A 47,508-nucleotide genomic window follows, 5' to 3' on the forward strand; every position below is an offset into this window, starting at 1 on the left:
GTTTAATGAGAATGGTTATTAATTAAATTAATCATAAGTAATATTATTAATTAAATTTCGCAGTTTTAGCGGCTGATTTAGCGGTTATTTAACTGTGTGTGGCTTTGCTAACGGCTAAAGTTAGCTTAGATAAATAGCACAAAATCATCGATTGTTCATAAACGTTTGCGGTTGATTATGCTATCTTTGACCTCATTTGTTATTCAAAGCCAAATAGACCTTTTATGCCAAGTATTGCTCAAATAATCGCTCAAGAACTGAATGTTCGTGAGCAACAAGTCTCAGCGACGATTAACTTACTCGATGATGGTTCTACCGTTCCTTTTGTTGCCCGCTACCGTAAAGAAGCCACTGGTGGTTTAGATGATGCGCAACTGCGAACCCTAAATAGTCGCTTAAGCTATTTACGTGAATTAGCCGAGCGCAGACAAGTTATTCTTTCTAGCATTGATACCCAAGGCAAATTAACCCCAGCATTGCAGCAAGCCATAAATGCCGCTGACAGCAAAACCCGCTTAGAAGATTTATACCTTCCTTTTAAACCGAAACGCCGCACTAAAGGTCAAATTGCTATTGAAGCTGGTTTGTTGCCTTTAGCTGACTTTTTACTGGCTAATCGTAGTATTAATCTTGAAGCAAAAGCGGCTGAATTTATCAATGCCGACGCCGGCTTTGGCGATGCGAAAGCGGTTTTAGACGGCGCGCGTTTTATCTTAATGGAACGTTTTGCTGAAGATGCAGATTTACTGCAAAAAGTGCGTAAGCATTTAAGCCAACAGGCAGTGCTTGAAAGCCGCCTAGTTAAAGGTAAAGAAAAAGAAGGCGCAAAATTTCGCGATTACTTTGAGCATACTGAAGCTATTACCAAAGTGCCTTCCCATCGGGCCCTGGCCATGCTGCGCGGCCGCAATGAAGGTGCGCTCAGTTTATCGATGAATGCAGACCCTAAAGCTGAAGTGGCGCAAAGCAGTTATTGCGTGGTGATTATTGCCGATCATTTCAAACTAAAGTTTTCAGACTCGAGTGTCGATCAGTGGCTTAAAACTGTGGTTACCGCCACTTGGCGCATCAAGATTGCGCTGCAAATGGAAACCGAGTTTATTAGCCAAATGCGTGAGCGCGCTGAAGCTGAAGCCATTAATGTGTTTGCCCGTAATTTAGGTGATTTATTAATGGCAGCGCCTGCTGGCGCTAAAGTAACCATGGGCTTAGATCCTGGGCTGCGCACCGGCGTTAAAGTGGCGATTGTCGATAACACCGGTAAGTTTGTGGCCCATACCACTATCTTCCCTCATGCGCCGCAAAACGTGTGGGACAAGTCAATCCGCACTTTAGCGAACCTGATAAAAATGCATAAAGTGGAGATCATCGCCATTGGCAATGGTACCGCCTCACGTGAAACGGATAAATTAGCCGCTGAAGTGATGAGCTTTATGAAAGAGACGCATCCAAGCTTGACCAAGGTGATGGTCAGTGAAGCGGGCGCATCAGTGTACTCAGCATCAGAGCTGGCTTCTGAGGAGTTCCCTAACTTAGATGTATCGATCCGCGGCGCAGTATCGATTGCCCGTCGACTACAAGATCCATTAGCTGAACTCGTTAAAATTGAGCCAAAATCCATTGGCGTAGGCCAATATCAACATGATGTGAGCCAAAGCCAACTATCAAGCTCGCTTGAAGCGGTCGTAGAAGATTGTGTAAATGGCGTGGGCGTTGATTTAAATATGGCATCAGCACCATTATTGGCGCAGGTGGCCGGTTTAAATAAAACCTTAGCTAAAAACGTGGTTAACTACCGCGATGAAAACGGTAAATTTGAAAGCCGTAAACAATTGCTTAAAGTGGCGCGTTTAGGGCCAAAGGCCTTTGAGCAAGCAGCCGGTTTCTTACGTATTAGCGATGCTAAAAATCCATTAGATGGTTCATCTGTTCACCCTGAAGCCTACAAATTGGTTGAAGCCATTGCCAGTGCCAAGCAGCAAACTGTGGCCAGCTTAATGGGTAATAGCGAATTGTTATCCCAGCTAAATGCTGCCGAGTTTGTTACTGATGAATTTGGTTTACCCACCATCAGCGATATCTTGAAAGAGCTAGACAAGCCTGGGCGTGACCCTCGTGGTGAGTTCAAAACCGCCAGCTTTAAAGAAGGTGTTGAAGAGCTTAAAGACCTGAAGCTAGAGATGATCCTAGAAGGCGTGGTCACCAATGTGACTAACTTTGGCGCTTTTGTCGATGTAGGCGTACATCAAGATGGTTTAGTGCATATTTCGTCACTCACTGACAAGTTTGTTAGCGATCCTCACTCCATAGTTAAAGCGGGTGATGTGGTTAAAGTTAAAGTGATGGAAGTGGATGTAGAGCGTCGCCGTATCGCATTAAGTATGCGCCTTGATGAAGCACTACCCACAGCGAAAACCGCTAATCAATCTAAATCAGCCAACAGCAAGCCTACACATAAAGCTAGCGGGAATAAATCAGGGCAAAAGTCAGCCCATAAACCGCAAAAGGCCCCAGCTAATGCCGCTATGGGTAATGCCTTTGCTGACGCCTTTGCTAAGCTGAAAAAGTAACACCGCTAATGTGTTTGGCTTAGGGTTAAACCAAAAAAGGCCTTAACATCGTGAGAATACTCGTGACTGTTAAGGCCTTTTTATTTTGTAAAATTTATAGTGCGACCAATTAAGCGATATGAGTCATTTCGTTTAAAATGAACTGCTCAACAGCACCTTCGGTTGCCACCATATACTCGGCTAAATGTGCGTTACCCATGTGTGCTTGCCATAATTCACGGCTTTCCCAGTTTTCATAAAACATGAAATGTGCCGGGTTTTCGTTGTCTTGATGTAAGTCGTAATTGATGCAACCGGCTTCAGCGCGAGTTATATCCATAAGTTTTAGTAGTTCCGCTTTAACCAGCTCTACTTTGTCAGTTTTGGTAATGATGTTTGCTACGATAGTTAAGCTAGCCATGATGATAGTTCCTATAATGTATCAAGTTGAATTTGGTTCAGCCCTGTTGCTGATGAAGCTATATTAGCCATTACTTACTGGTGAATAAATAGGCTATCATTTGAGTTATTATCAAAAATTAATAGATAATCTTTTGAAGTGAATGTGTGATTGATGCTAATGGCCTAAATAACGACTATTACCTAATACAATGATTAGCGGGTAATAATGATTAGTTAGTAATCGTTCGGCCGTAATAAGTGAAGACATCAAGCCCGTTAATTAAAGTGAGAGCAGGGTTAGACTAATATCAGCAGATGAGCGAGTGGCGAAGGGGTGGTGCATTGCTGGTAACATGTGGCTATGTGCTGGCCAAACTGTTTATAAAACTCATCAGAATGCTGCTTTATCTGTTGTTTAACTTCGGCTTTTTTATTGTTATCGCTGTTAATTGCAGTCGACTTAGTGGGCGTTTGGGACTGAATGTCACGACGGCTAACAGTGGGATTATTTCTGGCTGCTACTCGCAGCAGTTGTGGCAATAAGCCGGTTAACGGTGCGCTTTGAGGTGCTTGCTGTTGTAAAGCTGATTGTTGGGATAGATGCTGCTGATTCTGTTGATCTGAGGATTGTCGCTGCTGGCGATGCTTTTCCTCTATGGTATTTAAACGGAATAATGATTCGTTTTTTTGATTTAGCGCCCGTTCATGGTGGGGCTTAGTTAACGCTTGTGGCGGTAATATTGGCTTTGCCTGCTGATTATCCGCCCGAGCAAGATCCGTTGCAACATTACTTGTTGCAAGCGGTACTTGGGGATAATTAGTGACAATTAGCATAACACTCACTTAAAAAACAAACAGTTAATGTTTAAATTATAACCAAATGCTAGCAGGTTTTATAGCCTATATTTGATGTTTTTTTATCCATGGCAATAAGCCATCTAAAAAGGCCTGTGGGTGTGAAATAAACGGCGCATGGGAGGCTTTATTGTGGACAATGTCAGTAATATTACTGGCTTGGGGTAACTGGCGGATGATGGTTCTGGGTACTAAGGCATCGCATTTACCCCAAATACGTAACCATGGCTGGCTAATATCCGTAAGCTTGGGTCGTAAATCAACCTCTCTTAGCATATCTAAACCTTGATCGAGTACTGCTTGGGTCGGTAAAGGTTTAGCCAACACTAATTTTTTTATCGCTACAATATCTTGTTTGGCCGAGTCACTGCCCATGGCTTGAATCGCTAAAAATCGCTCGACCGTTTTGGCTAGATTGACATTTAATTGCTGGTGAAATTGCGTGAGCACTTCAGGGGCGATCCCCGGCCACTGATTTTGCTCTTGGGCCATAAAGCAAGGCGAAGAGGCTACAGTGATCAGCGCTTTTACCGACTGAGGATGATTTAGGGCAATTTGAGTGGCAACTAAGCCCCCCAATGACCAACCAAGCCAGATGGCATTTTCTGGTAGAGCTTTAGCTAACGCCGCTGCCCATGCTTCAATATTATCGCTATTTGCTTGGCTATCACCAAAGCCCGGCAAGTCGACATAATGCACTCTATACTCTGATAATGCGGTTTGTAGCGGCTGAAAAACCGCAGAGTTCACCCCCCAGCCATGTAGCAATACGATATCAATAACGTCGGTGCTATTTTCATGAGTCATATCTGTATGAGAAATAGCTTTAGGCGTAATAGTAGTAATGTGCAGCGCTGGTGGATTCAAAGGCTAACCTCAAAAAGTGGCGATTAATAAATGATCGCTGGTTAAAACAACTGTCATACAGGATAAGGATATTCTATGGCTTGGCAACTCTCAAAACTCCTCAAGCTCAATTTGCACAATAATACAGCGCGGTTAGTTTCATTGATGGCTGCAGTGGCAGCTAACCTGCCTAACCGATGCTTGTTATGTCAACAAGATATCATTCAGTACTCTGCAGCTAAACCGCATACGGGGGTGTGTCAGACCTGCCTTGTGGCGGGGCTTTATCAGCAGGAAGTCTGTTTAGGTTGTGGTAAATCGATGCCGTTATTGCAAGTGTATTGCGGCCACTGCCAGCATATTGAACCCATGTTAGTCATTGCCCCTTGCAGTTATCATCAAGGCTTAGGGGAGTTAATAGCTGGGATTAAATATCAGCAGCAATGCGCGCCATTAGCGGCCTTGGTGCAAGTATTAGCCGTAAGGGGGATGGATTTGGCGGCCAGAGGTTTAATTCAACTTCCCCAAGTGCTCATTCCGGTGCCGCTACATCGCAATCGCTTAAAGCAGCGCGGTTTTAATCAAGCTTGGCTGATTGCTAAAGAGCTCAGTGCGCAAATTGGTATTCCGATGGACGATAGTTTATTGGTGCGCTGCGTTGATACCAAGGCCCAAGCGGGTCTTAATGGTAAGCAGCGACGCTTAAATTGCGCCGATGCATTTACGTTGCAGCGAGATAACCCCTACCAGCGGGTGGCGCTTATCGATGATGTGGTGACCACAGGCACCACGGTGAATGAAATTAGCCGCTTATTTGCGGCGCACTATACCCATGTGCAAACTTGGTGCTTAGCAAGGGCTGAAGCACCGGGATTATTATGAAAGGCAGACTGTAAATTAGTCAGTTATTTTGGGATAAAATACAGCGCATTGGCGTAGACTTTTTCAGAGCCTAACCATATATTTCTAAACAAAAAATTATCTGTTAATGCCACAACATGCCCTTTGCCTTTGGGCTCAACAATCATTGCTGGGGTGTTGGCAAAAGCGCGCTGATATTCCTTAGCAAGGTAACCGCTCATCAGTGGCTCATTGGTATAGTCCGCCGCCACAATAAATGGCGTGGAAGTGAGGTTAAAGCTTATCTCACGGTTTTTCATCACTTGCAGCGGGTTAGGTAAACCAAAGTTGATTGGATGGGTTTCATCCAGTGTTAACGCCACAATGGCGCCGCCGATGGATTGTCTGGCATTTAATTTAGACTTATCCGCGTAACTCATCCCTGAAGTGCTAAATAATTTATTCAGCTCTAGTCTGGTTTTAGGCTGAGACTTAAGAATATTGCGCTTATTGAGCCATACCAGCGCCCGCTTTTGCGCCACGATAGTGCCGCCATCCATTACAAATTTGCCCAGCTTTCTTGCGCTGGCATCACTGATTAAATGATAAGGCCCATCAGCCATAAAAATGTGGCTATAGCCTGATAAATCAATGCCTGCTAGTCGATTGCTGTCCACCATAGTGACAGGCGCGGCAAGCGTTTGATCAAGGTAATACCACATTTGCCCGGTTTCTGAGGCGTTAGTATCTATGCCTGTGAGCAGTAACGGCTTAATGGGGTTGATCACGCTAAATTCATCACTGCCAAGATCCATTCCCGCTAAGGTATGTGAGCTGCTTGCTGCAGTGACATCTACTTGGTATTGCGTGGCAAGCTGGCTAACAAGTAAGGCGATATTGCCTTTGTAGTTGGGCTGGCGTAAGGGAATTTGCAGGCTACCCGCTGTGAAGTCTATTGCTGCTGACTTTTTGGCGTTAGAGCTGCGATCAGGCAGGCTAAAGGGCTTTTTAGCGTATTTAACCTGTACCCCTTGGCTAAGTAATTGCTGCAACATGGGCGCCGCGGCCGCTTGTTGCCAGTCAATAATAAAGGCCACATTGCTGGCGTTATCTAGCTGCTCAGTCGCCGCGACATATGGCGTGTTATTGGTGAGATATTTGGGGTTGGGTTTAGCATTTTCACTGATACTTAAGCCCAGAGCTGATTCAAAATTCCAAGTGGAAATATCATAAAAGGTTTCATCTTTAAACTCAGTGCGCTTATCAAACAATGCTTGCAATAAGTCATGCTGTGGCTGACTTTGAGGAATGAACAGGCTGTTTGACGGCTTAAAGAGTATGTCATCGTTTTCCAGTTCACGGTTTAGATATTTGAAGCTGATTTGGTGTTGCTGCAATATCGTTGCAAGCTCAGTGATATGGGCATTACCGCCATGGGCTTTGATAAGGCGGCCAGTTTGTTTACCGTCACGGGTGCGCTTACTGTTGCGAGCAAAAAAATCACTTTGGTATGTCATCAATTTTTTACGTAGCGCATGGGCGCCTTGCAGGCTTGATAGTGAAGTAGAAAATTGATTATCAATACTATTTTGCAAGGTGACCACACCATTGGGGGACTCTTGGGCTTGACCACGGGAGCTAGCTTGCTCAAACAAAATACCCACAGCGCCATTGATATCTGGGTAGGTTGAGCCTTTACCATAGAAAAAGTCATCAAACATCTGCCCGCTAAAATATGGCTGCTTAACCTCATCCAGCGCTTTACGATGATAGGCCGCTAGCTCATTGGATAACATTTGATTGGCAGGATTGGTCAGCGGATTGACTCTATCAGCGACACCAGGTTGAAAGAAGTAGGTTTGGTCTTGCCACATCTCGTGGAAATCCCCTACATAATGGGGCTGCCATTTATGGAAAAACGCCACTCTGCCTTGAGAGGCGGGGTGGCGCAGAAATAGCCAGTCACGGTTTAAGTCAGCGAAATGGTGATTAAAACGTCCGCCGGGCCAATCTTGATTATGCTCACGATGATTAGGATCGGTAATAATCACTTGGCCTCGATTGCTATTTGCCCAGTTAGCAAAGCGATCAAAACCATCAGGGTTCTGGGTCGGAGTCAGTAAAATAACCGTATTATCGAGTAATTCTTTTACCCAATCTTCATCAGATGCGGCAAGGTAATGGCTTAACGCCACCGCCGCATGGGCGCCACTGGCTTCATCGCCATGAATTGAATAGGCCAACCAGATAATCAATGGGCTTTGCTGTAATGGACCTTGTTGTTTGACACCGTATTTTACTTGGCTGCGTTGTTCGAGGATTTCAGCTAGCCGCTGTTGGTTGTCATCTGAGGTAATGACCGCGCTAAGTTGCTGGCGTTTTTCATAGGAGTAACCAGCAGAATCTAAAGAAACTCGCGAACTTTGGCTGGCTAATAGTTGTAAATAGTGATTAATTTGATCATGTCTTAAATGCCACTCGCCCAATGGATAACCTAAATATTCAGTAGGTTGGGTGATTTTTTTATTAATTTTCTCAGCCCCGAGGCGCTGCTCAATGCGGGAATCAGCCTGCGCCACGGTAAATAATGGCATACAGATAATGAAGCCGAAAAAGGTGCCTTTAGCGAGACGAGTAAACAATGCATTGAAGCTAATCATATAAGAAACAACATCATAAAAAGAAAACAATACAATCACCATAAAGTGATTAAACTTAAATCGCCATTAAAAAGCGCAATTTCTCGGTGTTTTTTATGCAACTTGCTCACTGCAGGACTACAAAGCCGTCGCAACTAGGAGTATCATAGCGCTAATTCTTACTAAATTACTCAAGTACTATTTTTAGTACACTTTAAAGTACTATCTAACGGAGCAGTTTTTATGATCAACATTTCTGATACGGCTCAGGCGCATTTTGTTAAATTACTGGCCGATCAACCTGAAGGCACGCATATCCGTGTGTTTGTAATCAGCCCGGGTACTGCCCAAGCTGAGTGCGGCGTGTCTTATTGTCCACCTGACGCTGTAGAAGCGGATGACACTGAATTACCTTTCAACGGCTTCAGTGCCATGGTTGACGAAAAAAGCGCACCATTTTTAGAAGAAGCGAGCATTGATTTTGTTACTGACCAATTAGGTTCGCAGCTAACCTTAAAAGCGCCAAACGCTAAAATGCGTAAAGTGTCTTCAGATGCGCCATTAAAAGAGCGTATTGAATATGTGATTCAATCAGAGATTAACCCGCAGTTAGCAAGCCATGGTGGTAACATCATGCTAGTTGAAATCACGGAAGATGCAGTTGCAGTACTGCAGTTTGGTGGTGGTTGTAATGGTTGTTCTCAAGTTGATATCACTTTAAAAGATGGCATTGAGAAACAGTTACTGGAGATGTTCCCTGGTGAGCTCTCTGGTGTGAAAGATGTGACTGACCATCAACATGGTTCTCACTCTTACCAGTAAATTTGCAAGGTTTTATTGTTGTAAAATACAGCAATAGCTAATTCAAATTTTACACTAAACGCGGCCAATATGGTCGCGTTTTTTATTGGCCGTAACTTACGCTGAGTGGGAGCCTTGTGCTATAACTTAAGTATGAAAACGGAGCAGGATAACTTCATGACAGAAAAAACAACTCAATTTAAACCGTTAAAAATGCAAGGCTTTACCTTAATTGAGCTGGTAGTGGTTATTATTGTATTGGCTATTTTAGCAGTAATAGCGGCGAGTAAATTTATAGATGTAAAACGTGATGCTGAAATAAGCCGAGTAAAGGCGGTAGCGGCATCCTTTGAGCAGTCGGTTACTTTTTCCCATACACGTTGGCAAATTATTGGTGGCAGCGATCCAATGAATGATCTACCTGACTTTGCCAATAACGATCTCGACATGAATGCTTTTGGCTATCCGTTAGGCACAGGTAAAAACAACCCTATGGCCAACCCTGTCAATATTGGTCAAGGTCAGCAAGGGTGTGTCGATCTTTGGAACGCTTTGATAGAAAGCCCACCATCGGTTGCCATTAGAAATACTTCGGATGATGTGGATTTTGAATCATATCGACATGCAGCTGCGGGCGGTACAGGTGAGACCCAATGTACTTATGTACTGCGAACGCTTGGTGATACTGCAGGTCGAAATAGTGCAGAGATAAAAATTGTCTATGACTCGGTAGAAGGGACTGTTCAAGCCTATATCGATGAATAAATCGGATAGTTATTTATCAAATGCGACATAATAAAAATAGCGGCTTTAAGCCGCTATTTTTATAGCTGTAATTTAATAATATCAAATGAATTTAGGTGGCTACTTTTTCTTTTTTGACTTGAATATACGTCGATAAAAAGTGACTGTGCTGAATAATAGAATCAAGGTACCAACCACTGCGACTAATGTAATAAATACAACGTATTTAAGTGGCATATTCAATGCGTCATGCAGTGGTCTAACAAAGCTGGCCACTTGACCTGACAAGTTTCTATCGCTGTGCTTCAGGCTTGATACGATTTTGCCGTGCTGATGATCCATGGTGATACTGTCAGCATTTCTAAGCCAGACATCAGCATGACTATCAAAGTTGATACTGTAATTCATCGCTTGAGGTTTAGCCGCCTTTGGTGCATCAGGATCGGGTTTTTTCTGCCTTGGTTTATTAACCGATACTAATAACGATTCAGGCCATAAATCTTGCGCGGTTTGTAGCTGGCTTTGCCAATCGTTAGCTTTACTTACTGGATAATTAATTTCTGCGGTTGGCTTGTGCTTGAGCGCATCCATCCATAAGCCTTTATAAGTAATCAAAAAGCCGGTAATACAGAGTAAAAACAGTGGCACTGATATGAATAAACCTAATTGAATGTGGCTTTTAACTAGGCTGCTTGATTTGGTGTCTTTTGGAATAGAGTGCTTGAGTCTAAAACCTTTACGTACTCGCCACCAAAGGTAAATACCCACTAGGGTAATGACGCCACCAATGAACGATGCCCATGCATTAACGTATTTACCAATATCACCCAGTAAGAAGTTTCTGTGCAACCAAAACATCGTGGTCCAAAGCGGAATTTCTGTCACCTTGTAATGGGAGATTTCATTGAACTCGCTATCAAAAGCGATAGATTGCCCACGGGTAGCAGCTTCAAGGTAAGGGGTATGTTCGGTAGGAAAACGTACACTGCTCATTTTTGGGTAATGCTCAAAAATATACTCAGTGGCTTGTGCTTTTTGCTCAATGGTTAACGGCACATAGGTTTGGCCTTTATTATCCATTCTTTTTAGCATGTCCATGCCGCCGAGATACACTCCCGTTGTCAGCACTATCAGCATACAAATACTAATGACAAAACCGACCCAATTATGGAACCACTTTAAAGCGGGTACAACTTTCATATTTACGTTCTCAGGTTAAATATTTATGGATGACAATGACAAAAGTTAGCAGCTAACAATTATGACTGACACGCTATATGGGTAATGATAATTAATCTCATTTGCAACTGCAATTAAAGAAATGTAAAGAGTGGCATATAAGTGTCATTGTGTTGTCGAGGTCACATTTAAAGCTGTAGAGGGCGTATAAAGCTAAAAGTTTATTTGAATAAAAATTCTTGGTAATGAATTTTTTTAGCTGCTATTAAGTGAGGTTTTCGAAAAATAATGAAATTTAAGCTAACAAATACACATGTTTAATATTTGTTAATTTCTGATTTTGTGTAACTTTGTTTAAATAATTAATATCTGTATTAGTTTTGGCGATTAAACTCATCTAGCTTGGATGAACATTAGTTAATCCATTTATGCAACATTTATTCAGGTAAACTTTCTACAATTTACTTACAACAGTGTCCTTGTTCACAGTTATTTACTTCTGTTAAATAAATGGCTTCACTTTCGTCGTAATGCAAATGATAATCCATCTCATTAACGACTACTGCCATTTAAAGGGCTACTTTGTATGAAAATCTCACCTATTGCATTTGCTGTTGTTGCCAGTTTAGCCTCAGCTTCATTAGCGGCTGAAGAAGCAACTAATGACACTGATAACGGCTTAGATTTCGAGTTGAACATTGAGCGAATTCAAGTAACAGGCATGAATTTTAATAATTACAAAGTAGGCTCGTCATCAGGCGCCATGCGGGGTGATATTGCCTTGATGGATACGCCGCAATCAGTGAACGTTATTCCAGATTTTGTCACTGATGAGCAGTTAGCAACTAATTTATCTGAAGTATTAGTTAACGACTCAAGTGTGACCGGCGGCAGTGAAAAGTGGAACCGCCAAGTATTTAATATTCGTGGCTTTGAATTAGATTCTGGCAGTGGCTTTTTAATTAATGGTCAGCAGCAGTTTTCGCACTATGTGCAGCCGATTGAAACCTTGCAGCAAGTCGAAGTCTTAAAAGGCCCATCAAGCATGCTTTATGGCCAATCAGGCCCAGGTGGCTTGATTAATATGGTGACCAAAAAGGCCACCTCTGAAACCATGTTTGACTTTGGGTTCGATACCGATGAGAACGGCTCAACTCGTTTTCAACTTGATGCAGGCGGCGCGTTAAATGATGCTGAGTCAATCCGTTACCGCACTGTATTAGTTAAGCAAGATACAAAATACTGGCGTGAATACCAGGACGGTGAGGGCGATGATACTCAAGAACGTGACCGTTTCTTAGGGTACTTAAACCTTGAATTCGACCTGCATGATGATGTGATGTTATCACTGACCTATGATTACACCGATGATAAAACCGGTATCGATAGCGGTGGCTGGTTAGATGGTAACGGTGACTTAGTTGGTGATCGCGAAGATATCTGGGATATGTCGTGGGCCTTTACTGACAACGAGGTGCAAAACCTGGGTGCTGATTTAACCTGGTATGTATCAGATGATTGGAAAATGACCACAGGTTATAACCATCAATCATTTACCCGTCAGCGCTTAGATTCGTCTCCATCGATGGTGGCAGGTATGGATCCAACTACCGATGGTTACCAAATTAAGGCGTTTGATCGCCACGATGATTGGCAGCTTAAAACCGCTTATATGGATTTCACTGGTGTCGTAAATGGCTTTGGCATGGAACATCAATTGTTAGTTGGTGCTAACATTCTCGATTATTACTATGGTCAACTTATTGACCGCGATGACGCGCAGATGGTTCAGCCGGGTGGTTATGTACCTAGACCTGATCTGGATTACAACAGAGACACCACTAAGTCAGAGTCAAGCTATAAGCATTATGGTTTTTATGTACAAGACTTAATGACCATTAATGATCAGTGGCAAGTACTGGCAGGCCTGCGTTATGACGAGCAGAAAAAAGACGGCGATGGTGAAAATAGCTATGCCGTGTCACCTAAGTTTGGGGTTATTTACTCGCCTTCAGATAACGGCAGCATCTATGTAAACTACGCCAAAAGTTTCAATCCTCAGTCAATCGTTAACAATGAAGACGATGTAAATAATGGTATGAACTTAGACCCAGAGTACGGTGAGCAATATGAAATCGGTACCAAATGGGAACTGTATGATGGCGGCTTACTATTAACTGGTGCAGTTTTTGACACCACAGTGACCAACGTTACAGTGCGCGAACAATTAGAGCAACCTATTGGCGAGCATGAGTACATCACCACCCAAAGCGGTAAGCAGCATCACCGTGGTTTTGAAATGGGCGCTCAAGGACAAGTCAGTGACAATGTATTCGTCACCAGCTCAATGATGTATCTAGATGCAAAATATGTCACTAGCAGCCAAGATACTGAACAGCTAGACGGTAAAACCCCGGTAGATGCACCTGAATGGTCAGCAAATATCTGGACTCGTTACGAAGTTACCGATGATGTCGCACTTAACTTTGGTGCTATCTATGTCGGTGAGCGTTTTGCCAATACTCAAAACACCATAGTTAAAGATGACTATGTTAGATTTGATTTTGGCGCAGCTTACTCATTTGCGGTTCACAATACAGATATGAATGTACGCTTTAATATCAAAAACTTATTTGATACTGAATACCTAGATGGCGGCACCAACACCGACGTTACCATAGGTGATGGCAGACATTTCAGCCTTGCATTTGAAGCTAAGTTTTAATCTGCTTTAGTTAAATGCTTTAGTTAACAGCTTTAGCTCAGCAGTTACCTATAGAGTGTTAAAAGAATGGCCCGCACATATACCAATATGTGCGGGCCTTTTTCATTGCTTCAATTATAGGTTTTTAGATAAAAAATTATCAATGGCTCTGAAGGTCATTAAGCGGTGCTGATTGTTTGATAAATAGTGATTGGCATTATCGATTTCAACATATTCGACTTGTTTATCTAACGAGGATAATTTTCGATACATATCTCGGCTTTGGCTCACCTGTACCACTTTGTCATTATCACCATGGATTAATAAAATGGGCACATTAATTTTATCAGCATGATAAATCGGAGAGCGTTCATACAGGTCGTCATAATCATCTCCTAACACCTTTTTAGTCATCTCATGACTAGTATAAAAACGGGATAGCTTGACGAGGTCTTCTACATCAGAGACTCCTGCAAAACTGATCACACATTGGTATAATTCAGGGGTCTTTGCTGCTGCCATCATGGCGGCATATCCACCGTAACTAGCGCCAACTATGCATATGTTATTTGGGTCAGCAACACCTTGGTCGATTAAATAGCGAGTGCCATCTTCAACATCTGTTTGCATCTCTTTCCCCCAATTTTTATGTCCAGCAGTGGTGAACTTAAGCCCGTAGCCCGCCGAGCCCCTAAAGTTCATTTGCAGTACAGCATAACCTCGGTTAGCAAAGAACTGAGCCCAATAATCGAATTCTTCGCCAACATAAGAATTAGGTCCACCATGGGGAAAAATAATGGTAGGTAAGTTCTTCGCTTCACGTCCTTTGGGCAATGTAAGGTAGCTAGGTATCTCTAAACCATCTCTGGCGGTATAACTCATTGCTTGAGGTTGGACTAATACATCTGGCGTGAGTTGCGAATACTTGGTCGCAATCACTTCTAGCCTGTTTGCATCGCGATCGCCATAAAGATACAACCCTGGTTGAGTAGGACTTGTAGCAAAAACAATATAACGGCGTTCATTTTTACTAAACTGAGTCAGGTAGTTTTGGGTATCGGGTAATGCGCTTTTTAAGCGCTTGATCAGTTTTTGATAATCTTGATCCCAAAAGTGATATTCATTATCGATACCTGCGGCAATACCAATGGCCTCTCGAGTGATATTAGAGTGCAGCAATTGTGCATTAACGTCACTATTGTCTTCGCTAAATACGAGTTCTTTATGAAGTGTAGGATCCCTAAGATCAACTTTAAAAATGGCAAAGTAACCATCTTGGTAAGCTTTGACGAAGAGAATATTGGGGTTTACGTCAAATCCTAGAGGAATAACGCTGTCTTCTGAATATGCTTCGTGTTTCCAAAGTAAACGTAATTCACCATTGGCTTCACTTTGCTCGTAGGTTCTATATTCGGTGGTATCAGGGTCTCGATAAGTGGCAATACGAACCTTATTTTGCTGATCTGTCATCCACTTGATGACATGCTCTCGATAGTATTGTTCAGTGGAAACCCTACCGGAATACAAGTTAACTTTTAGCACGCTATCTTCATTCACTCGCTCACTAAATCCGGCAACAGATAGCAAAATGTGCTGAGGATCTTTAGGGAGTAAATCGATAATGTGATGCTGAAATTGAGGATTAAACTTAAAACGTTTAAGGGCTTTTTTAGTTAATACGCTGCCCACATCACCGGTTTTTATATTGTACTTTATCAGCAAACTTTCATTAGCATTTTTTCCAAAACGTTTCGAAGGCAAAGTGGCTGCAATGAGCAAGATTTCATCGCTGGCCCAGGTTAAATTAAAAATGGTATAGCGTTCATGGTCATTTTTAAGCGGTATATGAAACTGACCCGTTTCGGTATTAAACAGCGCCACAATCTTATGCGGCTCTTCGGCGCTATCGTCCAAAATTAACGATGCTATGTGTTTACCATTTGGTGACAGCTTTACAGTGCTGACATCGGGAATACTGGCAAAGGCTTCAACGGGGAGTTTAGGGGCAGTTTTTGGGGGAGTATTATCGGCAGCCAAAGCTTGCTGACTTAGCACCAAAGTGGTGATTAGTATGGAAATCCATTTCATTATTGATTGTTTCTCTTAAACGTTTTTTTGATAAAGAATCAGTACCACAGTGTTGATTTACTGGGTACTGTTCTGAATTTAAAGCTTAATGTAAATTTTGATGTAAAAACTTTTCTATAGCGATAAAGGTTTTAATCCGATGCTCATTATTACTTAAGTAATGATCGCCGTTTTCAAGTTCGATATATTCCACAGGCTTTTTTAGATCGTCTAACTTATCAAACATGTCTTCACTGTGCTGCACGCGCACTACACGATCTTTATCGCCGTGAATAAGCAACACTGGGACATGAATGTCTTTAGCTTTGCCTAATGGCGAGTGTTCATATAGCGCATCATAGTCATCACCAATTTGTTTTTTAACGATTTCAAAATTAGTGTAACGTCTTGAAGACTTGACTAAATACTCCACATCGGTGACACCCGCCACACTGACTGCACATTGGTATAAATCTTTGGTGGTAGCAACGCCCATTAATGCGACATAGCCGCCATAACTGGCGCCGACAATGCATATTTTTTTCGGGTCAGACACCCCTTGCTCAATCAGCCAGCGGGTACCATCTTCAACATCATTTTGCATATCCAAGCCCCAGCTTTTTAAACCCGCTTGCATAAAATCAAAACCATAACCTGATGAACCTCGAAAGTTCATTCGAAATACGGCATAGCCTCTGTTGGCTAGAAACTGGGTCCAATAATCAAAGCTATTTGAGTCATAACTAATGGGGCCGCCATGGGGGAAAATAATAGTAGGTAGGTTTTTAGCTTCTTTGTTTTGGGGCGTCGTTAGAAAAGCTTCGATTTCTAAGCCGTCTCTGGCTTTATAAGTCAGGGTTTTAGTATCAGCTAATAATTCAGGGTTTAACTCTTTATAGCGGTATGCAATAGGGAGTAACTCACCCGCATCACGATCACCAAATAAATAAATACCCGCTTCTTTGGCATTGGTTGAGTAGACAATATAGCGGCGTTCATCGTCACTAAATTGGGTGATGTAATTACGATAGTCTGGTAACGCTTTATTTAGTCCATTAGCTAAGCGAACGTATTCGTCATCCCAAAATGTATATTCAGATTCGTCACTGTCATTAATGCCGATGACTCTTTGTTTGAGACTTGAGTAAATTAATGAGCCTTCAACGTCATAGGACTCTCTGCTAAACACCAATTCTTTAGTTAGTTTTGGGTCGGTTAAGTTAACCTTAAAAATAGCCAATAAGTCATCATGATATGCTTTTACATAAAGAATATTGGGGTCTTGCGCAAAGCCCATCGGCCAAACTTGTTCCTTAGCAAAGGCCTCAAATTCCCATAAAACACGTCTATCTTCACCTGTGTCAGCTTGTTCGTAAATTCTGAACTGACTATCTTTGTGATAAATGCCAATTCTGACTTTATGCTGTCTATCGGTTATCCAGTCTTGGATATTTGGTTCTGCTGGTTGCACAAACTTGAAAGCTCCATTGTTCAAGTTGATGTTAATAACCGACTCAAAATTGGGCTTGTTACCTAAACCACTAATGCCCAGTAACAGTTTTTCTTTATCATTTGGCAAATAGTCGATGATGTTAGATTGGATTTGCGGCATCCATTTGAATTTTTTAAGAGAGCGACTGCTGATAATGCTAGAGGTTTTATTTTTACTGATAGAATACTTCATCAACCTCGTTTCTGTAGTTGGCGTGCCGTAGCGTACAGCAGGGAATTTAGCTTTGATTAATAAGGCATCATCACTGGCCCATTGCAGTGATAAAATCACAAATTTTTCATTATCCGTTTGCAGTGGATAAAAAGACTCACGGGTATCAATATCAAGGATATTAATAATAGAGCCTTTCATTTCATTGGTATTTAAGCGGACTAAAGAAGCTATTTTTTTGCCATTAGGTGACATGGTCACATGGCTAACATCTGGAATGCTGGCAAATGCTTCCAGCGGTAATTGTTGGGCGCTAACTGAAGCTGAGCATAGCCAAAGCGTCACTAGTAAGCTAAAAATCCGTTTCATTAAAATCATCCCTATTATTGTTGTTAACTAGATGTTATCAGTCGCGGGACTGATAAATCTACTGTTAATTCAATAATAAAGAGCGCTTATAGCTGTTTAAAGCAGTCACTGTAGCGGTAATGCAGTGCTAACGACAGGCTACGGCATAACATAAAGGCGCTCATGGCGGCCCACAGGGCATTATTGCCGTATTCTTGAAGTAAATACCAACAGGGAAAAAACACCCCAAAGGTCGATAAAATCATGCTATTACGCATCATTTTACCTTGAGCTGCGCCAATATAAACCCCATCAAATAAGTAGGACCCAAATGCCAGCAATGGCATGAATACCAACCAGATCAAGTAATGCTCGGCTTGTTGTTGCACCAGCTCAATATTGGTGAGTAAGCCAATGATATTGCTACCCGCAAAATAAAATAACAGGCTAAAGCCTAAGGCAAATAGCGCTGACCAACTCGCAGCAAGGGTCACTGAGTCATGTAATAAATTGAGGTTTTTTTGCCCCACCGCGCGGCCCACTTCGGCTTCGGCATAATAAGCTATGCCATCTAAGGCGTAAGAGATCAGCATCAGTAAATTAAGCAGCACCGCATTAGCGGCAATGATGTCATCACCTAAGCCCGCACCGTAAAAAGTCATAAAGGTAAAGCTGGCTTGCAAACATAAACTGCGAATAAAGATATCGCGATTTAATTTTAATAAGCGTGAATAGCCTTTTAAGCTGATATGAACCATTAACTGACGCAAACTAAAATCAGCCTGTTGATATAAAACGCGTTTTACAATGACAGCTGCAACGGTAAAGGCACACATATCAGCGATAACAGAGGCAAGCGCGGCGCCTTTTACATTCCAATTTAGGCCAATCACAAACACTACATCTAAAACGATATTGACGATATTGGCGATGATTAACTGCCACATTGCCGCCTTGGGCGCTTGCCTGCCCAGTAACCAGCCAAGTAACACCAAATTTAAGAGTGCAAATGGCACCGACCAAATACGAATTTCTACGTACTCGCGGCAAAATTGCTGCACCTGCGCACTGGCTTGGCTTAAAGACATGGCAAAATCGAGCAGCGGTTGCTGCAATAACACTGCTGCGCCACCAAACAGCAATGCAAGGCAAGCGCCTTGCACCAGCAATTTTTGCTGAGTTACGGTATCATTAGCGCCGTAAGCTTGGGCGACCAGCCCCGTGGTGGACATGCGCAAAAAGCCCAGCAACCAGACAATTAAAGTAATAATTGTGCTGCCAAGCGCCACCCCGCCTAAATAATAGGCCTCACTTAAATGGCCGATGACTGCGGTATCGACTAAACCTAATAACGGTATGGTGATATTCGATAAAATCATCGGCAAGGCTAAAGCAAAAAGCTGCCGGTTTTTTTCGCTGTTAAAAAGTAATGCTTTTATGGACATAGGAATAATATGTTAAAACGAACTCTATTGGGGTTATTGTGGTTAATATCACTTAATGCCAATGCCGTGGTGATCTTGCAATATCATCATGTGTCAGAAACTACACCTGCAAGTACCAGTGTGACGCCAGCTCAATTTGAAGAGCAAATGCAATACCTTGCTGAAAACGAGTTTACCATCATTCCATTAACCCAAGCGGTAAATGCGCTAAAGAATAACACGCCATTAGCGGATAAAAGCATCGTTATTACCTTTGATGATGGCTATGACAGTATCGGTATGGCTGCGGCGCCCATATTAGCCAAATATGATTTTCCTTATACAGTATTTGTGTCAGTAGAGCCGATTGAAAAAGGTTATCGCGGCATGATGAGTTGGGATGATATTAAAACGCTCACTGAAAAGGGCGCTACAATCGCCAACCATAGCTGGGCCCATGAGCATCTAAATCGTAAGCTTGATGGCGAATCTAAGCAGCAATGGCTTGATAGAATCGAAGCAAACTTGCTAGCAACGGAAGCGGAAATTAACAAGCATACCGGTCAGAGTGTAAAAATGCTGGCTTACCCATATGGTGAGTACAATAGCGATGTTGAAGATATTCTGAAAAAGCACGCCTTTATTGGTTTAGGGCAACAATCTGGCGCCGCGGGAAAATACTCAATACTGACTGCGCTGCCACGTTTTCCTGTGGCGGGCCCATATGCTGATTTAGACAGTTTAAAAGTCAAGTTTACTAGCCTCAATATGCCGGTGGTGAAGCAAAATATCACTGACCCACAGTTAAGCCAAGGTCAGTGGCGACCTGAGCTAACCGTTGAGCTGGACACCACTGATATTTACCCGCATCAGGTGATGTGTTTTGTCCAAGGCCAAGGCGCTAAAAAGCCGACTTGGGTTTCTGAAACTGAGTTTAATATTCAAGCTTCAGCAAACTTACCTGCAGGTCGAAGCCGTTATAACTGCACTGCACCGAGTAAAACTAAGTCAGGTTATTATTGGTTTTCGCAAGCCTGGTTAAGACCGAATAATGATGGCAGTTGGCCGACAGAATAACTTCTTTCTTTGGGTGCTATTTTTCCAAACTCCGTTTGGATTAACATCGTGGTTTTTCCACCCACACCCGACCAAAAGGGTATCAACAGCAATACCCTCTATACTCTTTATTAAAGAATTAGGCCCTGCCGCCCCCGACGAAAAATGCTGAAAAGCGCATGATTTTCGATGGGGATTGATCCAGCTTTCAACGTCGTTTGTAAACCGCTTCGGTCACCTCTTTATTGCAAAGAGTGAAAATGCTAACGCTTCCGATGGTGCATCCCTGCACCGCGAAAGCTATGCTCACATCCATGTGAGCATCACGCTATTTTCTTCAACGCCCTCAATTCAAATTGAGCCTTTTAGCAGATTAGACTCTTGATCTTTTGAGCCTTTTAGCTCTTAAATTTATCACGAATACAGTCAAATCGAAGAAATGAAAATCCCAGTGTAGATGCAGCAGCGAGCTTCCAAAACAGGGATGTTTTGGCAGAGCTTACATGGACGTACTTGCAGCGTCTCGCAGTTGTATCTGCACATAAGCTCGCTCTTTCACATCTGACCCATAGGGATTTGGGAAATGTCATGATGATGTCGGGAACATCATTGACCATGTGATCGCGACATTTGTATATCCTATACATTACCTGCGGCAGGCAATGGATTAGATTGAAGTGATGATCTAGCATAACTGAGCCAATTAAAATGAAGTATAAATTTGGTGCTGGTAACTCGTTTATGCCCCTTTATTAGCTTCGCCGAACAAATTAGCGTATCCAATCATTCGTAATTTGCCCAAATAAAGCTAATGTGAGAACGGTGATATTTATGCAGTAAAAGTGTATTCAAATCTCGATTGGGGAAGTCACTTTGTGACAAAAGGAATTTTGTATTAGAGAATAAAGATACAACAAAAAGAGACTGCCTACGTGCTTTGTCTTTTCTCTCTCTTTTTCAACTCAATCCGTAAGTGGCATTGCGATCGCCACGATAAAAAAGTGTCGTTGCCCCTCTTGCTGATTCCTAAGCTCTAATGCTCCATCGTGAAACTGCACAATGCGCTGCACTAGATTGAGCCCCTGCCCAATGCCATCGCTTGCTTTGCCTTTGACTCTGGCTTGAGTCACATTGAGGGGAACTGGCTCGTTCACCGGGTTTTTAAACTGTAATTCATTTCCCTGCCACGAGATCTGTAACCGCTTTTCACCTGCGTGTTTTACGGCATTGATAATTAGGTTATTCAGTAACAATTTCAGTAATACTGGGCTAGCTAGGATCCGAGTCTTTGCAAGTACCTGAATATCGATATTAAAGTCTTCTTGGTTTTGCAAATCAGGCAGGGAAAGTACGCTTCTTTCAATGGCGAACAATAGCTTAACTCGCTTTTTTTGACTGGACTCTTCTCTTGCTAGGGTGGTTAACACATTCAGGATCTGGTGCTGTTGTTCGACGGCCTTATTCAGTTGTTGGCTATATTTACTGGGTAATAGTTTTTGTTCGTTACATTCCCTTAGCGCGTTTTTTAGAATTGTCACCGGCGTTCGTAATTCATGGCTGATGTCTCGGGTAAACTGCTTTTCTCTGTCCAAAGTCAGATGCAAACGCTCCAACAGTTTCTTCAGAGATCCTGCCAGAGAGCGCACTTCATTATCGGGAAAAGTGTCTGTAAAACCCGAGGGCAGCTCGTCGAGTGACTGAATGTTAAACATGATTTCACTGAGCCGATTTAGCGGCGCAGTAATGTTGCGAATAAATCGATAAACCAACCAAGATCCCACTGCGATGAGCATCAATACAAAAATCAGAAACAAGGGGATAACCAGCGGCCAGGAGCGATCATTGACCCCTAGACCACTCACCTTAGACACCAAGATAACCTGTTTTTTCTCGTCGAGCCTAAATGGAAACACATGGATATCTATGCCGTCAGGGAGTGTATATTCGACTCTATTGGGCTCATCGCTTTGTTGTACGACTATGTCCGCAGACAAGTCCTGCCAACGGGATACCAGATACATGTAGGGATAACGAGGACTGACAATCTCTCCTTGTGCCTGATATTGCGACTGTATGTATTTGGCTTCGCTGTATAGCTGCTCATTGAAGATGTTGTCTTCAATCATGTAGGCATAAAAGATGGTGATAGCAATCAATAGGCTAGTAAGAAAAAAGCTAAACAGCAGAAAAAGGCGCTGTAACTGTGAGCCGATACTCTTCACGCTTGCTCCTGCAATCTATAACCCACTCCGTGTATTGTCTTTAACATGGAATGGGAAAAAGGTTTGTCCAGAGCCTGCCTAAGAGTATAGATATGAGACTTGAGCACATCGCTATCTGGAAAATCCTCTCCCCACAACTTGTCCAGCAGCTCAGTGCGGCTAACTGGGGCTGGATGTGCCTGAGCCAAAGTCATCAGGATTTGCCTGTCCTTTTGACTTAAATTCAGCTTTGTTCCCTCTCGAAAGATATCTTTAGTGATCTGATTAATTTGCAGAGGGCCGATATTAATTTCTTGGGTTTGATGTAACACATTCCTGCGAGCTAGGGCTTGGCATCTTACCAGTACTTCCGAAGCTTCATAGGGTTTAGTCACATAATCGTCTGTACCCGCTTCAAAACCTTCCAGCTTTTCATGTAACGCATCCCGGGCCGTTAACATCAACACAGGAATGATAGTTGTGGCATCCGACTTTATCTGCTGGCAGACTTGAATGCCGTCAATATCCGGTAATGAAAGATCCAGAATCACCACGTCGTAACGATTTTCCTTACAAAATCTGATACCAGACTCACCGTTATAGGCATAATCAACCCGATAGCCTGTTTCAGTAAAATAATCTCCCAGCTGTTGGGCTAATAAGGCATTATCTTCGATAATGAGCAATGATAATTTAAAATCCATTATTTTTAGGGGCCATTTTATATTTAAGATACTTGCTACCAAAAGATTACTTTTGTTTGTTTATTTATTTCTTGACCTTTTCTTTACCACTCCTTTGCTAAATTGCTGACAACTTTTTAAGGAGGGGTAACTAATTATGCGAACAGTATTACTATTCATTATGATTTTGGCAACAACGGGATGCGGCATGGGAATGGATGCATGGATACACGATGATGTGAATGACGATTTCACGAAACAAAGCTTTGATCAAAAAGCATTACAGGAAGATTTGGCCTATTTACAAACTCAAATGGCGGCAAGGCATCCGGTTTATCATGAGTTGACAGACGAGAAAGCCATTAATGAAAAGTTTGCGACTATGAGCAGCAAAATTAAAAACGAGATGAGTCGTGGTGAATATTTTCGTTTGATTGGCACCATCAATCCCTATTTTAGAGATGGCCATAGCCTACTGTTCCCGTTACTGGCTGAAGGAACCTATGCAGAAGACAAAAAACAAAACCTCTTCCCCTTTGGCGTATTTACTCAAAACCATTCTCTGTATATCAACAAGGTCTATAAAAATAAGTCCACCGGTGCATTAATAGAAAAAGGAACGAAAGTGGTCTCTATCAACGGTGTGGCCGGCGAGACGATTCTGAAACAGCTTGCGGAATATGGCCATGGAGAAACCGCCAACCTAAGAATGCACATGAGCACCCTATTATTTCACTACTGGTTAAATGCGATTTATGAATGGCGCGGCAACTTTAAGCTGGTTTTGGAACACGACAACAAGCAAGAAACCATGATGCTTTCCAGTCATGGGAATTGGGAGAGTGAACAAAACAAGCTGAGCGATAACTGGCTAAAAATCATTGCTAACCAGAATGCCTACTTAAAACTTGGCACCTTCGATGTGGACGAAGAGTCAGGCTTCGAAGACTTTGTTGAAGACGCTTTCGCTAAGATAAAAGAAATGAAAGTAGCAAAGCTAATTATTGATGTCAGAGGTAACACTGGTGGACAGTCCGATGCGGGGGCGGAGGTGATTAGTTACCTCACTGATAAAAAACTCAACCAAGCCTCTTCCGTTATTGAAAAACTATCTAACGATAATAATGGACTGTTTGGCTACAAAGGTAAGCCAGGTGAAATCATTGAGCTAGATGTTATCGGCAGCCAAATCATCGAGCCTGTCGAACCATCTAAAAGGTTCAAAGGTGAAGTGGTCGTGCTGATTGACGAGATGACCTACTCAGCAGGAATCGTTTTTGCCACCACGCTACAAGATCACAAAGTAGCGAAATTAGTGGGGCAGCCCACAGGTGGGCACGCCAATCAGACTGGCAACCTGAACCCTTTTTACTTACCTAATACTAAATTACTTGTCTTAGCACCTAGCCGCTACATAACCCGAGTGTCAGGTGATACTAGTAAGCAAAGCATACAACCAGATGTGATTGTGAATAAAGGCAAAGACACGACTGTGGACATGACTTTGCAGGTCAGCCAAGAGTTATTTTCTAATTAACCTCAGTTCTGCTCAAGCGAGAACTCGCCTTTCGTTAGATTTAAACCAGGTTTTTGGGGTTGATAAGCATAGTCAATCAACTCGGCTGTAACTTCTAACATAAAGTTTATAGGACTGCGGTGCTGACTATGCTCAATTTGAGAAATATTCTTAAGGTACGCATTGTAGTGGCCAACTCATATTGGCCACATTCTTAGAATTTAACTAGAACAATCGATCTGCTCCATTAGGTGCTTCGGAAAACTAAATTACTTTTTCTAATCTATATTCGGTCACCTAGACCAAATACTCTAACGCATTTCTGTCCACAAATGAGTTACTACATCAGTCCTCGTCAAAACAAAAAGCCTCAATATTTTCATATTGAGGCTTTGTTATATTTCAATACCTATATAAAAACCTTAAGCACTTTCAATAATCTGCTTTAGATCCGCAACCAGCTCTTTATTCAAAATCTGTGGTATTTTCCCGGGTTGGGCTTTAGGTTTAAACACTGCAAACTTTTCCCCTTGTGGTGATACTAAAACATAGCTGGCGCTGTGATCCACTTGGTAATCTTCGCCGTCGCCAACCATGGCGTAGGCAAAACCTAAATCACGAGTAAAAGGAAATAGCTGAGCGTGATCGGCAGTAACGGCTTTGAAATCGCGGTTAAAAAAATTGATGTAATCTAAACGTTTAGTTTGGCTGTCCCTTGCGGGGTCCACTGACACAAATACCACTTGAATATTGTCGCTTACTGCTTGCAACTCTGGGTAGGCGGCATTGAGTTTATTAAGGGTTGTTGGGCAAACATCTGGGCATGAAGTAAAGCCGACAAACACTAAACTCCACTTACCTAAAAGCTGCTCATTGGTAAAGGTATTCCCCAATTGGTCTTGCATACTAAAAGGTGCCAGTGGTCTTGGGTTATCAAACAAATAACTTGTTTCAAGTGCCAGATCCGGCCTTGATTTAGTGGCAGTGGCGATTGTTGCGGATGAACTTTTTTGACTAGGGAAAAGCGTAGCAACAGCGACGCCCAAGCCCAGCATAATGAAAGCTAACGCGATAATTTTTTTCACTCATTCACTCCATTGTTTTTATCTTTACGTTCACTGTTTTTATCTTCAACTTCACCATGGCGATAAGCACTGATAAAGCGAGTTATACCCATAAGTAGTGATCAACTAATAGCACTAAAAATAAAATCATTAAGTGATAAATCGAGAACTTAAACACATCCATCGCCAGCCCTGGTTTGTCGTGATACTTAAGTTGCCAGGCTTTATAAATAAAGCCACAACTTAGAATGGTTGAACCCACAAGATAAACGGGGCCACACATGCCAACCAGTACTGGCAATAAACAGGCAATAGCCAGTAACAAGGTATATAACAAGATACAAGTTTTAGTAAACTCAACCCCATGGGTGACTGGCAGCATTGGGACATCGACTTTGGCGTATTCTTTTCTACGGTGAATCGCCAGTGCCCAAAAATGCGGCGGCGTCCAAGTGAAGATGATGATAACAAGTAATAGTGCGTTTCCATGTAATTCGTTGGTGACAGCAGTCCAACCCAATAAAGGTGGCATTGCCCCAGCTAAGCCGCCAATGACGATATTTTGCGGGGTAGCGCGCTTAAGATAAGCTGTATACACCACAGCATAACCGATTAAACTGGCAAAGGTTAACCATGCGGTAAGTGGGTTAACTAAGGTATACAAAATAACAAAACCGCCTAAGCCGATAGAAGTGGCAAAGGTCATGGCTTTGATTACCGAGACCTTGCCTTTTGGTAATGGGCGGTTATAGGTACGCGCCATTAAACCATCAATGCGGCGATCAATTAAGTGGTTATAAGCCGCCGCTGCACCCGCCATCATGGCTATGCCTATCATGCCAAAGATAAGCGGCTGCAATGGCACTGCGCCGGGCAATGCTAAGCACATTCCCACCAGTACTGTCAGTAACATCAGGGCGACCACTTTGGGTTTGGTCATTTCAAAATAGGCGCGCCAAGGTAATTGCGCGCTGCTGGTGCTTGCTGGTATAGACAGAGATTTAGCCATAATAGAATCCTTGCTTAAGCTTTACGCCACAGCGCGTAGTTGATGAAAATAACGGTAAGTAACAATAGCGCTGCGCCGCCGTTGTGCGATACAGCAATCCCTAAAGGCAAATGCATGACAATATTGCTGATGCCAAGGCCCACTTGAATGATCACTAGGGCAAATAACAGCCAAGCACTTTTACGTATTGTGCGAGAGCGTGCTTTAAGTAATTTAAATCCTAACCACACTAAACAGGCAGCGGTAATCACGCCCCAAATACGATGAGTAACATGGATTGTCATGCGGGCAGGGTATTCCAATACGCCATATTCAAAGCTTGGATGTGTCCCTTGAAACGGTGAAAAAGCATCAGCAAATTGCAGATTATCGACCCAGTTACCTTCACATATTGGCAGGGCGGTACAGGCTAATGCTGCGTAATTCGATGACGTCCAGCCGCCCAAAATAATTTGAACCGCCAGTACAATTAAGCAGACCATGGCAAAGGGGGCGAGTTTTCTGGCATAAGTATCGCCGCCGGGGATCCGCAGTGGCCGGGTACGTAAATACAGCAGTAGCAGTAAAGCGAATAAACTAAAGCCACCAATTAAATGCCCCATGACTACGATGGGCATTAATTTCATGGTGACGGTCCACATACCTAAGGCGGCTTGAAAGAGCAGTAGGGCGGAAATCAGTATGGGTAGCTTTTTGGGCGCATCGGCTCTTTTTAAGCAGATGATAAGGATGGTTAAAATCAGTAATCCAAGAGTGCCAGCGATATAGCGGTGGATCATTTCCAGCCACGCCTTGTCAGGCTCTAGCGTTTGATTTGGGAATGCAGTCTCAACTTTTGCTATTGCATCAGGCGCGCTAGGCACCACAAGATGACCATAGCAACCTGGCCAATCAGGGCAGCCAAGGCCTGCATCTGACAGCCGAGTGTAGGCACCCATTAATATCACCGTAAAGGTAAATACTAAGGTAAATTTGAGCAGGTTTTTTATCACCATTACCCGACCCTCGATAGTTTAAGCATCTTACGTAAATCGCCAATCATCGACTTACCTTGGGCAATATTTTCTTGCTCGCCCATAATACCTGGGTATTTCATGACTAGGCTACCAAGGGGATCGACAATAATCATTTGCTGCTCTGTCAGTAATGCGGCCATTGCAGGGCTGGCACTGGCTGTAGCAAACGGCACTTGCAGTTTAGTTAAAATTGCGGTGTCGCTATCTGGGGTGAGTAAAATAATTGGGCTGACGCGATCTTGATGTTTACCTAAGGCGATATGGCTTTGATGCATGACATACAAACGTTGCTGACATTGTTCTAGGCATTGGTTTGGTAATAAATACACCAGCTGCCACATATGCGGCTGCGGGTTGGTCATGGCTAAGGTTTGATAATTAAGTTGTGCGCCGATTAGCTCACCTTTGTTAGTGGCGGCGCCGTTATATAAATCTAGGCTCAAGACTAATTTAGCCATAGCCACCGGTAAAATAAATACCAGCAGCAGTAGATATAATGTCTTGTTACCTTTAGGTTTTGCTGGGGAGTTCATACTTGCTCCTCTTGTTACGACTGTTTTTGTTATAGGATGAGTTTTTACTTAAGTCACTATTTTTAATTTAGTTACTCTTGTATTTAGGTTTTAACTTTAGGTCTTCATTTTAGGCTTAAATGTTTTCCAACCAAGCCATAGCATTAGCGATAAAAATACTGCTGCCATGGTGAACCATTGCAATGCATAGCCTTGGTGTTTTTGGGCTGACAGTGGAATAGGTGTCCATGGTTTTGCTAGTGTCATGTTCGGTGTTATATCTGGCTGCAGTACTGCCGGTGCCAGTTGATGACCTATTTTCTCTGCTAAGGCCACGAGATTTAAATTTTGAAAACGGATCACGTCACGGTTTTCTACTGTAAATTGTTCCACATAAAGTTGGTCACTTAAGGGATTGGTTTGGCGCTGATACACTCGACCTGTGAGCTGATATTGCGCCGCAGGCAATGGCGCTAAATCGGGTAATATGCGGCGGTCTTTATTCGCTGCAGTAAAGCCTAGTTCAACCAGTAGCCATGGCTCTGTGGCTGATATTGCAAATACTTGATAAGCCAGATAACCCACTTGGCCGTTATAAACTTGATTATCAAGCAGTAATATTTGTTCATTAACGGGCTTAGCGGTGACGTTAATGCGATAACCCGTTAGTGGACCGCTGCTATCTAGCGTTAAAAAAGTGTGGTAATCCAATTCACTGGACGCTTGCCTTTCACTTAAGGTGGCTTGCCAAGCTTGTTTTTGAATTCCTCTATCAAGTTGCCATAAACCGAGCTTGACCAAAATAGAAAACACACTCACAGTAACAACTAGCAATAACCCAGTAGAAAGTCGCCAAACGCGCAAAGGAGAGCCCGTGGGAACCTTAGATACCTTAGTTATTTTCAAGCTTGTTTTAGTACTGCTGCTTGTATTCATATTATTTAATTTAGCCAGAGCCCTATTTATTATGGTTAAAGCGGAAAATAAACAATCTATGAGCCAATATTTAGGTCGTCGAGTGATCTTTTCTGCGTTAGTGATGTTGTTATTGTTACTGGCCTTAGGATTTGGCTGGATAAGCCCAAATCCTAGACCTTATTAGCTTTGCAGCCTTATAAGACGTACACGAAAATAAATAAGCATAACCACACCACATCAACAAAATGCCAATACCAACTTCCGGATTGAAAGGCGAAATGATTATCTGGGGTGAAGTGACCTTTCAATACTCTAAAGAACAGGATTATTAGAAATACTGTGCCTAAGGTGACGTGCATACCGTGAAAGCCAGTTAGCAAAAAGAAGGTGTTACCATAAATCCCTGAGGTGAGTGTGAGCCCCATTTCTTGGTAGGCATGGACATACTCTTCAACTTGTAAAAACAAGAAGCCGATACCCAGCAAAATAGTCAGTCCTAACCAAACCTTCAGTGCGCCACGTTTTGATTTTTCTAACGACACATGGGCAAAGTGCAAGGTGACTGAAGAGGTCAGTAGAATGAGGGTGTTATACAGCGGCAATCCGCCCCAACCCATGGCTTCAGTGGTGGTACCATCTGGGGTTTTCACTAGCGGCCAAATGGCTTCAAATGTTGGCCACAATACCTCATGGGTCATGGCATTATTTGATGCACCGCCGAGCCAAGGTATTGCTACCATTCGAGCGTAAAACAATGCCCCAAAAAATGCCCCGAAAAACATGATTTCTGAGAAAATAAACCAGCTCATGCCTTGTCTAAAAGAGCGATCCATTTGCGCTGAATATAAACCTGACATTGACTCATCAATGATATTTTTAAACCAGCCAAACAGCATAAATATAATTACAGCAATACCCGCGATTAGGGTGTAGCCGCCAGAAGATTCTTCAGTTGAAAGTTGTTGGATGTAGGTACCTGCGCCAAATGCAATCAGAAATAATCCGATAGCGCCGGTAATTGGCCAGATACTTTGCGCTGGCACGTAGTAGTTTTCATGTTTTGTTGTCATCTTGCTGCTCCTTGCTCTATGGCTGCAGTCTGCTTGTCTGTAATATCATAGAGGGTATAAGAGAGAGTCAAAGTGTTAATGGATTCAGGTAAATCCGCATCCACGTAAAAAATTAACGGTAATTCAGCATCGGCCATTGCTGCTAGGGGTTGCTGATTGAAGCAAAAGCACTCGGTCTTATTAAAATAAGCCGCGCCTTGGCCTGGCGATACCGAGGGTATTGCTTGGCCTACGAGGTTATTTGAAGATAAGTTTTTCGCTAAAAACGCAGTACGTGTGAGTTCGCCGGGGTGAACCTGCATGCGGTTCACTTTTGGCACAAACTCCCACGGCATATTGCTTTGTACTTGGGCAATAAACTCAATGGTTACAGTACGGTCTTTATCAATCACCACAGCCTCATAACTGCTGGCAGTACTTTGGGTTTTTCCATTAATCCCCAAGGCATCGCAAAGCACGTCATACAAAGGCACTAGCGCAAAACCAAAGCCGAACATACCTATTGAACCCAGTACTAGGCCAATAAGTAAATTACGGTTTGATTTTGTTGGCTGGCTCATATCATTTAACCTCTGGTGGGGTGGTAAATGAGTGATAAGGCGCAGGACTGGCAATAGTCCACTCTAACCCTTCAGCACCTTCCCATGGCTTATCCACAGCTTTTTCGCCGCCCTTGATACATTTCAGTACCACAGCGAGGAAAATCAGTTGTGATAAACCAAAGGCAAAACCACCAATAGAGACAATTTGGTTTACGTCAGCAAATTGAATTGCATAGTCTGGAATACGACGTGGCATGCCTGCTAAGCCTAAAAAGTGCATTGGGAAAAACAGTACATTCACTGAAATAACACTGCACCAGAAATGCCAACGACCTAATGTTTCGCTATACATGTATCCTGTCCATTTCGGTAGCCAGTAATATGCTGCAGCCATAATGGAGAATACTGCGCCAGTAACCAGTACATAATGAAAATGCGCTACCACAAAGTAAGTATCATGGTATTGGAAATCCGCTGGGGTGATCGCTAGCATCAAGCCAGAGAAGCCACCGATGGTGAATAAGATGATGAATGCAATGGCGAACAGCATCGGGGTTTCGAAGGTGATTGAGCCGCGCCACATAGTTGCAACCCAGTTAAACACTTTCACCCCAGTAGGTACTGCGATTAACATGGTGCAGTACATGAAGAATAGCTCTGCAAATACTGGCATCCCGGTGGTGAACATGTGATGCGCCCAAACTAGGAAGGACAAAATCGCAATACTTGAGGTGGCGTATACCATGGAGGCATAACCGAAAAGCTTTTTACGGCTAAAGGTGGGAATAATGGCCGAGATAATCCCGAATGAAGGTAAAATCATGATGTAGACTTCGGGGTGGCCAAAGAACCAGAAAATATGCTGGAACATCACAGGGTCGCCGCCGCCAGCAGCATCAAAGAAGCTGGTGGCAAAGTATTTATCAGTCAGTACCATGGTTACTACACCTGCCAATACCGGCATCACTGCTATTAGCAAGAAGGCGGTAATCAGCCAAGTCCAGACGAACAATGGCAGCTTCATCCAAGTCATACCCGGAGCACGCATATTAACAATGGTCACCACCACGTTAATAGCACCCATGATCGAGCTTATGCCCATAATGTGAACTGAGAACACAAATAATGCTGTGCTATCAGGGCTATAGGTTGTTGACAGTGGTGCATAGAAAGTCCAGCCAAAGTTGGGGCCTCCACCTTCCATAAATAGCGAGCTAAGTAGAATCGCAAACGCGAAAGGTAAAATCCAAAAGCTCCAGTTATTCATCCGCGGTAGTGCCATATCTGGCGCACCAATCATCATTGGAATGAGCCAGTTAGCTAAGCCGGTAAAGGCTGGCATGACTGCGCCAAATACCATAATCAAGCCATGGACTGTGGTCATTTGGTTAAAAAAGTTAGGTTCAACTAACTGTAAACCGGGTTGGAATAACTCAGCACGAATGACCATGGCCATTGCGCCGCCGGTTAAAAACATAATGAAACTAAACCACAGATACATTGAACCAATATCTTTATGGTTAGTGGTTAAAACCCAGCGCATAATGCCTTTTGGCGCCCCATGATGATGGTCATCATGGTGATCGTCGTGAGCGGCTGGTGAATCTTGTGTAATTGTGCTCATTTTAATCCCTTACTTTCCGTGACCAACAACATCAGCAGCCTGAACTGCATCGCCAGAGTTATTACCCCAGGCATTTCGCTCATAAGTCACCACTGCAGCAAGCTGTTGTGGCGTAAGTAGCGAGTTAAATGCTTGCATTGCCGTGCCAGGTTTACCATTGATGACAATATTAAGATGATCCGTCACTGGACCGACGATGAGTGGGCTGCCTACTAATGAAGGGAACGCGCCAGGTAAGCCAGTACCAGCAGCTTGGTGACATGCAGCGCAGCTAGTCATATAGACTTGCTCGCCCATGGTCATTAACTCATCCATCGTCAAGTCATCCAATACCACAGCTTTAACTTCTGCTGCTTGTGTTGCCGCTTCAGTCACAGCTTGTGTTGCAGTGTCTTCAAGTTGTTCAGCTGTAGGTAAGCTTGCTGGTAAAGTCACAGGCGTTGACGTGTCTGCGGTAGAAGTGCCTGCACTAGGAGCGTCAGCAGTGGTTGGTGTAGCGCTAGAATTTGTCCCATTGCCACTCACATCAGCCGCTTGCACGGTATCGCCAGAGTCATTACCCCAAGCATTACGCTCATAAGTGACTACTGCAGCAATTTCAGTTGCCGTTAGCTGCTTGGCAAACGCTTGCATCGCAGTGCCAGGCTTACCATTAACGACAATATCGATATGGCCAGACACTGGGCCTTTAATCATTGGACTGCCAATTAGGGAAGGGAAGACGCCAGGTAAACCAGCACCATTAGGTTGGTGGCAAGCCGCGCAGCGACCCATGTAGATTTGTTCGCCTTGGGCCATTAACTCGTCATAGCTAAGGGTTTGGCTCAGTGAGGCTTGTGCAGCGGCTTTAGCATCAGCAGCAAATTGCTTTTGGTCGATTAGCCATTGGTCAAAGTCTGCTTCAGAAACGGCTTCAACAACAATAGGCATAAAGCCATGATCTTTACCGCATAGTTCGGCACATTGGCCTCGATAAGTACCTATTTTATCGATTTTAGTCCAAGCTTCATTGATGAAACCAGGATTTGCATCTTTTTTAACGGCAAATGCTGGTACCCACCAAGAGTGGATAACGTCATCCGAGGTCATTAAAAAACGTACTTTACGATTTATTGGTAAAACCAGCGGCTTATCGACCTCTAAAAGATAGGTGTCGGTTTTATCTGCGGTGCCAGTAATTTGGTCTGCTGGGGTAGATAATAAACTGAAAAACTCGACATCTTCATTGAAATAGCTGTAATGCCATTTCCATTGAGAGCCCGTCACTTTGACTGTCAGTTCAGCATCGCTGGGATCTTCCATAGCAATCAGCGTTTTTGTTGCTGGGATTGCCATGCCAATTAGGATTAGAAATGGCAATACTGTCCAAGCTATTTCAACCTTGGTACTGTCATGAAAGTCGGCTGCAACTGCACCCTTAGATTTTCTGTGATAGATCATGGAATAAATCATGATCCCAAAGACCACGACACCAATGGCGCAACAGATATACAAAATAATCATATGCAGGTCGTAAACCTGGCCACTGATCTCTGTTACACCTTGAGTCATGTTTAAGGGCATCTCTGCCGCTGTGAGTGGGGTTGCAAGCAACGCCACCATTAATCCGTACAACAATCGCTTCACAAGACTACTCCTCTGCTAATTGCGAATTGCAATTACAAAGAAAAGCCACACAGTAATACTCTGCTCTATGCAAACTTTTCATACCCGAAAAAGTTTGATCATTTCAAAGTACACGGTGGCTTTGAGCTTGAAAACTCAATTATGTTATTACGTTACGGTGCCACACTTGTACCTAATACTGAACTTATCAATTATATTTGACGCTTTACATTCAAGGCTTTCTATACCGCACGGTACCAGCTCAATCTTTTAATAGCGTTTGTATCTTTTTGACATTTATTCTCGGCAGTACGATAAATTGTTACTACCTTGTTAACTACATTACTTGGAGATTAAATATTGATCAAGATCACTTTATCATCTAATTTGCTGAAAAAAGTGCAAAAAAAAGCCCCTCAGCGTAGTGAAGGGCTTTTTTAGTCATATTTTACTAGTGAAACGAGGTAAGGTTTACCCGAGTCGGTACTGCTAAAGTTTGCGTTAATGGGTCGCCTTCAGGTAAGTGAGTATTTACATCTTCAATGATAAGCCCTTGGGCTAAGGCATTTTTGGCAACCAATTGAATGCGGCGATTGTCGCGGGCATCTAATGGTGGTGTCCAAGTAATTACTGCACTTGAAGTACCGTTAGTGAGCGCTTTTTCCATCGCCCACAGGGTTTCGACTTCATCTTTGGTGTGAACTAACAATACTCTGTCCATACGAACATTGGCATTAGCAAGAATTTGCTTATAACCGATATGCGGCGGATTAATCAGTACAATCCAACGGCCTTGCTGACTTAAAATGGCTAACTGACTGCATAATTGAGTCAATTCAGTTAAGCCTTGGTTTTGGGTGCGCTTGGTTTCAATCCCTTGTTTAGTGGGTAAGGGATCAGATGCCATATCTACCCATAATCCAGGGTGACGCGGTGCATTGCCTATTAATGTGTTCATAACCAACCTCCATTACGAATAACGCCAACAGCAAGCCCTTCAATCGTTAGGTTTTGGCAACTTAAATCAACTTTAATCGGCTCATATTCTGCATTTTCAGCATGTAAATAAATAATATTGCCTTTCTTTTCAAATCTTTTCACGGTTACATCGTCTTCAAGACGTGCCACTACAACTTGACCATTGGTGGCAGTTTGCATTTTATGCACTGCTAATAAGTCGCCCTCTAAAATACCAATGTCTTTCATACTGTCGCCACGAACGCGTAGTAAGAAATTAGCATTGGGCTTAAACATTTCTGGGTCAACTTGGAAATACTGTTCAACATGCTCTTGAGCAAGGATAGGTTCACCTGCAGCAACTTGGCCGATAAGTGGTAAGCCTGCTTCAACTTCCTCCTCCACCTGCACCATGCGGATCCCGCGAGAGGTACCAGGAATAATTTCAATACAGCCTTTTTTTGCCAGTGCTTTTAAGTGTTCTTCAGCGGCATTGGCGCTTTTGAAGCCTAATCGAGTTGCAATTTCTGCACGAGTTGGCGGCATACCTGTTTCGGCGATATTACATTTAATTAGCTCTAATATTTCAGCTTGGCGTGGCGTTAAAGGTCTCATATTGATTCCTGTTTTTTTATACAGTGACTGTCATTATATACAGTATCGGTGGTCGCGCAAGTATTAACCAAATTAATTTAACTATTATCATCTAATTCTTGTTGGCTATATATGGGGGCACGGTTAAGTATATGTAATTTAATTATTTAGTTAATGAAGGTAAGTCAGCTTTTTAAACCGATGAAATTGGCTATTTCTCACATCGTTTGTTTAAACAGTATATTTATACAGTAGTGTTGATTGAAAATAGGTTGGTTGTTATTCGGATATGGCTATTTTTACTGAACAAATATTCTCTGTATAGACCCTTGTTAGTGAAACTGAACCATTATCTGGTATTCTATGGCCAATTAATTGATGTTGAATATGCGAACACTCATGTTAAAACCTGACTCAATCATAGCAAAATCATTACGTTGGATTCAAAAACTGATGGTGCACACGGTTGTTGTGCCTGAAGATCCCTTTGCCGATCTGAACTTAGACCCAGATAAACCAGTGGTCTATGTGATGAAGACAGAATCACTCAGTGATATTGCGGCATTAAATGAAGTGACCGCCAAATATGGCTTACCGAGCCCTTATGAGCGACTAGACGTTGATGGCTTAAATACCCCTAGAATTGTGTGTATTGAAGGTCGTAAGCCTCTATTTGGCAAGCGTTTAAGTGGCGAAAAATTTGTTGATAACTTCACCAGCTTATTAGCCTTACATAAAAAAAATGATCAACTTGATATTCAATTGGTGCCAGTGAGTCTGTATTGGGGACGTATCCCTGGTAAAGAAGATGACACCATGACCGCAGCCGTATTTGAGCGTGAAAACCCGACCTGGTTACGTAAATGGTTGATGATTTTGTTCTTAGGTCGCCATAGCTTTATTCAATTTTCAAATGCTATGTCGCTACGTTATATGGCTGATGAACACGGCACAGATGTCAGTATTGCGCATAAACTTATCCGTGTGGCGCGAGTGCACTTTAGACGCCAACGTAAAGTGATGACAGGCCCACAACTGCCAAATCGTCAGGCAATGTTCAACTCATTATTAAAGTCTGATGCCATTGCTCAAGCGATAAAAGAAGAAGCGCTTAATAAAAAAATTCCTGAAGACAAAGCCCGCGAAAAAGCTATTCAGTATTTAGATGAAATTGCAGCGGATTACTCAGACAGCTTAGTGCGTATTGCTGAGCGCTTTCTTACTTGGTTGTGGAATAAGTTATACAGCGGTATTAGCATTAAAAGCGCTGAAAAAGTGCGTAAGCTGCATCATGATGGTCATGAAATTGTCTATGTGCCTTGCCATCGTAGCCACATGGATTACCTACTGCTGTCGTATATTTTGTATTACCAAGGCATGGTGCCGCCGCATATTGCCGCCGGTATTAATTTAAACTTTTGGCCAGCAGGCCCTATGTTCCGCCGTGGTGGTGCTTTCTTTATTCGTCGTAGCTTTAACGGTAATAAACTTTATACCGCAGTGTTTCGTGAGTATTTAGATCAGTTATTTGCTAAAGGCTATTCGGTTGAATACTTCACCGAAGGTGGTCGTTCTCGTACCGGTCGTTTATTAGCGCCTAAGACCGGCATGTTAGCGATGACAGTTAACTGTGTACTGCGGGGCATTGAACGCCCAGTAACCTTAGTGCCAGTTTATCTTGGTTATGATCATGTGATGGAAGTGTCCACCTATCATAAAGAGTTAAGCGGTAAGAAAAAGCAAAAAGAATCAGTGTGGCAGGTCTTTGGTGCGCTGCGTAAATTAGGCAACTTTGGCCAAGGTTACGTTAACTTTGGCGAGCCAATCAATGTGCAGCAATTTTTAAATCAACAATCGCCAAATTGGCGTGAAGAAATTGCTCAAGATCCGGATCAAAAGCCATCATGGTTAACGCCAGCAGTAAATGTATTGGCCAATAAAGTGATGACTAACATCAATGGCGCCGCCGCAGCGAGTTCGGTGACATTAGCAAGTATGGCGCTGCTGGCTTCAGAGCAAAACGCCCTGCAGCGCAGTGAGCTTGAAACCCAGCTAGACCTCTACCTGAAAATCTTAAAGGATGTTCCTTATACTGAGTATGCGTCGGTGGCTGAGGGCTCAGCTCATGACCTAGTTGAGCAATGTTTGTCGCTGAATAAATTTACCTCAACCACAGATGCCATCGGCGAAATTATCGCAATTGAAGATAGCTCAGTGATTGCGATGAGCTATTATCGCAATAACATAATTCATCTAATGGCAGTGCCTTCATTAATCGCCAGTTGCTTGGTGCAATATGAAGAATTTAGCCGAGAAAAAATCCAGCAAATTGTTAATGATTTTTACCCATTATTGAAAGCTGAGCTGTTTATGGGCATTGAAGATTTAAGTGCCTATGTGGATCAAGTGCTTGATTTGTTTGTTGAACAAAAGCTAATTTCCGGTAGCGATCACTTTGAAGTCAATCAAAGTAATGTCACTCAGTTAATGTTATTGTCCGCCACGGTCAGTGAGACCCTACAGCGTTACGCGATTATCTTTAATTTACTGGCTTACAAACCAGAAATTGAGCGTTCTGATTTAGAAAGCGCCAGCCATTTATTGGCTCAGCGTTTAGGTGCTTTACATGGAATTACTGCGCCTGAGTTTTATGATAAAAAGCTCTACAATAATTTGAGTGTGAAATTAAAAGAATTAGGGTATTTATCCGCTAACGATAATCAATTTGAAGTCATCCGAATACGTGATCATGCCAATGGTATGCTGCGTTTATCTGTTCGAAAAACCATTGTTGATAGTGTCACAATGGAACATGGGTAATAACTAATTTTATGAGTTCGACACAATCTCAACCGCAAAATAAATCCTTATTGGGCGGTGCTATGATCATCGCCGGTACCACAGTCGGTGCTGGTATGTTTTCTTTGCCTGTGGTCAGTGCAGGCATGTGGTTTGGCTATTCATTAGTCATGTTAATTGGTATTTGGTTTTGTATGCTGGTGTCAGGTCTGATGCTACTTGAAACCAATTTGCATTTTAAACCCGGTGACAGTTTTGACACCTTAACTAAGGTAACCTTAGGCCAGTTTTGGCGGATTATTAACGGGTTATCTATTGCTTTTGTGTTGTACATCCTGACCTATGCTTACATCAGTGGTGGTGGCTCGATTGTTAATCACACCCTTGCGGGGATGGGGATTAACTTACCTCAACCGATCGCAGGGTTAGTGTTTGCCGTCGTACTTGCTGCAGTGGTGATCATCAGTACCAAAGCGGTTGATCGCATTACCACCATTATGATTGGCGGGATGTTAATTACCTTTTTTCTCGCCATCGGAAATCTGCTGATTGATATTGATAGCGCAAAATTATTAATGCCAGATGGTGAGGCGAGTTTCTCGCCTTATATTTTAGCGGCGCTACCTTTTGGGCTGGCCAGTTTTGGTTACCACGGCAATGTGCCAAGCCTAGTTAAGTATTACGGCAAACAACCTAAAGTGATTTTAAAAGCCATCTTTATTGGTACGTTTATCGCCTTAGTTATTTACAGCTGTTGGTTAGTGGCAACCATGGGCAACATTCCCCGTAGTCAGTTCAGCGACATTATTGCTCAGGGCGGCAATATGGGTGTGTTAGTGGGCGCTCTGTCAGATGTGATGGCGAGTAAATGGCTTAATACCATGTTGACCTTGTTTGCTAATCTTGCTGTGGCGTCATCATTCTTAGGGGTGACCTTAGGCTTGTTTGATTATCTAGCTGACTTATTTGGCTTTGAAGAAAGCAATAATGGCCGCATTAAAACAGCTGCGATCACCTTTATCCCGCCGACAGTATTAGGTTTGTTATTCCCTAATGGTTTCTTGATTGCCATTGGCTTTGCGGCATTAGCGGCGACCATTTGGGCGGCGATAGTGCCAGCCATGATGGCATACAAATCGCGCAAAATGTTCCCTGATGAGAAGAGCTTTAGAGTCCCAGGTGGTACGCCATTGATTGTGGTGATTATTGCATTCGGTGTCATCACCGGCGCATGTCATTTGTTGGCGATGGCTGATTTACTGCCAGTTTATAAATAATACTTTAGCTAGATAAAGTGGTGTTTAAACACCGAAATGACCTCTAAAAAGCCCTTTGAAAAGGGCTTTTTTATGGGCGTTTTCTAGCAAGTAAGGATGTGACTGTTAGCATTTTGACTAAAGATGTGTGTAATTTACGACTTGTGACCGATAGTGACTAGCCATGGCTTGCTGATACTGTTGTCTATATAAGGCTATGATTTTAAGTTGTATTTATTATTTAAATGTCATTTTTTATACGAATAACCAACCATTATTGCCAACTCGACTTTAGCTTTAAAAGTGTCTTAACTTAAAGAGTGTTGTCATTTAGGTTCAGCTTAAACCTTTATTCTTATAAGTCATTATCAACAGCAGGGTGAGGTGTATGAAGGTGTCACACTATAAACAAGGGCAACCTTGTTGGGTCGAACTTGCCAGCCATGATTGGTATGCCGCGAAAGCATTCTACCAAAGCCTATTTCAGTGGCAGGCTGATGATATGCCCATGCCTGAGGGTCATTACACTATGTTGCAGTTAGCGGGTGATGACATTGCGGCTATGTATCAAATGCCCAAAGAGATGGAGAGTTTGCCAACCCATTGGCAGCTTTATTTTGCCGTTGATGATGTTGAGGCGACAATTAAAGCCATTAGGCTTGCGGGTGGACAAATTATTGCAGGCCCTCACTCTGTTGGTGATTCAGGGATTATAGCTGTGTGCCAAGATCCTGATGGCGCACGATTTTCAATCTGGCAGGCCATTAACCATATCGGCATTAAGCGCTCATTTGAGCCCAATACTTTGTGCTGGGTTGAATATATGTGCCGCGATCTGGCCACATCAACCGATTTTTATACCCAAGCGCTTGGCTTTGAGACTAACAGCCTTGATATGTCTTCAATGGGCATAGCTGATTACGTGCAATGGCTGGTGGATAAGCAAGCCATTGGCGGTATGATGCAAATGACGTCCGAGTGGGGTGATACCCCGCCCCATTGGATGCTGTATTTTAGTGTGCAAGATTGTGATGCTATGGCTCAAGATGCCGAAGCTCTAGGCGGGCGAATTTGTGTCCCGCCTACGGATATTCCGGATGTGGGTCGTTTTGCGGTGATTGATGATCCCCAAGGCGGCACTTTTTCAATTATTGCATTGACCGAGGTAGCGTCTGAAGTAGAATAATTGCTTGAAAGTTAAACTGTAAATCTAATCAAGCAAGACTTATGACACTCACAAAGGACGAAAAACTCGCGGTAATTCAAAAGAAAATGACCATGGTGGCAGTCATTGATTTTCCTGGCACGTTATTAATGGCGGCGGGTTTATATGGCTTGTTTGCAGGTTTTGATACAGCGGCTTATCCGATGCTGGCGAAGCCAATACTGCTGTTTGCTATGGTTGGAGTCGGAGGTTGTATTATGGTTTGGGGTCTTTTAAGGATGATGCAACTGGCACGAGAAAAGCAAGGCGTACTCAGTGAACCAAGCTAACAAGCTTATATTCAGCTTGTGGCTTTATAGATAAAAAGGCGCCTTAAGCGCCTTTTTTAGTGTTTATGAGTGACTTTGTAAACCTAGTTACTGAGTTTACGACCATAGATTAGTAAATAAATGGCTGGAATAACAAACAGCGATAGCAGCGGCGCAGTGACCATGCCACCAACCATAGGTGCGGCAATTTTCTGCATCACTTCGTTACCGGTTCCTGTGCCCCACATTATCGGCAGTAAGCCAAAAAATATGGTCGCAACTGTCATCGCTTTGGGGCGAATCCGCATTACAGCACCTTCAATCAATGCTTGGCGTAAATCATCTTTGCTATTGAGAGTGTCATTGTATTTGCGGTCTCTAATACTGTTGTTGAGATACACCTGCATCACCACGCCAAATTCAGCGGCGACCCCCGCAAGGGCAATCATCCCCACTGATACCGCAACCGAAAAGTTGAAGTTCAGTAGATATAAAAACCAGGCACTGCCTACTAAGGCAAAGGGTAAACTCAGCATAATTACTGAAGCTTGAGCAAACGAGTTAAAGGTCAGCATCAGTAATATAAAAATAACTGCCAGCATTAGTGGAATGACTAACTCCATCTTGGCTTCAACACGCTGCATATATTCATATTGACCCGCAAAGCTGTAGCTATAACGTGCTGGCAAAGTGATTTGCTGGCCTAAGGCTATTTGCGCTTGCTCGATATATTCGCCGATAGAAATATCTTTAATATCGACAAACACCCATGAGATTAAACGGCCATTTTCACTGGCAAGCATGGGCGGTCCATCACTGATGGTGATGTCGGCTAAAACGCTTAATGGCAGATATTTACCGGTTTTGGTTAATACCGGTAAATCTCTGAGTTTTTCGATGCTGTCACGTAACTCTCGTGGATAACGAATGTTAATTGGGTAACGTTCTTGACCTTGAATTGATTCCCCTATATTCATACCGCCTATGGCGATTTGCACCACATCTTGGATGTCACTTAGGGTCATACCATATCGAGCTGCATTTTTTAGTTTCGGCTCAATATCGATATAACGTCCACCACTACTTCGCTGCGCAAATGCTGATGTTGTGCCTGGCACTTGGCTCATTACCGCTTCGATTGCAGCGCCAATTTTTTCCAGTTCGGCCACATCTGAACCCGATATTTTAATGCCGACAGGTGTTCTAACCCCGGTGGACAGCATATCGATACGGGTTTTTATCGGCTGCACCCATGCGTTAGTCATGCCGGGCACTTTCACCGTTCTCTGTAATTCAGCAATAATAGATTCTAAGGTCACGCCTTCACGCCATTGAGCATGTGGTTTAAGCATGATGGTGGTTTCAAGCATGGTTAATGGTGCAGGATCGGTAGCGGTCATCGCGCGGCCCACTTTACCAAATACTCTTTTGACCTCTGGTACCGTTTTAATCAATCTATCGGTTTGCTGTAAAATTTCAGCGGCTTTACCTGCACTGACACTTGGCAGGGTTGTAGGCATATAAAGTAAATCACCTTCAGCGAGTTCTGGCATAAACTCAGAGCCCATCTTTGTCATCGGATAGTAAGCACTGGCTAAAATGACCAGCGCTAATAAGATGGTGAATTTAGGAAATTTTAATACCAGTTTGAGTAATGGCTGGTATATGGCAATCAAACATCGACTGATGGGGTTTTTGCGTTCATCAGGGATATTACCGCGCACAAAATAACCCATTAATACTGGGATCAAGGTGATGGCCAGTATTGCAGAAGACGCCATAGCAAAGGTTTTAGTAAACGCCAGTGGGTGGAATAAACGGCCTTCTTGAGCTTCCAGTGCAAATACAGGAATAAAGCTTAAGGTGATGATTAGCAGGCTAAAGAATAGCGCAGGCCCTACTTCAACAGAGGCCTCTTTAATTAGTTGCCAGTGGGCTTCACCTTCGGGTGGTTTACCGTGCTCAGCCCGATATCGCTCTAAATGTTTATGGGCGTTTTCTACCATGACAATGGCGGCATCGACAACGGCGCCTATGGCAATGGCAATACCTCCTAAGCTCATGATGTTGGCATTAACCCCCATAAAATGCATGATAATGAAACTGCTTAATATAGATAATGGCAGGGTGATTATGGCAACCAGTGTTGAGCGAGCATGTAATAGAAATAGTAAGCAAACTAGGCCAACGACCAGCATCTCTTCCATCACTTTGTGCATCAGGTTATCCACAGAATTGAGGATAAGTTCTGAGCGATCGTAAGTGATAACTAACTCAACCCCTTCAGGTAAACCGCTTTCAATTTGCTTAATCTTTTGTTTAACATTATTAATGGTTTCAAGGGCATTCTCGCCATAGCGCATAACCACAATGCCGCCAACGACTTCACCTTTACCATCAAGTTCAGCAATACCACGACGCGCTGCAGGGCCTGTTCGCAGCTGCGCCACATCTTTCATTAATACTGGTGTGCCAGCATCAGATAACACCCCTAAAGGAATTTCGGCAAAATCTTCAATGTTTTGTCGATAACCCGATGAAGTAATCATGTACTCGGCTTCGGCCATTTCAATAACCGAGCCACCGACAGAGCTATTAGAGCTTGCTAGCGCATTTTTAACCGTCATCAAATCGATTTGATAAAGGGCGAGTTTATGTGGGTCGACCACGATTTGATAAGATTGCTCCATGCCGCCAATCGTAGCAATTTCAGATACGCCTTCGACACTTTGTAATTCCAGTTTTAAAAACCAGTCTTGCAATGAACGCAGCTGGGCTAAATCGTGATTACCTTGTCTATCGACTAAGGCGTATTGAAATACCCAACCGACACCAGAAGCATCAGGCCCTAAAGTGGGGCTAACGCCCTCTGGAAGCTGATCTTGGGTTTGCGATAGGTATTCTAAAACTCGTGACCGAGCCCAGTAGATATCGGTATTATCTTCGAAAATGATATAGACGAATGAGTCGCCAAACATCGAAAACCCACGTACGGTTTTCGCCCCAGGTACAGCCAGCATCGCTGTGGATAATGGATAAGTAATTTGATCTTCGACTAACTGCGGTGCTTGACCTGGATATGAGGTCTTAACAATCACTTGCACATCAGATAAGTCCGGCAGGGCATCCAATGGGGTGGTGCGCATGGCTTGATAACCGATCACTGCAACCACTAAGGTGAGTAATAACACCATCGCACGTTGCTTTATCGAAGCACTGATTATTTTCTCTAGCATGAGAGTGCTCCTTAGTGGTTATGGGCTGCAGGCGCTTTATCTGCGCCGCTTAAACGTAACAAGCTACCTTGAATACTGGCTTCTGAATCAAGCAGGAACTGCCCTGAAACCACCACATGGTCGCCTTCATTGATGCCTTCAATGATCTCTGCTTTTCCTTGCGCAATGATGCCGACTTTTACAGGTACCGAAGTAAATCCGCTATCGTGACGTTGAACTACTACTCGATTTTCACGGCCGGTTAATATCAGTGCTTCTGTGGGAATAGTAATAATGTTGCGTTTAGGGCCGCCAAATAAAGACACATCCACTAAGGTTCCTGGTCGTAGGCTTGCATTTGGATTGGCTAATTTTACTCTGACACGCATGGCGCGAGTGACAGGGTCGAGTTCTGGATAGATATAATCAATGTCAGACTCAAGATCAAATAAGCCTTGGGCCGATGCAGTGACTTCTGCAGGACGGCCTTTTTCTAGCCAGCTTTGTTCATTTTCAAACACATCGGCAATGACCCAAACCGTGGATAAGTCGACTAATTCTATTAAGGCATTACCCGGTTGGATATACATGCCATCACGAATGTCCATTTGGCTGACAACCCCATCTTGTGGGGCATAAAAAGGCACTCTAAAAACAGTTTCGCCGCTGGTTTCTAATTGTTGAATAATTTTTGATGACACCCCTAAAAGCGCTAAACGTTGGCGGGCTTTACGCTCGAGAATGCCGCCACGTTGATTGTCTTGCTCCAAATAATCAAGCGCTTGTAAATAGTCATCTTGAGCATTAATAAGTTCAGGTGAATAAAGCTCATACATGAGCTGACCTTTTTTTATTTTTTGGCCAACATTATTAATATGCAGTTTTTCCACCCAACCAGTCACTCGAGCATGAACATGGGTAATGCTGTCTTCGTTATACTCAACGGTGCCGATGGTTTTAACCAGGCGCCATAGGGTATCTCTTTCAACTTGTTGAGTGCGCATGCCTAAAGCTTGCTGCATGCCGCCAGATACGCCAACCACGATTTCTTCTGTCGCAGCGCCCATGGTGACTTTTTCTAAATTCATACCACAAATAGGGCAAGTGCCTTGGGTGTCAGAAACAATATGCGGGTGCATTGGGCAGACATATTTAATGCTTGGCTCTGCATCCGAGGGTAATAGGCTTGGTTTAACAGTATTAAACACTTTATCAGCAACACTCTGTGTGGGTTGCACTGCTAGGGTTTCAGTCTGTTCATCTTGTGCATGCTGATGTTGGCTATGATCGACTTCTTCCTCTTCTTCTTTAACCACTAACAACATATTGCACTTAGGGCAGCGGTCACCTTGTTCGTGGCTGCTAACTTCAGGGTGCATTGGGCAGATGTAGGTGGTTTCGGCGCTATGGTCTATGGCAGCCTCAGGGCTAACTTCTTCTAAGAACATATTGCATTTAGGACAAGTATCACCGGATTTATGACTAATAACTTCAGGGTGCATCGGGCAGATGTAGGTCGTTTCAGCGCTATGGTCTATGGCTGGCTCAGGGCTAACTTCTTCTAAGAACATATTGCACTTTGGGCAGGTATCACCGGACTTATGACTAATAACTTCAGGGTGCATCGGGCAGATGTAGGTCGTTTCAGCGCTATGGTCTATGGCAGCCTTAGGGCTAACTTCTTCTAAGGACATATTGCATTTAGGACAAGTATCACCTGATTCATGTCTAATAACTTCAGGGTGCATCGGGCAGATGTAGGTCTTCTGAACATTATGTTGAGCGTGTTCATTTGAACTGTGACCAGCTTCCTCTTCTTCCTCTTCTTCCTCTTCTTCATTTGCCACTAGAAACATATTGCATTTAGGACAAGTATCACCTGATTTATGGCTAGTGACTTCAGGGTGCATTGGGCAGATGTAGGTCGTTTCAGCGCTATGGTCTATGGCAGCCTCAGGGCTAACTTCTTCTAAGGACATATTGCATTTAGGACAAGTATCACCGGATTTATGACTAATAACTTCAGGGTGCATCGGGCAGATGTAGGTCGTTTCAGCGCTATGGTCTATGGCAGCCTCAGGGCTAACTTCTTCTAAGAACATATTGCATTTAGGACAAGTATCACCGGATTTATGACTAATAACTTCAGGGTGCATCGGGCATGAATAGCTGGTTTTTTCTGCATCATGCTGATGCTGGTGAGTCGAAATATGACTATGTGTTGCTGCTTGTTGAGCAGCGACTGGATTAGTGCATAACCCAGCTAGAAAACCCGCAATGGTGATCAATAAAATAGCGTGTTTCATCATAACCTCAAAATACGGCTGGCAAATAAAGCGAACCGTTTATAAAAACTGTAAATACTAGCAAGTATAGGTGTTTAGCTATGGCACAGAGGACAGTGCTAGGCTAAAAATATTCTGTCAGTAATTTAACTAATCGGAGGTCGAAATTCTGGAAGGGTTTTATGGAAGAAAAAGTGTGGCACTGCAGTGGCATCAGCCTTGCTGTTGACTGCTTTTGCGAGAAGGATATCAAATGTGAGCAAATGCCCTGTCATCGAGATAGTAATACAGTGACCACAATCGATAGCGCAGCCATTTTTGCTGTCACAACAGCTTTGATCAGCTTTTTTCGATTGGAGCATTGAGCCATCGTCACAACAATGAGTCGTTTTTTGCGGGGCTTGTTCAGTCATAGATGAATGACAATTAGGGGTATCGGCACTGCTGTGTTGCTTCAGATTTGCTTGGGATGTTTTGTCGTTAGGCATTAACATCTCTGCTGATGAGCGCATGAGAGGGTTAGCGACCATAGCGTAACCATTAGTTATCAACCCTTGGCCTAAAATGGCAAAGAGGGTGATAAAAACGATTATTTGGTGCGTTAACTTAGTGCTCATGCTTTTCCAAAGTGTGTAGCCATCAATAACAATTAAATAGCGCAATAATCTAGTGATAAATCAAGAATCAAAGCTAAATTAAGTTGCTGATGATCTGGCTTAATATAACCCGAAACAATACCCGCAGCAATAAACAGCTTCAGAATATTTATACTCGCTCAAACTAACTAGTGGCAGAGGCTATAATGATTCTATAGCGCAATAAACCTGATTTTTTTACAGTATATTGCAAAGGTAGGTTAATTGTCATTTTTGTGAAGGCTACTTTGCGATTTTGCTATAGCTGTATTAAGTTTAAAGGAGTCAAATTAATTATCATTGAGCCTCAATAGTTAGATCTTGATCTCATTTTGAGCATATACTGGTAACTTATTAATTAAAACATGTTCTTAATTCGTTTTTTTATGGGCAAAACAACCTAGAATAGATTTACTA

36 protein-coding genes are annotated in these 47,508 nt (G+C 43.0%); 12 read left to right on the forward strand and 24 right to left on the reverse strand.

The genetic code is table 11. The annotated features are described in order from the left end of the window. The first annotated feature begins 224 nt into the window (after window positions 1–224). The gene (locus BCU91_RS15485; RefSeq protein WP_102531842.1) at window positions 225–2,570 is read left to right on the forward strand and encodes a Tex family protein; all 2,346 of its coding nucleotides are present in this window, start codon (window positions 225–227) and stop codon (window positions 2,568–2,570) included. Window positions 2,571–2,679: 109 nt separating this feature from the next. Here BCU91_RS15485 and BCU91_RS15490 read toward each other — a convergent pair whose 3' ends face one another. The 3 genes from BCU91_RS15490 to bioH all read right to left on the reverse strand — a co-directional run bounded on the left by BCU91_RS15490 (window position 2,680) and on the right by bioH (window position 4,613). Further along, window positions 2,680–2,970: a putative quinol monooxygenase gene (locus BCU91_RS15490; protein WP_102439428.1), complete on the reverse strand. Its 291-nt coding sequence runs from the start codon at window positions 2,968–2,970 to the stop codon at window positions 2,680–2,682. A 278-nt stretch (window positions 2,971–3,248) separates the two neighbouring features. Beyond that, complete coding sequence (locus BCU91_RS15495; protein WP_102531843.1) at window positions 3,249–3,785, reverse strand: hypothetical protein; 537 nt, start codon at window positions 3,783–3,785, stop codon at window positions 3,249–3,251. Between the two features lie 66 nt (window positions 3,786–3,851). Beyond that, window positions 3,852–4,613, reverse strand: coding sequence for a pimeloyl-ACP methyl ester esterase BioH (bioH, locus tag BCU91_RS15500; protein ID WP_102531859.1), 762 nt, complete (start codon window positions 4,611–4,613; stop codon window positions 3,852–3,854). Window positions 4,614–4,817: 204 nt separating this feature from the next. On the opposite strand from bioH, the gene BCU91_RS15505 reads away from it, so the two are divergent. Then, complete coding sequence (locus tag BCU91_RS15505; RefSeq protein WP_198590483.1) at window positions 4,818–5,534, forward strand: ComF family protein; 717 nt, start codon at window positions 4,818–4,820, stop codon at window positions 5,532–5,534. Window positions 5,535–5,557: 23 nt separating this feature from the next. Here BCU91_RS15505 and BCU91_RS15510 read toward each other — a convergent pair whose 3' ends face one another. Further along, entirely contained in the window at window positions 5,558–8,182 is a 2,625-nt protein-coding gene (locus BCU91_RS15510; protein WP_157936297.1) for a M14 family metallopeptidase, read from the reverse strand. 192 nt (window positions 8,183–8,374) lie between these two features. On the opposite strand from BCU91_RS15510, the gene nfuA reads away from it, so the two are divergent. Together nfuA and BCU91_RS15520 are read left to right on the forward strand one after the other, a co-directional pair. Further along, window positions 8,375–8,953 carry a Fe-S biogenesis protein NfuA gene (gene nfuA / locus BCU91_RS15515; RefSeq protein ID WP_076538256.1) on the forward strand — a complete coding sequence of 193 codons (579 nt, stop codon included), beginning with the start codon at window positions 8,375–8,377 and terminating at the stop codon, window positions 8,951–8,953. Window positions 8,954–9,109: 156 nt separating this feature from the next. After that, on the forward strand, window positions 9,110–9,697 hold the full coding sequence (locus BCU91_RS15520) for a type II secretion system protein (protein WP_102531845.1): 588 nt from the start codon (window positions 9,110–9,112) through the stop codon (window positions 9,695–9,697). A 99-nt stretch (window positions 9,698–9,796) separates the two neighbouring features. On the opposite strand, the gene BCU91_RS15525 is transcribed toward BCU91_RS15520, so the two are convergent. After that, window positions 9,797–10,876 (reverse strand): PepSY-associated TM helix domain-containing protein, encoded by a 1,080-nt coding sequence (locus tag BCU91_RS15525; protein ID WP_102531846.1) that lies wholly within the window; start codon window positions 10,874–10,876, stop codon window positions 9,797–9,799. Between the two features lie 565 nt (window positions 10,877–11,441). Between BCU91_RS15525 and BCU91_RS15530 the strand changes: the two genes are divergently transcribed. Next, window positions 11,442–13,580, forward strand: coding sequence for a TonB-dependent receptor (locus BCU91_RS15530; protein WP_102439433.1), 2,139 nt, complete (start codon window positions 11,442–11,444; stop codon window positions 13,578–13,580). A 114-nt stretch (window positions 13,581–13,694) separates the two neighbouring features. Here the strand turns inward: BCU91_RS15530 and BCU91_RS15535 are convergent, their stop codons facing one another. From BCU91_RS15535 to dinF, 3 genes are all read right to left on the reverse strand, one after another. Then, a complete protein-coding gene (locus BCU91_RS15535) occupies window positions 13,695–15,647 on the reverse strand; it encodes a prolyl oligopeptidase family serine peptidase (RefSeq protein ID WP_102531847.1) in 1,953 nt (650 codons plus the stop codon). 85 nt (window positions 15,648–15,732) lie between these two features. Then, window positions 15,733–17,658 carry a S9 family peptidase gene (locus tag BCU91_RS15540; protein ID WP_102531848.1) on the reverse strand — a complete coding sequence of 642 codons (1,926 nt, stop codon included), beginning with the start codon at window positions 17,656–17,658 and terminating at the stop codon, window positions 15,733–15,735. An 86-nt stretch (window positions 17,659–17,744) separates the two neighbouring features. Continuing rightward, window positions 17,745–19,082: an MATE family efflux transporter DinF gene (gene dinF, locus BCU91_RS15545; protein WP_102531849.1), complete on the reverse strand. Its 1,338-nt coding sequence runs from the start codon at window positions 19,080–19,082 to the stop codon at window positions 17,745–17,747. 9 nt (window positions 19,083–19,091) lie between these two features. Here dinF and BCU91_RS15550 point away from each other — a divergent pair, with 9 nt between their 5' ends. Beyond that, window positions 19,092–20,138 carry a polysaccharide deacetylase family protein gene (locus BCU91_RS15550; protein ID WP_102439437.1) on the forward strand — a complete coding sequence of 349 codons (1,047 nt, stop codon included), beginning with the start codon at window positions 19,092–19,094 and terminating at the stop codon, window positions 20,136–20,138. A gap of 941 nt (window positions 20,139–21,079) precedes the next feature. Here the strand turns inward: BCU91_RS15550 and BCU91_RS15555 are convergent. Both BCU91_RS15555 and BCU91_RS15560 read right to left on the reverse strand, forming a co-directional pair. After that, a complete protein-coding gene (locus BCU91_RS15555) occupies window positions 21,080–22,339 on the reverse strand; it encodes a HAMP domain-containing sensor histidine kinase (protein WP_102531850.1) in 1,260 nt (419 codons plus the stop codon). Further along, window positions 22,336–23,022: a response regulator transcription factor gene (locus BCU91_RS15560; RefSeq protein ID WP_102531851.1), complete on the reverse strand. Its 687-nt coding sequence runs from the start codon at window positions 23,020–23,022 to the stop codon at window positions 22,336–22,338. Before BCU91_RS15560 ends, BCU91_RS15555 begins: the two co-directional genes overlap by 4 nt. A 136-nt stretch (window positions 23,023–23,158) precedes the next feature. Between BCU91_RS15560 and BCU91_RS15565 the strand changes: the two genes are divergently transcribed. Next, complete coding sequence (locus tag BCU91_RS15565; protein ID WP_102531852.1) at window positions 23,159–24,538, forward strand: S41 family peptidase; 1,380 nt, start codon at window positions 23,159–23,161, stop codon at window positions 24,536–24,538. 401 nt (window positions 24,539–24,939) lie between these two features. On the opposite strand, the gene BCU91_RS15575 is transcribed toward BCU91_RS15565, so the two are convergent. The 5 genes from BCU91_RS15575 to BCU91_RS15595 form a co-directional block, all read right to left on the reverse strand. Beyond that, window positions 24,940–25,572 carry an SCO family protein gene (locus tag BCU91_RS15575; RefSeq protein WP_102440180.1) on the reverse strand — a complete coding sequence of 211 codons (633 nt, stop codon included), beginning with the start codon at window positions 25,570–25,572 and terminating at the stop codon, window positions 24,940–24,942. Between the two features lie 112 nt (window positions 25,573–25,684). Beyond that, window positions 25,685–26,590, reverse strand: a complete 906-nt coding sequence (cyoE, locus tag BCU91_RS15580; RefSeq protein ID WP_102440128.1) for a heme o synthase — start codon at window positions 26,588–26,590, stop codon at window positions 25,685–25,687. 14 nt (window positions 26,591–26,604) lie between these two features. Then, a complete protein-coding gene (locus BCU91_RS15585; RefSeq protein WP_102531853.1) occupies window positions 26,605–27,585 on the reverse strand; it encodes a COX15/CtaA family protein in 981 nt (326 codons plus the stop codon). Beyond that, window positions 27,585–28,139 (reverse strand): hypothetical protein, encoded by a 555-nt coding sequence (locus BCU91_RS15590; RefSeq protein WP_102440130.1) that lies wholly within the window; start codon window positions 28,137–28,139, stop codon window positions 27,585–27,587. Before BCU91_RS15590 ends, BCU91_RS15585 begins: the two co-directional genes overlap by 1 nt. A gap of 96 nt (window positions 28,140–28,235) precedes the next feature. Next, window positions 28,236–28,982 carry an SURF1 family protein gene (locus BCU91_RS15595; RefSeq protein WP_347230784.1) on the reverse strand — a complete coding sequence of 249 codons (747 nt, stop codon included), beginning with the start codon at window positions 28,980–28,982 and terminating at the stop codon, window positions 28,236–28,238. A gap of 10 nt (window positions 28,983–28,992) precedes the next feature. On the opposite strand from BCU91_RS15595, the gene BCU91_RS15600 reads away from it, so the two are divergent. After that, on the forward strand, window positions 28,993–29,220 hold the full coding sequence (locus tag BCU91_RS15600; protein WP_076538217.1) for a DUF2909 family protein: 228 nt from the start codon (window positions 28,993–28,995) through the stop codon (window positions 29,218–29,220). A gap of 10 nt (window positions 29,221–29,230) precedes the next feature. On the opposite strand, the gene BCU91_RS15605 is transcribed toward BCU91_RS15600, so the two are convergent. The 6 genes from BCU91_RS15605 to lexA all read right to left on the reverse strand — a co-directional run bounded on the left by BCU91_RS15605 (window position 29,231) and on the right by lexA (window position 35,449). Then, a complete protein-coding gene (locus BCU91_RS15605; protein ID WP_102531855.1) occupies window positions 29,231–30,106 on the reverse strand; it encodes a cytochrome c oxidase subunit 3 in 876 nt (291 codons plus the stop codon). Continuing rightward, a complete protein-coding gene (locus tag BCU91_RS15610; protein WP_102440132.1) occupies window positions 30,103–30,666 on the reverse strand; it encodes a cytochrome c oxidase assembly protein in 564 nt (187 codons plus the stop codon). Before BCU91_RS15610 ends, BCU91_RS15605 begins: the two co-directional genes overlap by 4 nt. A 1-nt stretch (window position 30,667) precedes the next feature. Continuing rightward, window positions 30,668–32,272, reverse strand: a complete 1,605-nt coding sequence (ctaD, locus tag BCU91_RS15615; protein WP_102531856.1) for a cytochrome c oxidase subunit I — start codon at window positions 32,270–32,272, stop codon at window positions 30,668–30,670. Window positions 32,273–32,281: 9 nt separating this feature from the next. Further along, complete coding sequence (gene coxB / locus BCU91_RS15620) at window positions 32,282–33,898, reverse strand: cytochrome c oxidase subunit II (protein WP_102477281.1); 1,617 nt, start codon at window positions 33,896–33,898, stop codon at window positions 32,282–32,284. Window positions 33,899–34,328: 430 nt separating this feature from the next. Then, entirely contained in the window at window positions 34,329–34,835 is a 507-nt protein-coding gene (locus BCU91_RS15625) for a SulA-like leucine-rich domain-containing protein (protein ID WP_102440135.1), read from the reverse strand. Continuing rightward, window positions 34,832–35,449, reverse strand: coding sequence for a transcriptional repressor LexA (lexA, locus tag BCU91_RS15630; RefSeq protein WP_076538206.1), 618 nt, complete (start codon window positions 35,447–35,449; stop codon window positions 34,832–34,834). Before lexA ends, BCU91_RS15625 begins: the two co-directional genes overlap by 4 nt. A gap of 378 nt (window positions 35,450–35,827) precedes the next feature. On the opposite strand from lexA, the gene plsB reads away from it, so the two are divergent. The 4 genes from plsB (at window position 35,828) to BCU91_RS15650 (ending at window position 40,977) form a co-directional block, all read left to right on the forward strand. Then, on the forward strand, window positions 35,828–38,248 hold the full coding sequence (plsB, locus tag BCU91_RS15635; protein ID WP_102440136.1) for a glycerol-3-phosphate 1-O-acyltransferase PlsB: 2,421 nt from the start codon (window positions 35,828–35,830) through the stop codon (window positions 38,246–38,248). 11 nt (window positions 38,249–38,259) lie between these two features. Continuing rightward, window positions 38,260–39,504 carry a tryptophan permease gene (gene mtr, locus BCU91_RS15640; protein WP_198589323.1) on the forward strand — a complete coding sequence of 415 codons (1,245 nt, stop codon included), beginning with the start codon at window positions 38,260–38,262 and terminating at the stop codon, window positions 39,502–39,504. A 367-nt stretch (window positions 39,505–39,871) separates the two neighbouring features. Beyond that, window positions 39,872–40,669 (forward strand): VOC family protein, encoded by a 798-nt coding sequence (locus tag BCU91_RS15645; RefSeq protein ID WP_102440138.1) that lies wholly within the window; start codon window positions 39,872–39,874, stop codon window positions 40,667–40,669. 41 nt (window positions 40,670–40,710) lie between these two features. Further along, window positions 40,711–40,977 (forward strand): hypothetical protein, encoded by a 267-nt coding sequence (locus tag BCU91_RS15650; RefSeq protein WP_102440139.1) that lies wholly within the window; start codon window positions 40,711–40,713, stop codon window positions 40,975–40,977. Between the two features lie 83 nt (window positions 40,978–41,060). On the opposite strand, the gene BCU91_RS15655 is transcribed toward BCU91_RS15650, so the two are convergent. The 3 genes from BCU91_RS15655 to BCU91_RS15665 all read right to left on the reverse strand — a co-directional run bounded on the left by BCU91_RS15655 (window position 41,061) and on the right by BCU91_RS15665 (window position 47,073). After that, a complete protein-coding gene (locus BCU91_RS15655; RefSeq protein WP_102531858.1) occupies window positions 41,061–44,192 on the reverse strand; it encodes a CusA/CzcA family heavy metal efflux RND transporter in 3,132 nt (1,043 codons plus the stop codon). Between the two features lie 11 nt (window positions 44,193–44,203). After that, entirely contained in the window at window positions 44,204–46,480 is a 2,277-nt protein-coding gene (locus BCU91_RS15660; protein WP_347230785.1) for an efflux RND transporter periplasmic adaptor subunit, read from the reverse strand. A 122-nt stretch (window positions 46,481–46,602) separates the two neighbouring features. Continuing rightward, window positions 46,603–47,073 (reverse strand): hypothetical protein, encoded by a 471-nt coding sequence (locus tag BCU91_RS15665; RefSeq protein WP_102440141.1) that lies wholly within the window; start codon window positions 47,071–47,073, stop codon window positions 46,603–46,605. Window positions 47,074–47,508 lie beyond the last annotated feature (435 nt).

The sequence above is a fragment of the Shewanella sp. 10N.286.52.B9 genome (genome assembly GCF_002873635.1).
GTDB lineage: Bacteria > Pseudomonadota > Gammaproteobacteria > Enterobacterales > Shewanellaceae > Shewanella.

Bases quoted from the DNA above. Each gene is read 5' to 3' on its own strand.
- BCU91_RS15665 (WP_102440141.1), bottom strand. From the start codon at position 47,073: ATGAGCACTAAGTTAACGCACCAAATAATCGTTTTTATCACCCTCTTT.
- BCU91_RS15625 (WP_102440135.1), bottom strand. From the start codon at position 34,835: ATGAACACATTAATAGGCAATGCACCGCGTCACCCTGGATTATGGGTA.
- BCU91_RS15645 (WP_102440138.1), top strand. From the start codon at position 39,872: ATGAAGGTGTCACACTATAAACAAGGGCAACCTTGTTGGGTCGAACTT.
- BCU91_RS15505 (WP_198590483.1), top strand. From the start codon at position 4,818: ATGGCTGCAGTGGCAGCTAACCTGCCTAACCGATGCTTGTTATGTCAA.
- BCU91_RS15590 (WP_102440130.1), bottom strand. From the start codon at position 28,139: ATGAACTCCCCAGCAAAACCTAAAGGTAACAAGACATTATATCTACTG.
- BCU91_RS15560 (WP_102531851.1), bottom strand. From the start codon at position 23,022: ATGGATTTTAAATTATCATTGCTCATTATCGAAGATAATGCCTTATTA.
- plsB (WP_102440136.1), top strand. From the start codon at position 35,828: ATGTTAAAACCTGACTCAATCATAGCAAAATCATTACGTTGGATTCAA.
- ctaD (WP_102531856.1), bottom strand. From the start codon at position 32,272: ATGAGCACAATTACACAAGATTCACCAGCCGCTCACGACGATCACCAT.
- BCU91_RS15490 (WP_102439428.1), bottom strand. From the start codon at position 2,970: ATGGCTAGCTTAACTATCGTAGCAAACATCATTACCAAAACTGACAAA.
- bioH (WP_102531859.1), bottom strand. From the start codon at position 4,613: ATGACTCATGAAAATAGCACCGACGTTATTGATATCGTATTGCTACAT.
- BCU91_RS15550 (WP_102439437.1), top strand. From the start codon at position 19,092: ATGTTAAAACGAACTCTATTGGGGTTATTGTGGTTAATATCACTTAAT.
- mtr (WP_198589323.1), top strand. From the start codon at position 38,260: ATGAGTTCGACACAATCTCAACCGCAAAATAAATCCTTATTGGGCGGT.
- BCU91_RS15530 (WP_102439433.1), top strand. From the start codon at position 11,442: ATGAAAATCTCACCTATTGCATTTGCTGTTGTTGCCAGTTTAGCCTCA.
- BCU91_RS15585 (WP_102531853.1), bottom strand. From the start codon at position 27,585: ATGGTGATAAAAAACCTGCTCAAATTTACCTTAGTATTTACCTTTACG.
- cyoE (WP_102440128.1), bottom strand. From the start codon at position 26,590: ATGGCTAAATCTCTGTCTATACCAGCAAGCACCAGCAGCGCGCAATTA.
- nfuA (WP_076538256.1), top strand. From the start codon at position 8,375: ATGATCAACATTTCTGATACGGCTCAGGCGCATTTTGTTAAATTACTG.
- BCU91_RS15650 (WP_102440139.1), top strand. From the start codon at position 40,711: ATGACACTCACAAAGGACGAAAAACTCGCGGTAATTCAAAAGAAAATG.
- BCU91_RS15520 (WP_102531845.1), top strand. From the start codon at position 9,110: ATGACAGAAAAAACAACTCAATTTAAACCGTTAAAAATGCAAGGCTTT.
- lexA (WP_076538206.1), bottom strand. From the start codon at position 35,449: ATGAGACCTTTAACGCCACGCCAAGCTGAAATATTAGAGCTAATTAAA.
- BCU91_RS15485 (WP_102531842.1), top strand. From the start codon at position 225: ATGCCAAGTATTGCTCAAATAATCGCTCAAGAACTGAATGTTCGTGAG.
- BCU91_RS15565 (WP_102531852.1), top strand. From the start codon at position 23,159: ATGCGAACAGTATTACTATTCATTATGATTTTGGCAACAACGGGATGC.
- BCU91_RS15655 (WP_102531858.1), bottom strand. From the start codon at position 44,192: ATGCTAGAGAAAATAATCAGTGCTTCGATAAAGCAACGTGCGATGGTG.
- BCU91_RS15540 (WP_102531848.1), bottom strand. From the start codon at position 17,658: ATGAAACGGATTTTTAGCTTACTAGTGACGCTTTGGCTATGCTCAGCT.
- BCU91_RS15610 (WP_102440132.1), bottom strand. From the start codon at position 30,666: ATGAGCCAGCCAACAAAATCAAACCGTAATTTACTTATTGGCCTAGTA.
- BCU91_RS15535 (WP_102531847.1), bottom strand. From the start codon at position 15,647: ATGAAATGGATTTCCATACTAATCACCACTTTGGTGCTAAGTCAGCAA.
- BCU91_RS15605 (WP_102531855.1), bottom strand. From the start codon at position 30,106: ATGACAACAAAACATGAAAACTACTACGTGCCAGCGCAAAGTATCTGG.
- dinF (WP_102531849.1), bottom strand. From the start codon at position 19,082: ATGTCCATAAAAGCATTACTTTTTAACAGCGAAAAAAACCGGCAGCTT.
- BCU91_RS15495 (WP_102531843.1), bottom strand. From the start codon at position 3,785: ATGCTAATTGTCACTAATTATCCCCAAGTACCGCTTGCAACAAGTAAT.
- BCU91_RS15660 (WP_347230785.1), bottom strand. From the start codon at position 46,480: ATGATGAAACACGCTATTTTATTGATCACCATTGCGGGTTTTCTAGCT.
- BCU91_RS15525 (WP_102531846.1), bottom strand. From the start codon at position 10,876: ATGAAAGTTGTACCCGCTTTAAAGTGGTTCCATAATTGGGTCGGTTTT.
- BCU91_RS15575 (WP_102440180.1), bottom strand. From the start codon at position 25,572: ATGCTGGGCTTGGGCGTCGCTGTTGCTACGCTTTTCCCTAGTCAAAAA.